At 39.0% G+C, this 55,191-nt stretch carries 51 protein-coding genes; 8 read left to right on the top strand and 43 right to left on the bottom strand.

Going from position 1 to position 55,191, the window contains the following annotated elements; genetic code table 11:
• Positions 1-158: 158 nt before the first annotated feature.
• The 21 genes from paaX to AC1DSK_RS15205 all read right to left on the bottom strand — a co-directional run bounded on the left by paaX (position 159) and on the right by AC1DSK_RS15205 (position 19,714).
• Positions 159-1,019, bottom strand: coding sequence for a phenylacetic acid degradation operon negative regulatory protein PaaX (gene paaX, locus AC1DSK_RS15105; protein WP_477547571.1), 861 nt, complete (start codon positions 1,017-1,019; stop codon positions 159-161).
• Between the two features lie 105 nt (positions 1,020-1,124).
• Positions 1,125-1,901, bottom strand: a complete 777-nt coding sequence (locus AC1DSK_RS15110) for an enoyl-CoA hydratase-related protein (protein WP_477547572.1) — start codon at positions 1,899-1,901, stop codon at positions 1,125-1,127.
• 175 nt (positions 1,902-2,076) lie between these two features.
• The gene (locus AC1DSK_RS15115) at positions 2,077-3,282 is read right to left on the bottom strand and encodes an acetyl-CoA C-acyltransferase (protein WP_477547647.1); all 1,206 of its coding nucleotides are present in this window, start codon (positions 3,280-3,282) and stop codon (positions 2,077-2,079) included.
• The gene (locus AC1DSK_RS15120; protein ID WP_477547573.1) at positions 3,279-4,151 is read right to left on the bottom strand and encodes a 3-hydroxyacyl-CoA dehydrogenase; all 873 of its coding nucleotides are present in this window, start codon (positions 4,149-4,151) and stop codon (positions 3,279-3,281) included. The genes AC1DSK_RS15115 and AC1DSK_RS15120 overlap by 4 nt, the downstream gene beginning before the upstream one ends.
• 75 nt (positions 4,152-4,226) lie before the next feature.
• Entirely contained in the window at positions 4,227-5,744 is a 1,518-nt protein-coding gene (locus AC1DSK_RS15125; protein WP_477547574.1) for an aldehyde dehydrogenase family protein, read from the bottom strand.
• A gap of 13 nt (positions 5,745-5,757) precedes the next feature.
• Entirely contained in the window at positions 5,758-6,531 is a 774-nt protein-coding gene (locus AC1DSK_RS15130; protein WP_477547575.1) for an enoyl-CoA hydratase-related protein, read from the bottom strand.
• 12 nt (positions 6,532-6,543) lie between these two features.
• Positions 6,544-7,320 (bottom strand): enoyl-CoA hydratase/isomerase family protein, encoded by a 777-nt coding sequence (locus AC1DSK_RS15135; protein ID WP_477547576.1) that lies wholly within the window; start codon positions 7,318-7,320, stop codon positions 6,544-6,546.
• Complete coding sequence (locus AC1DSK_RS15140) at positions 7,320-7,622, bottom strand: EthD family reductase (protein WP_477547577.1); 303 nt, start codon at positions 7,620-7,622, stop codon at positions 7,320-7,322. Before AC1DSK_RS15140 ends, AC1DSK_RS15135 begins: the two co-directional genes overlap by 1 nt.
• Positions 7,623-7,637: 15 nt before the next feature.
• Positions 7,638-8,138, bottom strand: a complete 501-nt coding sequence (gene paaD, locus AC1DSK_RS15145; protein ID WP_477547578.1) for a 1,2-phenylacetyl-CoA epoxidase subunit PaaD — start codon at positions 8,136-8,138, stop codon at positions 7,638-7,640.
• Between the two features lie 24 nt (positions 8,139-8,162).
• Positions 8,163-8,975 (bottom strand): 1,2-phenylacetyl-CoA epoxidase subunit PaaC, encoded by an 813-nt coding sequence (paaC, locus tag AC1DSK_RS15150; RefSeq protein WP_477547579.1) that lies wholly within the window; start codon positions 8,973-8,975, stop codon positions 8,163-8,165.
• On the bottom strand, positions 8,972-9,319 hold the full coding sequence (paaB, locus tag AC1DSK_RS15155) for a 1,2-phenylacetyl-CoA epoxidase subunit PaaB (RefSeq protein WP_477547580.1): 348 nt from the start codon (positions 9,317-9,319) through the stop codon (positions 8,972-8,974). Before paaB ends, paaC begins: the two co-directional genes overlap by 4 nt.
• Positions 9,320-9,337: 18 nt before the next feature.
• Complete coding sequence (gene paaA, locus AC1DSK_RS15160; protein ID WP_477598348.1) at positions 9,338-10,291, bottom strand: 1,2-phenylacetyl-CoA epoxidase subunit PaaA; 954 nt, start codon at positions 10,289-10,291, stop codon at positions 9,338-9,340.
• A 111-nt stretch (positions 10,292-10,402) separates the two neighbouring features.
• Positions 10,403-11,428: an NAD(P)/FAD-dependent oxidoreductase gene (locus tag AC1DSK_RS15165; RefSeq protein ID WP_477547582.1), complete on the bottom strand. Its 1,026-nt coding sequence runs from the start codon at positions 11,426-11,428 to the stop codon at positions 10,403-10,405.
• A 133-nt stretch (positions 11,429-11,561) separates the two neighbouring features.
• Positions 11,562-11,762 (bottom strand): hypothetical protein, encoded by a 201-nt coding sequence (locus AC1DSK_RS15170; protein WP_477547583.1) that lies wholly within the window; start codon positions 11,760-11,762, stop codon positions 11,562-11,564.
• Between the two features lie 23 nt (positions 11,763-11,785).
• Positions 11,786-13,486, bottom strand: a complete 1,701-nt coding sequence (locus tag AC1DSK_RS15175; protein ID WP_477547584.1) for a M3 family oligoendopeptidase — start codon at positions 13,484-13,486, stop codon at positions 11,786-11,788.
• 136 nt (positions 13,487-13,622) lie between these two features.
• Positions 13,623-14,183 carry an SLOG family protein gene (locus AC1DSK_RS15180; RefSeq protein WP_477547585.1) on the bottom strand — a complete coding sequence of 187 codons (561 nt, stop codon included), beginning with the start codon at positions 14,181-14,183 and terminating at the stop codon, positions 13,623-13,625.
• A 132-nt stretch (positions 14,184-14,315) separates the two neighbouring features.
• Positions 14,316-15,716, bottom strand: coding sequence for a hypothetical protein (locus AC1DSK_RS15185; RefSeq protein WP_477532094.1), 1,401 nt, complete (start codon positions 15,714-15,716; stop codon positions 14,316-14,318).
• 162 nt (positions 15,717-15,878) lie between these two features.
• Positions 15,879-16,721: an aldo/keto reductase gene (locus tag AC1DSK_RS15190; protein ID WP_477547586.1), complete on the bottom strand. Its 843-nt coding sequence runs from the start codon at positions 16,719-16,721 to the stop codon at positions 15,879-15,881.
• Positions 16,722-17,012: 291 nt separating this feature from the next.
• A complete protein-coding gene (locus tag AC1DSK_RS15195) occupies positions 17,013-17,429 on the bottom strand; it encodes a sporulation protein (RefSeq protein WP_477547587.1) in 417 nt (138 codons plus the stop codon).
• Between the two features lie 69 nt (positions 17,430-17,498).
• Positions 17,499-18,668, bottom strand: a complete 1,170-nt coding sequence (locus AC1DSK_RS15200) for an AI-2E family transporter (protein WP_477547588.1) — start codon at positions 18,666-18,668, stop codon at positions 17,499-17,501.
• 89 nt (positions 18,669-18,757) lie between these two features.
• On the bottom strand, positions 18,758-19,714 hold the full coding sequence (locus AC1DSK_RS15205) for an LCP family protein (RefSeq protein ID WP_477547589.1): 957 nt from the start codon (positions 19,712-19,714) through the stop codon (positions 18,758-18,760).
• A 146-nt stretch (positions 19,715-19,860) separates the two neighbouring features.
• Here AC1DSK_RS15205 and msrA point away from each other — a divergent pair, with 146 nt between their 5' ends.
• Positions 19,861-20,379 (top strand): peptide-methionine (S)-S-oxide reductase MsrA, encoded by a 519-nt coding sequence (msrA, locus tag AC1DSK_RS15210; protein ID WP_477547590.1) that lies wholly within the window; start codon positions 19,861-19,863, stop codon positions 20,377-20,379.
• Between the two features lie 95 nt (positions 20,380-20,474).
• On the opposite strand, the gene AC1DSK_RS15215 is transcribed toward msrA, so the two are convergent.
• Positions 20,475-21,665 carry an MFS transporter gene (locus AC1DSK_RS15215; RefSeq protein WP_477598351.1) on the bottom strand — a complete coding sequence of 397 codons (1,191 nt, stop codon included), beginning with the start codon at positions 21,663-21,665 and terminating at the stop codon, positions 20,475-20,477.
• Positions 21,666-21,802: 137 nt separating this feature from the next.
• Between AC1DSK_RS15215 and AC1DSK_RS15220 the strand changes: the two genes are divergently transcribed.
• Entirely contained in the window at positions 21,803-22,126 is a 324-nt protein-coding gene (locus AC1DSK_RS15220) for a hypothetical protein (RefSeq protein ID WP_477547592.1), read from the top strand.
• Here the strand turns inward: AC1DSK_RS15220 and AC1DSK_RS15225 are convergent.
• Both AC1DSK_RS15225 and AC1DSK_RS15230 read right to left on the bottom strand, forming a co-directional pair.
• Positions 22,092-22,754: a GGDEF domain-containing protein gene (locus tag AC1DSK_RS15225; protein WP_477547593.1), complete on the bottom strand. Its 663-nt coding sequence runs from the start codon at positions 22,752-22,754 to the stop codon at positions 22,092-22,094. The two genes, AC1DSK_RS15220 and AC1DSK_RS15225, sit on opposite strands and share 35 nt — an antisense overlap.
• A gap of 173 nt (positions 22,755-22,927) precedes the next feature.
• Complete coding sequence (locus AC1DSK_RS15230) at positions 22,928-23,533, bottom strand: alpha/beta hydrolase (protein WP_477547594.1); 606 nt, start codon at positions 23,531-23,533, stop codon at positions 22,928-22,930.
• A gap of 124 nt (positions 23,534-23,657) precedes the next feature.
• Between AC1DSK_RS15230 and AC1DSK_RS15235 the strand changes: the two genes are divergently transcribed.
• Entirely contained in the window at positions 23,658-25,265 is a 1,608-nt protein-coding gene (locus AC1DSK_RS15235; protein WP_016427300.1) for an ABC-F family ATP-binding cassette domain-containing protein, read from the top strand.
• Between the two features lie 39 nt (positions 25,266-25,304).
• On the opposite strand, the gene AC1DSK_RS15240 is transcribed toward AC1DSK_RS15235, so the two are convergent.
• Positions 25,305-25,790, bottom strand: a complete 486-nt coding sequence (locus tag AC1DSK_RS15240; protein ID WP_477547595.1) for a YkvA family protein — start codon at positions 25,788-25,790, stop codon at positions 25,305-25,307.
• A gap of 107 nt (positions 25,791-25,897) precedes the next feature.
• On the opposite strand from AC1DSK_RS15240, the gene AC1DSK_RS15245 reads away from it, so the two are divergent.
• On the top strand, positions 25,898-26,563 hold the full coding sequence (locus AC1DSK_RS15245) for a hypothetical protein (RefSeq protein ID WP_477547596.1): 666 nt from the start codon (positions 25,898-25,900) through the stop codon (positions 26,561-26,563).
• A 171-nt stretch (positions 26,564-26,734) separates the two neighbouring features.
• On the opposite strand, the gene AC1DSK_RS15250 is transcribed toward AC1DSK_RS15245, so the two are convergent.
• Complete coding sequence (locus AC1DSK_RS15250) at positions 26,735-26,935, bottom strand: cold-shock protein (RefSeq protein ID WP_016427303.1); 201 nt, start codon at positions 26,933-26,935, stop codon at positions 26,735-26,737.
• Between the two features lie 215 nt (positions 26,936-27,150).
• On the bottom strand, positions 27,151-27,444 hold the full coding sequence (locus AC1DSK_RS15255) for a DUF1033 family protein (RefSeq protein ID WP_477547597.1): 294 nt from the start codon (positions 27,442-27,444) through the stop codon (positions 27,151-27,153).
• A 233-nt stretch (positions 27,445-27,677) separates the two neighbouring features.
• Between AC1DSK_RS15255 and AC1DSK_RS15260 the strand changes: the two genes are divergently transcribed.
• Complete coding sequence (locus AC1DSK_RS15260) at positions 27,678-28,352, top strand: 5-bromo-4-chloroindolyl phosphate hydrolysis family protein (RefSeq protein ID WP_477547598.1); 675 nt, start codon at positions 27,678-27,680, stop codon at positions 28,350-28,352.
• Positions 28,327-29,511, top strand: coding sequence for a toxic anion resistance protein (locus tag AC1DSK_RS15265; RefSeq protein WP_477547599.1), 1,185 nt, complete (start codon positions 28,327-28,329; stop codon positions 29,509-29,511). The genes AC1DSK_RS15260 and AC1DSK_RS15265 overlap by 26 nt, the downstream gene beginning before the upstream one ends.
• A gap of 21 nt (positions 29,512-29,532) precedes the next feature.
• On the opposite strand, the gene AC1DSK_RS15270 is transcribed toward AC1DSK_RS15265, so the two are convergent.
• The 9 genes from AC1DSK_RS15270 to dapF form a co-directional block, all read right to left on the bottom strand.
• Entirely contained in the window at positions 29,533-31,425 is a 1,893-nt protein-coding gene (locus AC1DSK_RS15270; RefSeq protein ID WP_477598353.1) for a vWA domain-containing protein, read from the bottom strand.
• A gap of 10 nt (positions 31,426-31,435) precedes the next feature.
• On the bottom strand, positions 31,436-32,305 hold the full coding sequence (locus AC1DSK_RS15275; protein WP_477547601.1) for an AAA family ATPase: 870 nt from the start codon (positions 32,303-32,305) through the stop codon (positions 31,436-31,438).
• A 459-nt stretch (positions 32,306-32,764) separates the two neighbouring features.
• Positions 32,765-32,962: a DUF6501 family protein gene (locus AC1DSK_RS15280; protein WP_016427309.1), complete on the bottom strand. Its 198-nt coding sequence runs from the start codon at positions 32,960-32,962 to the stop codon at positions 32,765-32,767.
• A gap of 319 nt (positions 32,963-33,281) precedes the next feature.
• A complete protein-coding gene (gene odhB / locus AC1DSK_RS15285) occupies positions 33,282-34,544 on the bottom strand; it encodes a 2-oxoglutarate dehydrogenase complex dihydrolipoyllysine-residue succinyltransferase (RefSeq protein WP_477547602.1) in 1,263 nt (420 codons plus the stop codon).
• Between the two features lie 28 nt (positions 34,545-34,572).
• Positions 34,573-37,368, bottom strand: a complete 2,796-nt coding sequence (locus tag AC1DSK_RS15290) for a 2-oxoglutarate dehydrogenase E1 component (RefSeq protein ID WP_477547603.1) — start codon at positions 37,366-37,368, stop codon at positions 34,573-34,575.
• Between the two features lie 230 nt (positions 37,369-37,598).
• A complete protein-coding gene (locus AC1DSK_RS15295) occupies positions 37,599-39,005 on the bottom strand; it encodes a HAMP domain-containing sensor histidine kinase (protein ID WP_477547604.1) in 1,407 nt (468 codons plus the stop codon).
• Positions 39,002-39,676, bottom strand: a complete 675-nt coding sequence (locus tag AC1DSK_RS15300; protein ID WP_477547605.1) for a response regulator transcription factor — start codon at positions 39,674-39,676, stop codon at positions 39,002-39,004. The genes AC1DSK_RS15295 and AC1DSK_RS15300 overlap by 4 nt, the downstream gene beginning before the upstream one ends.
• A 63-nt stretch (positions 39,677-39,739) precedes the next feature.
• The gene (locus AC1DSK_RS15305) at positions 39,740-41,770 is read right to left on the bottom strand and encodes a PAS domain S-box protein (protein WP_477547606.1); all 2,031 of its coding nucleotides are present in this window, start codon (positions 41,768-41,770) and stop codon (positions 39,740-39,742) included.
• Between the two features lie 13 nt (positions 41,771-41,783).
• Positions 41,784-42,770, bottom strand: coding sequence for a diaminopimelate epimerase (dapF, locus tag AC1DSK_RS15310; RefSeq protein WP_477547607.1), 987 nt, complete (start codon positions 42,768-42,770; stop codon positions 41,784-41,786).
• A gap of 357 nt (positions 42,771-43,127) precedes the next feature.
• Between dapF and AC1DSK_RS15315 the strand changes: the two genes are divergently transcribed.
• Complete coding sequence (locus AC1DSK_RS15315) at positions 43,128-43,682, top strand: GNAT family N-acetyltransferase (RefSeq protein WP_477547608.1); 555 nt, start codon at positions 43,128-43,130, stop codon at positions 43,680-43,682.
• 139 nt (positions 43,683-43,821) lie between these two features.
• Here AC1DSK_RS15315 and AC1DSK_RS15320 read toward each other — a convergent pair whose 3' ends face one another.
• Positions 43,822-44,898, bottom strand: coding sequence for an undecaprenyldiphospho-muramoylpentapeptide beta-N-acetylglucosaminyltransferase (locus AC1DSK_RS15320; RefSeq protein WP_477547609.1), 1,077 nt, complete (start codon positions 44,896-44,898; stop codon positions 43,822-43,824).
• Positions 44,899-45,154: 256 nt separating this feature from the next.
• On the opposite strand from AC1DSK_RS15320, the gene AC1DSK_RS15325 reads away from it, so the two are divergent.
• The gene (locus AC1DSK_RS15325; RefSeq protein WP_477547610.1) at positions 45,155-46,510 is read left to right on the top strand and encodes an MATE family efflux transporter; all 1,356 of its coding nucleotides are present in this window, start codon (positions 45,155-45,157) and stop codon (positions 46,508-46,510) included.
• A gap of 310 nt (positions 46,511-46,820) precedes the next feature.
• Here the strand turns inward: AC1DSK_RS15325 and glgA are convergent, their stop codons facing one another.
• The 6 genes from glgA to AC1DSK_RS15355 all read right to left on the bottom strand — a co-directional run bounded on the left by glgA (position 46,821) and on the right by AC1DSK_RS15355 (position 55,189).
• Positions 46,821-48,251, bottom strand: a complete 1,431-nt coding sequence (gene glgA, locus AC1DSK_RS15330; RefSeq protein WP_477547611.1) for a glycogen synthase GlgA — start codon at positions 48,249-48,251, stop codon at positions 46,821-46,823.
• 16 nt (positions 48,252-48,267) lie between these two features.
• Complete coding sequence (gene glgD, locus AC1DSK_RS15335) at positions 48,268-49,374, bottom strand: glucose-1-phosphate adenylyltransferase subunit GlgD (protein ID WP_477547612.1); 1,107 nt, start codon at positions 49,372-49,374, stop codon at positions 48,268-48,270.
• A gap of 15 nt (positions 49,375-49,389) precedes the next feature.
• On the bottom strand, positions 49,390-50,547 hold the full coding sequence (locus AC1DSK_RS15340) for a glucose-1-phosphate adenylyltransferase (protein ID WP_477547613.1): 1,158 nt from the start codon (positions 50,545-50,547) through the stop codon (positions 49,390-49,392).
• Positions 50,537-52,486 (bottom strand): 1,4-alpha-glucan branching protein GlgB, encoded by a 1,950-nt coding sequence (gene glgB / locus AC1DSK_RS15345; protein ID WP_477547614.1) that lies wholly within the window; start codon positions 52,484-52,486, stop codon positions 50,537-50,539. Before glgB ends, AC1DSK_RS15340 begins: the two co-directional genes overlap by 11 nt.
• A gap of 361 nt (positions 52,487-52,847) precedes the next feature.
• Positions 52,848-53,870 (bottom strand): glycoside hydrolase family 15 protein, encoded by a 1,023-nt coding sequence (locus AC1DSK_RS15350; RefSeq protein ID WP_477547615.1) that lies wholly within the window; start codon positions 53,868-53,870, stop codon positions 52,848-52,850.
• Positions 53,871-54,457: 587 nt separating this feature from the next.
• Positions 54,458-55,189 (bottom strand): CAP domain-containing protein, encoded by a 732-nt coding sequence (locus tag AC1DSK_RS15355; RefSeq protein ID WP_477598355.1) that lies wholly within the window; start codon positions 55,187-55,189, stop codon positions 54,458-54,460.
• Positions 55,190-55,191: the final 2 nt, after the last annotated feature.

Below are 55,191 nucleotides of genomic sequence, written 5' to 3' on the forward strand. Positions count from 1 at the left end.
TTCTTCAACTAATCAAGCTCCACACAATGGCTATTATTTCGATTTCATATAAATAAAAAATGACCAACAAATCAATTTATAATTTGTTGGTAGTCTTTATTACATATTTATTGTTTGAGAGGAATGGTTTCATTTGTTAATTAAAAATCCCTTTTGACTCATTCACTCATTAAAGGATGGTCATCCGCATCATATGATTTGTCTTTCCACCGCATATCATTGTCTTCTTGGAATACCACTTCGAAGAACTGACTTGCTGATTGAGCGAGCAATTTATAGTATTGTTCGAACAACAGAGCCGCATGATGACCATTCCATATTTCTGGAAGCAACTCTTTTGGAAGTCCAGGATCTGCGAAGAGAAATTTTCGGTATTCATGAACAAGCTTCGTGCGTTCCACAAAACATTCGGCATCCGACATCTGGCCTTTGCTCATCATGCTTTGATGTACGATGAACTGTTTGCTGTAAGTCGAAATGAATTCCTGATATTTCATTTCTATCTCTTGAAGGGGCCAGCTTTTTTCGACGAGTGATCGATCTGCTTGCGGTCCTTTATATGAGGACACGAAGAAATCTGCATAATCTTGAATCTCGTACTTTTCAATTAGAAGATTCACTTCTTTTTCAAGATTGTTCGGTGAAATCCAGCAACCGTTTGAAAAACTGCCAAACCCGCTCCATAACAGTTCTTTACGAAGTTCATCGCGAATCTGTCTCTTTTCTTCAGGAATTGTATACATCAGCATACGCCATTTTCCATCCCACTCGTCTGGTGTTAATTTAAATATGCGGACTGCCGCTTCTTCCATACGAGCTTCACCACGTGAGGTCAAGAAATAATAACTCTTATTGCCTTTTTTTTCGGACTCAATCCATCCTTGCTTCATCATTCTGGAAACCGCTACGCGCACGGATTGTTCATTATGTCCAAATTCTTTTAACAGGCGAATTAAACTACCAATCCATATTTTGTTTCCGTAATGCCGGATGTAATCACCATAAATTGTAAAAATCATGGATTGTGTGTTTGCCAATTCAATTCACTCTTTCTTTTTTGCTATTCAACGTATATCAAGATTTATTCCATTTTTCATTATATCGTTATATTACAAAAATGAACATTAATTCCCAGTGAATATTGGATGACGTTTTTCACTAAATGCGTTTAAAGCTTCAATACGATCAGTAGTCGGAATCACCAACTCATAAGCTTTCGACTCAATAGCTAATCCTGTCTGCAAGTCTGTATTCATTCCAGTTGAAATAGCGTACTTTGCCTGTTTAATCGCAACAGGACCATTTTTCATCATATTTAAAGCAAACTGCTCGCAAGTTTCTAGCAACTGTTTTTTCTCTACGACTTTTAATATGATGCCAAGTTCGACACCTTCCTCAGCTGTGAACTTTCTAGCCGTGAAAATCAGTTCTTTTGCTTTCATTTCTCCTACAAGTCTTGGAAGTCGTTGAGTTCCCCCAGCACCTGGGATGATGGCCCAGCTTGTTTCGGTTAATCCCATCTGAACATCTTGTGCTGCAATTGAAAAATCACAGGCAATCATCAATTCAAAACCCCCACCAAAAGCATAGCCATTTACGGCAGCAATCGTGGGCTGAGGAAGATTTGCGATGCTATTAAATACATCTCTAATAGCTCTCACATTTCTTCGAACTTCGGTTTCAGTCAACGTCTTGCGTTCTTTTAAATCGGCTCCGGCACTGAATGCTTTATCCCCAGCTCCAGTGAAAATAACAACACGAACATCTGGATCAAGAGAGATTGAATCTGTCACCGATTGCAGTTCCTGGAGCGTTTCGAAATTAAAGCAGTTCAAAGCTTGTTCTCTATTAATGGTCACATACCCGATATGGTTTTCTTTTCTATACAGAACAGTTGACATACTGCTCCTCCCTCCAAATAATAAGTGCAGCAGTTTAAAATCATTCAAGTCTTGCTTTATTCAATCACGGAAATTAGTTACAGAACTATCAGCATTATAAGTAAATGCTGTTAAATACCCGTTTTCCCTGTGAAATGTTGACATTTTTATATCTAAGCGGCAGCCTTATTTGGACTTATTCCGATACATTCTCGATAATTGCTGCGATTCCCTGACCGACTCCGATACACATCGTAGCTAGGCCATATTGAACGTTCTGTCTCTTCATTTCATATAAAAGTGTGGTCAATATTCTAGCGCCACTGGCACCAAGAGGGTGACCAAAAGCAATCGCACCACCATTAACATTCACTTTTATATCGTCCAGCTCTAATTGCTTTATACACTCAAGCGATTGTGAGGCAAAAGCTTCATTTAATTCAACCAATCCAATATCATTTGCAGTCAGACCGGTTCGTTCCAATACTTTTCTCGTCGCATAAATAGGACCTAGCCCCATCACATTTGGTTCGAGGCCAGCTGTAGCACCGGCCACGTATTTCGCCAGAGGAGTTAAGTTCAATTCTTTCGCTTTTTCTGCACTCATCAGCAACAAAGCAGACGCACCGTCATTGACCCCTGAAGCGTTCCCTGCCGTAACCGTACCATCTTTAAAAATCGGTTTCAGCTGACTGAGTTTCTCAAAAGTAGTATCCGGACGAGGATGCTCATCCTGATTCACCACTACGTTATTTCCTTTTCGGTCCACATAAACAACCGGAACAATTTCATCAGCAAAACGGTTTTCTTCCAATGCTTTTTTAGCTCGTTGCTGGCTTTCAAAAGCAAATTGATCCTGACTCGCTCGTGTAATTTTGAACCGCTGTGCTACATTTTCCGCAGTCTCGGGCATCGAGTCCGTTCCGTACATCTCTTTTAACTTACTATTGGTAAAGCGCCAACCAATTGTTGTATCCTGCAATTCCATATTGCCTCTGGGGAATGCTTGAGTTGGTTTTGCCATGACCAGAGGTGCGCGCGTCATGCTTTCAGTACCACCAGCGATGTAAACATCTCCATCTCCCACTGCAATGGCTCTCGCTGCATACATAACAGCATCAAGACCTGAACCACATAAACGATTTATCGTCGTGCCTGCCACTTCAACCGGAAGCCCAGCTAATAATGCAGACATACGTGCAACATTTCGGTTATCTTCACCTGCCTGATTGGCATTCCCTAAAACAACTTCTTCAATTTGTGAAGTTACCAGACCTGGATTACGCTCAATCAATGCCTTGATCACGACTGCTCCCAAGTCATCAGGTCGCACATCTTTTAATGCACCGTTATATCTTCCAATAGGTGTTCTTACTGCGTCTACGATGACCACTTCTCTCATTTCTTGACCCACTCTTCTTCTATTGTATAGTCGTATACACCCTTGCCGGTTTTTCGTCCGAGACGTCCCGCTTTGACATATTGTTCAAGGAGCGGTGCCGGGCGGTATTTCTCCCCGAGCTTTGCATGTAAATAGTTTAAGTTGTTTAGGCGAGTGTCGAGTCCCACCAAATCTACAAGTTCGAATGGACCCATTGGATAATTTAAGCCGAGCTTAATTGCTTTATCAATCTCTTCAGGTGTGCCAAGTCCTTCCTGAAGCATGTAGAAGGCTTCGTTGCCAACGAGGGCACTGATCCTACTTGTAACAAATCCCGGGAATTCATTGATAACAACCGTTTCCTTGCCCATCTTTTCTGCAACTTCTTTGATTGTTTTGGCAGTTTCATCACTCGTTTCCAAGCCACGGACAATTTCAACAAGCGGCATTTTATGTACAGGATTGAAAAAATGCATCGCTATCGTTTTATTAGGTCGTTTTGCAAATGAAGCGATTTCTGTGGGACTCATCGTTGACGTATTCGTCGCGAAATAACAATGAGCAGGTGCGTGTTCTTCCATTGTTTCAAACACTCGTTTTTTTATAGCAATCTCTTCAGGAACCGCTTCAATAATCAAATCTGCTTCTCGTGCAGCTTCGGATAAGTCAGGTTGAAAACTTAAGTTCCGCAATGCATTTGAAGCATGATCAGAAGTTATTTTCCCAAGTGCTAACCCTTTTTCAAACATCCGTTCAATTTCCTTTTTTGCATTTTCCAATGCATTTTCATGGATGTCGACTACAGTTACGTCATAACCACCAACTGCGCCAACATAGGCAATTCCTCTGCCCATCAAACCTGAACCGACAACAACAATACGGTTAATCACGAGATATTCCTCCTTTTGAGGTGAAAGAATACGGACAGGGGGTTAGATAACTCCCTGTCCGTCATTTAAAAGATTCTATAGACCGAACGGATTTAAAGGACGGCTACCATAGTACGATAAAATACTTTTCGTTTCTGTATAAAGGTCCAATGTTTCTATGCATAGTTCGCGCCCGAATCCGGATTGTTTATAGCCGCCAAAAGGCGTTCCTGGGAAAGCAGAGAACGGACAGTTGACCATAACGATTCCAGCTTGAATCTGATTGGCAACGCGAGTAGCACGTGCTCCATCTTTAGACCAGACAGCTGAACCTAATCCGAACTCAGTATCGTTTGCTAGGCGGATCGCTTCTTTTTCATCTTTGAATTTCATCACAACGACAACCGGTCCGAAGATTTCATCTGTTACAGCCTTCATGTCGTGATTAACGTTTGCGATGATTGTCGGCTCATACCAGAAACCATTTTCATAGCCTTCTGGTTTCGCGATATTTCCTCCGACAAGGATTTCCGCTCCTTCATTTTTAGCGGATTGGACATAGCCAGCAATTGTTTCAAGTTGTGCTTGATCAATAATGGCTCCCACGTGTGTACCTTTATCAAACGGATTGCCCATCTGTAATTTCTTCGCTTTTTCTACAAACTTGTTCATGAATTCATCGTAAATGTCTTCATGGACGTATAAACGAGAACGTGCCTCACATGATTGGCCCGAATTATAGAAAATGCCAAATAATGAACCATCAACCGCAGCATCAATATCTGCATCTTCGAATACTAGACTTGGAGATTTACCGCCAAGCTCCAATGTCACGCGTTTTAATGTTTCAGATGCTTTACCCATAATGTCTTTACCGATTGGTGTAGAACCTGTAAAGGCAACTTTATTTACTCGTGGATGTTCTACTAAGAAATTTCCGACTTCAGATCCTGATCCCGGAATCACGTTAACTACACCAGCAGGAACCCCTGCTTCGAGACAGATTTCTCCAAGGATAATTGCAGTAAGTGGAGTAAGAGATGCCGGTTTGACAATTACTGAACATCCTACAGCTATTGCAGGTGCGATTTTCCATGCTGCCATCATTAACGGATAGTTCCAGGGAATGATTTGAGCGCAAACTCCAACGGGCTCTTTCTCCGTATAGTTGTGGAATTGACCCGGTACGTTATTTACTGTGCCGCGATGCCCAACGATTGCGCCTGCGTAAAACTCAAAATCTTCGATGGCTTGAGACACTTGCCCTTGTGCTGCATGAAGCGATTTACCAGTATCAAGCATTTCCAATTCCACCAGCTCATTGAAACGAGAGCGCATGATTCCTGCAATTTTATTCAATACCTGCGCTCGTCGACCAATCGGATAGAGCTTCCACTTTCCATGGTCAAAAGAATTACGTGCCGCTTCAACTGCTTTTTCAGCATCTTCTTTAGAAGCTTTTGCCACTTCCGCAATCAATTCACCAGTAGCCGGATTGAAAGTTTTAATCGTTTCACCATTGCTACTGTTCACTTTTTCACCATTAATAATTAAATGATAAAAATCACGTTTCATTGATTCTTGCTCAAGTTGATTTTCTTTGATCGTTGCCATGTCATTACTCCCCCTATTGTCCTGAAAAGACAGGTTTTCGTTTTTCCATAAATGCATTGACACCTTCACGGTGATCTTTTGTAAGTCCTGCTATCCGTTGCCCTTGAGCTTCATGTTCAAGGTAATCTTCAAACGAAAGTTCTGGAACCGCTTTCAAATACCGTTTAATCAATCCGACTGCTTTCGTCGGTAAAGAGGCAATACGTTTTGCAAAAGCAGTTACATCTTCTTCCCAGCTTTCCGCTGAGATAAGTTGTGTTGCCAGTCCCATATTAAATGCCTCTTCTGCTTTCACTTTTTCACCCAATATTGAAAGTTCTATAGCCTTCGCTTCACCCACCAGGCGTGTTAAATAATAGAGATTCCCTGAATCGGGAATGAGACCAACATGGATAAACGCATTAATAAAACTTGCTCGCTCTGAGACAAGCCTGAAATCACAAGCAAGTGCTAAACTGAAGCCAGCTCCCGCCGCAACTCCATTTACAGCTGCGATAATTGGTTTTTCACACTGCCTGATTTGCTTCATCATCGGGCCATAATGGTCACGCAAGACTTGACCGTGATCCATTTTTTCATCGACTTCCGATAAATCCTGTCCAGAACAAAATGCCCGTCCTTCGCCTGAAATGACAATGCATCGAACTTGTTCATCGTTAGAGGCAGTTTTGAGTGCGTCTTTTACTTCACGGTTCATTTGAGCGACAAATGCGTTCAAACTGTCCGGTCTATTTAAATAGAGCCATGCAATACCGTCTTTGACGTCATAACGGATCGTCTCAAACATTCAACACACTCCTTACTTCCCTTTGTAATCCGGTTTTCTCTTTTCAACAAACGCATTCATGCCTTCTTTTTGGTCCTGAGTTGAGAACAGCAAATAGAAGTTTTTCCTTTCATACTGCATGCCTTCAAGTAAGGAGGAATCAACTGCCTTGTTTACAGAATCTTTGATAAGACGTAAGGAAAGAGGCGGTTGCTTGACAAGTCTGTTTGCAAACTTCATTACCTCCTCCATCAGTAGTTCTGGTGCCACAATTTTATTGACGACTCCATATTTTAAAGCTTCATTTGCTGAAATACGCTCGCCCGTCCATAGCCACTCCAAAGCTTTTGTACGTCCGGCAAGTTTCGTCAAGCGCTGTGTTCCACCTGCTCCGGGCATGACACCAAGACCTACTTCAGGGAATGAAAACTCTGTCCCACTGGCTGTAATTAGAACGTCACAACATAGAGCAAGCTCGAATCCTCCGCCGAAAACAAATCCTTTTACAGCACCAATAATCGGCTTCTTAATGAGGGCCAACCGATCCCAATCGGCAAATTGATTCAGCAGTTCCAGACTAATTGAATCATCATTCGTCATTTCGTCGATGTCCGCTCCTGCCGAGAAAGTTCGGCCCTTACCAGCCAACACCATCACACGCACCTGGTCATCTCGATCAAAACCTTCCATCGCCTCGACCAGTTCCCTTACCATTTTCCGGTTCAAGGAATTTAACTGACGCGGGCGATTCAGCTCGATTAACGCCACGTTTCCTTCAATGGAAGTTTCAATGAATTCAAACGCGTTCATTACGCCTCTTCACCAATCATCAACGTTACTAGATTCCCAGCAAACCCCATTAGGTCTTTACCGGAAGCTTTACCTTCAGCAGAACGCATACCTTGTTGCATTGATTCCATATCATCGTAAACCATCTCGCACATAAGGTAATATTTGCTTTCTCCTCCCATTGGAGAACCACTGAATTTGGTCACTTTCATTTCGCGCAGACCAGGAATTTTTGCTGTCAGCGGTCCATGGACATTGAAGTAATGATCATCGAAAGCCTCTTTGTTTTCAGGGTGTTTGTATAATGCGATTAATTTAGCCATTATTTTCTCCTCACTTTACATGTTGATAGAGACCGGTTTCATGGCCTCAAATACGTTTTTGCAACTCTTGCAATATAGAATACTTCGACATGCGGTTGGTCCAAAGATATTGTCCATGGTCACGTAGGTGGATCCGCAATAGGCGCAATCAACATGCCAACTTCCATCTTCTTTAAAATGRCGCGGAGGTGGTGCAATTCCAAACGCCCTTAAATTCTTATGCCCTTTTTCTGTGATACGATCTGATGTCCATGGTGGATGTAATGCGAATTCCACTTCAACTTCACCGACATCTAGTAATTCTTTTATAGCACTTATGGTATTTTTCTTGATAATTTCTAGTGCGGGACATCCTAAAAAGGTTGGCAGAAGAACAACTTTCACATGATTTCCATTCGTCGTAACTTCACCGATCATGCCGAGATCAAAGATGCTGACCGTGTCTATTTCTGGATCTTTCACGTTCAGCAGAGCTTCATAAATCCGCTCAACCGACACTTCTGTAAATGCAGTCATGTTGCCTCCTCCTTTCCCGATCTTTTACCAGACGGCGGCTGTATCGAGCTTGTAAACTTCTGAAAGAGTTGTTAGAGCCTCCTCCAGATCTTTTGTGTGTTGTCCATTTCGTCCGTTTTTTACTGGATGATCAGGAATTTTCAACATTTGCATGTGCACCGCTAGCATCATTGGTTCGATGCTTATTTGCCATTTTTGTTTCAATTCTTCCTCACTGCCGATAAGCCCACTAGATTCGATCGCTTGTTTTTGATCGCCGTAAGAGAAAACATCTCCGAAATCATCCATCACTCGGGAGATTGCATCATTCATTTTCTTTTTTGCTACATCTGTAGAATTCATCAATTGCTTGAACCACGTATCCCAGTGCAGGCGGTGATAATAAAGTTCCATTCTCACTTTTACAGCTACTTCCGCAAGAGGTTGGTAGGAGCTTTCGCATAAAGAGTCGATTTTCACTTTTTTCGCTTGTGTATATAAATAACTTCGTGCAACCGCATATGCCCAATCATAATGGGGAGTTTCCAAATAATATCCTTCCCCGTTCACGCGTTCTGTTAAAATACTGTTTTTTCTATCCGCTACCAGGCGAAAATGAGCCAGATCATCAGCTTTTCCTGCACCCAGATTTTCAAGAAGTGAGTAATACATTGCAGCATGCCCCATCGTATCCTGGCTGATTGAAGAATAAGCGATGTCCGCTTCGATATGAGGAGCAAGTCCTAACCATTCCGATCCACGAAACGAGTATAAAAAGTCATCATCAGCCAACTGGAATAACAAATTTTTTACAGCTTCTGTATATTCCGGGCTCATCACTGAGTCAGCATTGTTCATTTTCTATCGCCTCCCCATGACAAGATTTCTTTTTCATCCAGCATTTCCTGTTCATATTGACGCCATTTCTTTTTCAAGTAACCATACCCTTTGGTCGTGCGGTATTCTTTGTTTTCTAGCCGGTTAAGTGTCAATTTTTCTTCAGCATTCATTCGTTTAATGTGCTTACGGTTGACGATCCAAATGTCTGCAACAGGCTCACGTCGCATAAAGTTTTCCTGCGCTAAAATTAGCGCCATATCTTCATTCGGAGCCAGTAAACTGAATTGGTGCTGGAAAGCTGAGCTCGGTGTTCGTTTGCTAAAAATTTCATATTCCTGATAAAATGTTTTCTCTTCTTCCACTTCACCTGACTCCTTTCATTAACTTATATTCGCACTGAGTGCATCCCGTACCCATGAATTATATTCATAAGAATGTCGGCGTAGATTCAGTCGTGCTTCCGAACGTTGCCCCTGATTTTTAATGATTTTCTTAAATTCATTCCAATCCGGCTGCTGATAGGACCATAAATTGCTATCTTTGTTGAAATGGAAGGTCGGATCCGGTATGGTCAATCCCAGTGAAAGTATTCGTGGCATGTATTTATCAAAAAAGATTTGCCTAAATTCTTCATTTGTTTTAGTCCGGATTTTATATTTAATTGTTAAATCTTGTTTGGATGAACCGGTCGTTTCCTTACTAGCTGGCCCGAAGAACATAAGAAGTGGTTCCCACCAACGATTCAGTGCCTCTTGAACCATCGCTTTCTGTTCATCTGTTCCTTCAGCTAACGCTAAGATGATGGATTCACCATGTTGAGCATGGAATACTTCTTCTGCACAGATTCGTTGCAGTGCTCTTGCGTACGGACCATATGAAGCTTTAAGCATATCTGTTTGGGTAATAATCGCGGCACCGTCAACTAGCCATCCAATAATCCCTGCATCCGCCCATGTTTTCGTTTCCATATGAAAAACATTATGAAACTTCAAATCTCCATTAAATAGATCCTGCATTAAGTCTGCACGGGTTTTGTTATATGGTGTCAGTAAGTCCTCCGTTACACGAARCAGAAGCTGCCCATGCCCCATCTCGTCCTGTACCTTTGCCATAATACCGAGTTTCCGGTTCAAAGAAGGAGCTTTAGGTACCCATTCTTTTTCAGGTAAAGCTCCCATAATTTCGCTCATGCCGTGCATCGAAATTAGCTTTATGAGTGTCTGTCTATATTCTTCCGGCATCCAGTCATCCGCTTCAATTTTGTCACCAGCTTCAATGCGTTTCATAAAATGTGTATACTGTTTTTCTTCATTTGGGGTGTTTACATTTGTCATATTGAACCCTCCTTATCTAAAGATATGCGTAGTTGATCTTTCCCATAACGTTATATATACGTTAATTAATTACTTTGTTACATTGAATCGAATGTCTATTTTATATATTTATTATTTCACCAATTCTGCAGTTTCAGAATTCACCTTTTCCATAACTGACGTACTATGAAGTGGCTGAACTTTTGAAGATGGATCAATATAAACTTTTGCATTGCTAATTGCTGTTGGAGCCTCTCCAAAACCTGAAGCAATCAGTTTTACTTTGCCTTCGTATGTGCAAATATCTCCCGCAGCGAAAATGCCAGGAATGCCAGTTTCCATTCTTGAATTTACAACAATGCTGTTTTTCTCAAGAGTCATGCCCCAGTTCTTGATAGGACCAAGTGATGATACAAAACCATAATTGACAAGTACAGCATCTACATCAATGATAGTTGTTTCGTTGCTTTTTACTTCTTTCAATACAACCTGTGTAATACTGTCTTCTCCATTAAACTCTGCAGGAATGAAAGGAGTCAGAACTGTAACAGAGGAGTTTTTCATCTTTTCCACTGTGTTTTCATGTGCGCGAAATTTATCACGACGGTGAGCTATGGATACTTTCTCTGCGATTGGCTCTAACATTAGCGCCCAGTCAACTGCAGAATCCCCGCCACCAAAAACATGCACTTTTTTTCCGGCAAATTGTTGTAAATCATTGATTAAATAATGCAGATTACTTTCTTCGAATTTTAATGTGTTTTCCATATCCAACTTCTTAGGATGGAAAGCTCCATTCCCTGCTGTTATCAATATGGTTTTTGAATAATGTATGCCTTTACTCGTTATAAGCTTAAATGTGCCATCGGCTTGTCTTTCAAGTGCCTCCACCTCTTGATTCAAACAGATTGTTTGTTCAAATTGACCCATTTGTTCTAGTAAGTTATCAATAAGTTTTTGTGCAGATATTTTCGGAAAACCGGCAACATCGTAAATATATTTTTCTGGATACAATGCAGACAATTGCCCTCCAAGTTGCGGGAGGCTTTCAATAATTTTGCAGGACATATTACGGAGCCCAGCATAAAAGGCGGAGAATAAACCGATGGGTCCTCCCCCAATAATCGTTACGTCATACATTTCCCGATCATGAGACATTATCATTTCCCCCCTATATTATCGTTCGTTCTTTAATAGCACAGTAAAAAAACATTTCGTTTTATATATATAACACTTTATATACGTTTTACTACAATTCTGTAATACTTACTTTAGATTAATGGCGGGAGAGTTAGATGTCAATAATAATTTCAGAAAATTCCAAATGAAATACTCCTTCATCTTTCATCGTAATTCCTAACCCCGTTCCAAGAATAGGGTTAATAATAGAAAATATTAAAATGAAGCCAAAATAAAAAGCCTCGCCAAATTTGGCGAGGCCTTGTCTCTTTTCAGCTTTGTTAAACGATGTTGTTGGTTGCTTATCATGCATTTGCGCACATCATTAAACAGCCCTTAAAGTGCTTTATCGTCAATAGAATTTAACCATTGTTCAATTGGTCCGATTACGGATTCAACGCAACCATCTTCGAATGGTGAAATCAAGTTGGCTTCTTTTACAAGTCCTGTAAACGACAGGCTTCCTCCAATTTTACATAAGTGTACATAATCTGCCCAAGCTTGCTCACGGTCTTCTAACGTTCGTTTGAAGAACTGGAATGCACAGATTTGAGCCAATGTATAATCAATGTAATAGAACGGACTTTGATAAATATGGCCTTGTCGTTGCCAGAACCCACCTCTGTTTAAGTAGTCATTACCGTCATAATCACGGTGTGGCAAATATTTTTCCTCAAGCTCACTCCAAGCCTTTTTACGTTCAGCTGGCGATGCCTCCGGATTTTCATAAACAAAGTGTTGGAATTCATCCACAGCTACCCCATATGGCAAGAATTCAAGCGAACCGCTTAAATGGGAGAATTTGTATTTATCCGTATCCTCCTTAAAGAAGTTTTCCATCCAAGGCCACGTAAGAAATTCCATACTCATAGAATGAATTTCACATGCTTCGTATGTTGGCCAATTATATTCAGGGATTTCAAAATGACGACTTGAATACACTTGGAATGCATGTCCCGCTTCATGTGTGAGAACATCTATATCTCCAGATGTACCGTTAAAGTTAGAAAAAATGAAAGGTGCTTTGTAATCTTCGATATACGAACAGTACCCACCGCTTGCTTTCCCTTTTTTCGCGACAAGATCCATCAGATTATTGTCTATCATGAAATCAAAGAATTCACTCGTTTCCTTCGACAATTCATCATACATTTTTTTGCCGCCATCAATGATCCACTCCGGCGAACCTTTAGGTGTGGCATTTCCGGTTTTGTAATTGATTGATTCATCGTAGTATTTGAAATCATCCACCCCGATGCGAGCCTGTTGACGTTCTTTTAACTTGGATGCCAACGGAACAATGAAATCCTTGACCTGATCACGGAAGTTCATGACCATTTTCGCGTCATAATCTGTGCGAATCATACGATAATAGCCCAGTTCCACAAAGTTTTTGTATCCTAATGTACGGGCAATCTCCGTCCGAACTTTTACCAAATCATCATAAATCCGATCGAGTTGCTCTTCGTTTTCTGCGAAAAAGCTGAAGTAAGCGTCTTTTGCCCGCTTCCTCATGTCACGGTCTGTAGATTCAGTGAATGGTTGCATCTGTGCCAAGGTGCGCTCTTCATTTTCAAAATTGATTTTGGCAGACGCAATCAATTGTTGATATTCTGATGATAGTTTATTCTCTTTTTGCATCATTGGAATGACTTCAGAAGAAAAAGATTTAATCTGTGCTTCCGCAATGGCAAATAATTGAGTGCCCCACTTTTCTTCCAACTCGTTACGGAAAGATGAGCTCACCAGTGACTTATAATATTTTGTAATTAAATCATCTACTTTTGGACTTAGTTCATCGAAGTAGTCCCGTTCCGCTTTGTAAAACTCGTCATTTGTGTCAATTGAATTTCTGATGTAGACAATGTTCATCATCGTTCCCACATGGTTTCTGATATCATTGATTTGCTTCATTGCTTCACTTTGTACTTCAACAGTTTCGGCGTCATTAAACTCAGTTAATGCTTCATTAAATTGCGTTTCAATCTGTTCGAATTCAGGTCGTGTATACGCAAATTCTTCAAATTTTGTTACCATCCTAAACATCCCCTATTATTTTCAAATCGCAATCTAAGAATTTTTAATCATTTGATTACGTCTACTCATAAATAGTTTACTATTAATTCATTTATGACAACAAGAAAAATTATTTTATTTAGAATGTTAGGTAAATTTATTCTGACCACTGGTTTTGTTGTTCTTCTGTCGCTACTAACTGTAAGTCGTCAGCTGTTATTGTAATGATTTGATAGTCATGACGTTCTGCATATTTCATGGCCAGTTCTTTCATAAACTTTGGTGAACCTTCATTTTCCTCATCATAAATGATCAGGAGACCGTCAGAATTTCGTATTATGAATTTATTCTTTTCGATAAATTGCCAAGGACCTTCATAAGATTTTTTCGTCACACTTGTTTGAAAATCAGCATTTGCACATATCGTTTGATACATTTCTTTTTTGCTGTCATTCCAGTTCTTTTCTTGCTCAAGAAAAGGCGTAATGACTGCGTATTTTAAATGCGGGAATGATTGCTTCAAATCAATAACCAATTGCGCTGCCCACGTTTCGACCCCTAACTGCCCACTGACAATAACCCATTCCAGTCCATCGTCAATTAGTTCAAGGAGACGATTTTCTAATGCCTTCTTTATAAAACCTACGCCTGGATGTTTATCGTCGAAAACACCAATCTCGTGCTGTTTATAACCCGTAATCACTAATCTTTTAATCATTTGAAAACCTCCGTATCACTAACGTATCTATGTAGTATTTTAGCATTTAATAGAAACAACAGTTTGGTGAACAACTTCCAGATTATCAAAAAATAAAGACCCTCCAATTTCAGAGGGTCCGGATATCATTAATTATATTAAAAACATGGCTACGATTGTTGTAACAACCAACCCGATTGTTACAGGAAGAAGGTTTCTTCTCGCAAGTTCAAATGGATCGACACCACAGATAGCTGCCGCTGGAATTAGAGCCCATGGAACCAACGTCCCTCCGCCAACCCATATGGCTGCAATTTGACCAAGAGCGGTCAAAGTAGCTGCACCGGCACCGATTGCATTAGCAAAGATAGTGGCAACAGAACCTACCAGAGAAATACCCGAGAACCCCGAGCCATCCAAGCCAGTTATGGCGCCAACAATCGTCAAAGTAACTGCACCGACCTCTTTACTTAATGGAACGAGTGATGCAAGAGCTACACCAAGGTCGTTGACGATGCCATGTGAAGTCTTCGGCAATAGTTCACCGATTATTTTATTGAACCCTGCATCACCCAGATAAAAGAATGCAGCAATCGGAATGACTGCACCGAACACTTTAAAACCGAATTGGAAACCTTCGATAAAGTAACTTGTAGCTTTTTCAAGCCCTTTATTTTTATGGCTGACCATTGTAATGAATAAGAGGATGAAAACAGATGTACCGCCTATCAATGCGGTTGCATCGCCACCCTGTAAATCAAGAATGGACATCGCAATCACGTCGAGTGCAAACAGTACAGGGATCAGGAGTGCAAAAAAGCGCTTTTGTCCTGCGGATAGCAACGTTAATTGATGCTCAGTCGGTTCCGTTGTTGGCATGGCTGATATTCCTGTAGTTGCTGTTAACAATCCGGATTTTAAGTCTCGTTTCAAGAAATAAAACGCAGTGATCGTGGTAACAAGACCCATCACAATAACTAGAGGAATACTTGCACTGATGACATCACCAACTGGAAGCCCCGCAGCATCCGCGGTCAGTTTTGGTGCTCCTTGAATAATGAAATCACCTGATAACGCAATTCCGTGCCCGAATAAGTTCATTGCCATGGCAACCCCGAGTGCAGGCAAGCCTACTCGAAGTGCGATTGGAAGTAATACAGCGCCCATCAATGCTACAGCTGGAGACGGCCAGAAAAACCATGAAATGACCATCATTAAGATTCCGATTGTCCAATAAGCCAATGCAGGGGTCTTAATGAGTTTCGAAAACGGTGAAATCATCACATCATTGATTCCGGTCGTTGTCAGAACTTTACTCATCGCGACAATGATTGAGATAACAAGTATCGTTGGCAATAATTCTGTAATCGCGAAAATGAAGCTGTTAAAAATACTACTGATTGAGCCACTCAATGAGCCAGTGGCAGTAATGGCAATTAGAAAAATACCGACGATACTTACTATGGTTGTATCACGTCTCATCACCATAAAGCCGATGATTAAAAAGATAAAAACGACATAAATCCAATGCAACGCTGTTAATTCAACACCCATCAGATTTCTTCTCCTTTCTTGCATCCTTTTGTTTGAAGAGGGTATCCCTACTTCAAGATGTTCTATAGGATATGTGCAGCAAGAAAAGTGGTGTGAGGAATGCCCAAGAATTTGAGAGACAAAAAACACCGCTCAATCATGTGAGCGGCGTGATAATTATTATTAAAAATCAAAGTTATCTGGATCTGGACCTACACGTTTGTTTTCATTGAGTGAAGAAATTTTCTCCATTTCTTCTGCCGAAAGCTCAAAGTCAAAAATAGATGCATTTTCAACAATACGATGTTCATTGATTGATTTTGGAATGGTCACAACATCATTTTGAAGATCCCAACGCAAGATGATTTGTGCCACGGATTTTCCATGTGTCTCAGCAATTTCTTTAAGTTTCACATCATCAAGTAATTGCCCTTGCATAAGGGGTGACCAAGCTTCAAGTTGAATATTGTTTTGTTGGCAAAACGCACGCAGGTCTTCCTGAGTCAATTTAGGATGGTATTCAACTTGATTGACCATCGGAACGATTGTTGCATCTTTCATTACATCTTTTAGGTGATGAATATGGAAATTACTTACTCCAATTGCTTTTACACGGTTTTCAGTATAGATAGTTTCAAGTGCTCGCCAAGTATCTTTATACTTTCCTTCTACTGGCCAGTGAATTAAGTATAGATCTAAGTAATCCAAGCCTAATTTTTTTAGGCTTGTTTCATAAGCGTCCAAAGTAGTTTCGTATCCGAAATCTGCATTCCACACTTTAGAAGTGATGAATAATTCTTCTCGTGAAATACCGGTTTCTATCATTCCCTGACGGATACCTTCACCCACTCCCTCTTCGTTTTGATATACAGCAGCAGTATCAATGCTGCGGTATCCCTTTAAGATAGCAGTCTTCACAGCTTCTATTACCTCAGTTCCTTCTTCAACTTTAAAAACGCCTAATCCGAACCAAGGCATTTTGATTCCATTATGTAAAGTTGTACATGCTTGCAAGTTATTTTTCATTTTTGTTATTCCTCCAGTGTCTACATATTTTACACTTTCCCATTCTCTCTTTTTTCATTTAACACTTCAATTAATTGACCTTACCAATATAATTTTCATGGGTAATAAACGCTCTTTTCCTTGAAAATACTGATTTGTTACACACTTGCATTATGCAAATTAATGCAAAGTGAGATACTTGCATTTTACAACAATAATCAATACCAAGTAACTTACAATGAATGTGTTTGTATTCCACAACTATTACACATAAGAAAAACCATCCCCTGTTTGTTGGGAATGGCTTACTTCTTAACCTAAATCTTTACCGTAAACAATTTCATCTTCATCCTGCACATCCACCGCATTAATGATATGTACTGATGTGCGTAAATACATTTTTGCGGTTTCATCTGTTAGCTCCCAGCGTTCATCTGGCATCAATTCAAAAGGCACCATACGGGTTTCTTTTGATTTTACTGAGCCTACCATTTCAATGGTGTGTTTCGCCACACACTCTTCAGTTACATCAAAATCACTGTCTTCCCGATGTCCTTCTTTTCTCAACAATACTTCTAGTTTAATGAATTCAATAACTTGTTCGCTTTGACCACCATCAATATAAATTTTACCTGATAGTGATTCTCCGTGCGCAATTTCAGGTTTGTCTACAACAGTATCTACTTTCATTGAACCAATACCAATTGTAGACAAAAACTTTTTCAACATCATGTCTTCCTCCCTGTCATAGAAACCATTCCATCCATTCCAACTAATTCACTTATCTTATGTCCATTATCAATAATGATGATCAAGCTCAGTTTCATGTCGATTGTATCTACGCTTAAATAACTTATAAATATGCGTGACCAATACTTTAAGTAAAGCATACCCTGGAATCCCTAAAATTACGCCTGGAACTCCAAACAATGAACCCGCAGTCAATAAAACAAAAATAATGGTAATTGGATGTATATGTAGTGATTTACCCATAATCTGGGGAGAAATAAACTTCCCTTCTACTAATTGTACGACTGTCCACACAATCGCCAATTTAAACAGCATGAATGGGGATGTAACGACAGCAATTACAGCTGCTGGTGCGATTGCAATAATCGGTCCTAAATAGGGCACTACACTAGTAACCATGGCTAAAACCCCTAGAAGCAAAGCATAGTCCATACCAATAATAAGGAAACCGATGAACACCATAGATCCAATGCAGAACGCGATCAAAATTTGTCCTTGAATATAGGCACTGATTTGTTTGTCTGCATCTTTCATTACCTGACGCGTATCTTCTCTCATGCGTGGAGGCAATAAATTCAGAATATATTGCGGTAACTTTTCTCCGTCTTTCAACAAGTAAAACAGAATAAATGGTACGGTTACAATCGCCAATATTAAACCTGTCAAAGTGGAGATTACTTTCCCAATCCCACTAGCAACTCCACCCACAGCATCCTGAAGGGTATTTCCGATATTCTCAGGTAGTTGTTGAAGTATTATATTTACATCAAATTCAAGATTAGCATAGTAACTCGAAAAGATTGATGTTTTAAGAAAGGCATCAACAGATATAACAAGTTCCATGAAATATCCAGGGAAATCTTGAATCAAATTCGTTAACTGCGTTTTTAGGAACGGAAACACAAGTAAGATTAATAAGGTGATGAGGCCGATTAACCCTAAGAAAATAATAAGAATGCCCCAGATTTTCGGTATTTTCAACCGTATCAGAAGCCGAAGTAAAGGACGTAAAAGGTAATACCCAATGGTTGCTAAAATGACAGGCAATACGACATTAGCCAAAAACACTTGCATGGGATAAAAAACAAACGAAACGACATCAAAGATCCATATAATCAAACCCAATAATAAGATCAATAACATTAAATATAGTGTATTCCTCCCACCTAGAAACTGAATGAATCTAGTAGAAAAAAAGGATGTTTTTTCTGGTTGCATATCATGTCCCCACTTTCGAATTCTCATAATCTAAAGAATGATTATGATAAAACTAATTTTACAGGAAAATTGCGCTGATAATCAATTTATCAACGCAATCGCATTCCTAGGAATTCACTTAAAGCCTGCTTATTTTCATCTAGATTTATTTCAATGACAGATCCTACACCTGGATATGACCCAAAATCATAACTATGTTCCACAGGGATGGTCATTTTATTAATGTCTACTCCCCCGCTGAACGCCAGGCTTAGTACTCGTTTGACTTCATCTGTAGATGAGTAATCAGACTGAACATAACCATGGATGGCTCCTGCAAATTTCGGGTAATGAGCTACATTGGAAGGACTCATGATTTCATCTTTTAATGCTTCCATAACTTTTTGCTGTCTCGCAACTCGTCCGAAATCCCCTTCAGCATCTGCACGGAACCGTGCATATCCTAAAAGTTCCTTCCCATTCAACTGTTGAACTCCAGGTTCAAGAGAAACCCCAATTTTCTCGGACATCGCTTTTTCGACATCTATTTCGACACCGTCTGGTGCAACAATATCAACCAACGATTCAAAGCTTTTAAAATCTATCAGCGCATAATGGTGGATTGGCACGCCGAACATACTTGAAATCGTATCCTTGACAAGTTGTACGTCACCTAAGTAGTATGCAGTATTCAGCTTATAGGATTTGTATCCTGGAATTTGAGCGTAAATATCTCGCATGAACGACACAACATTCACTTCGTCGGTTTCTTTATTCCACGAAACCAGCATCATGGTATCAGAACGGGATTGTTCTTCTCCCCGAGTATCTACACCAAGAACCAAAACATTCTCAATGGATGGGTTTTTTACATCCATCGGATCACCTGTGAACTCAATATCATTTTTTCCTGTATTGGAAGCCAGCTCTTGACCAGCTTTAAACTGAACGAATGAATATATAGCTACTCCTATTGCAGCCAAAAATAGAAGAGTCATAAAAAATCTACCGAAACGAAACTTTCTTTTCCTTCTCATGGAACGACGATTTGGAACTTGTTCTTCCAAAACGCTCCCCCCTTTCATACTTTTCATATAATAGAACGAAATAAGTCCAAAAAAGTTGCTTTTTTTCCTCTTCAATCATAGTTGTTGAGCACAGAGGATGCAAGTGCTACAATACGGTCTATGCAGGTTTGAGAGGAGTTTTATAAATGGAAATAGCTACATTTGCAGGCGGTTGTTTTTGGTGTATGGTCAAGCCCTTTGATCAATGGGATGGAATAGAGTCCGTCATTTCAGGTTATATGGGTGGACATGTTGAGAATCCTACATATGAAGACGTGAAAAAGGGAGATTCAGGGCATCTTGAGGTCGTACAAATTCAGTTTGACCCATCTGTTTTTACATATAAACAATTACTTGAAATTTTTTGGCAGCAAATTGATCCAACGGATGACGGAGGTCAATTCCAGGACCGCGGAGAATCTTATAAAACAGCGATTTTCACACATTCCGATGAACAAGTGGAAATCGCGAATGAATCAAAACAAGCACTCGCAGAGAGCGGACGTTTCTCCAAACCAATCGTCACACCAATCCGTCCAGCGGAAACGTTTTATTTCGCAGAAGACTATCATCAAGATTACTATAAAAAAGAACCGGATCATTACGCAGAAGATCGCGCTACGTCCGGCCGTGATAAATTCATCCAAGAGAATTGGAAGAAGTAATTCAATTTCTAGCCTTGCGATTGCAAGGCTTTTTTATTTAGGCACGCTTATCGCACATTTGCGCTAGTCGCATGTTTCGGGTGAACTCACAAATATCAAATGCTTTCTTTAACATGACCTTTATTTAAAAGGACCGTGACTATAAACATTCCTATAATTAAAGCGAGCAAGACAAAGAACGTCATTTGATGTGTTCCGCTCCAATCGTATAAAATACCGATTGCCAAAGGAACAAGCCCTCCCATGATAAAACCGCCTGTCTGAACCATTGCCGTCCATGCGTTCGCTTCTATTGCATCTGTCGTTTCATCGAGTGGTAGCAGTAATGCAAGCGGGAACAATACACCAAGTGTAAATCCAAGGAGAATCGCTGCCGGCCAAATCAGTGTCATATTCCCTGTCAATAACAAAACAATTCCAATGGTCCCGATAATGAGCGCGGAATAAATCCAAAATGATCGGATCGGAAATTTCTCAAGTAGTAAAGGGATGAAAATGTTTGTTACTATTTGTGCGACTGTCAAAACACTGATAACTGAACCTGCTTCAACCACATTAAATCCTAGTTCACTCGCTGCAGATGCAAGCCATGTCGTCAATGAGAAAAACAATGAAGCTTGAAAACCAAAAAACAATAAAATAAGCCATGCTCTCGTATTTGTCCACGGCGAACGGAATGATGCTGTCACATTTTCTCGTTCAATCGGAACAGAGTTATCTTTTTCTGGCTTCATGGCAACGACCCAAACCAAGAATGCCAACAATGCTAACGAAGACCAGAAAGCTAGGGCATACTCCCATTCTTCACCGATCTTGACATATAATATACCGGTTAAACCAGCACTCAATGTTGCACCAGCACCCATACCTAGTGAATAGATTCCTATAGCTGAAGCAGTACGAGTAGGGAATTTTTCTTTAATTAATGATGATAAAATAGGTCCGATAATTGCTATGGCAACACCTATTACAAAAGCAGTCACCAATAGTGATACATAGGCATTTAACCATGCACGCAATAAAGTAAGCACACCTATTAAGACGATTAATAAAGAAATGCCTCTTCTTTGTCCGAATTTATTCAGCCAGTGAACTGCCAATGGTGCGAATAATCCCATACAGATTACGGGAACCGCCGTTAACAAACTTACTTCGCTGTTCGTCAAATTTAAATCATTACGGATTGTGTCCAGTAATGGCCCGATTGATGTAATAGCAGGTCGTAAATTTAAGGCAATCAAAAAGATGGCAATTAATAATGATGTCATTGATTTTTGGGAATTCATAGTCTCCGCCCTCTATAAATAAAATAGTTCTCCACCAAGTAAATCATATCAGACGTCCTACCACAACTATGAATCTTTGTATCTAGAATGCAAACTTGTGTTCCCTTTTGATAATTTGTACAATAAATGGTGAAAGGGTGAATAAATTGAAACTCATTCAATGGAGCTACACGAAAAGATACCAAGTGAAAGCTATTTTTGATGAATTTCCAAATATGATTCTCGTATTCAGGACGATAGGGTCCTATTATTTTATATTTACTACAAAAGGATCGATAGAAAATCGATATCCAACCAGAAAAGATTATGTTGAAATGGAACTGTTGGTAAATGAGCAGCTGCAAACGTTGCAATCCTACATAAATCGCAAGTCACCACTCGAAATGAAGTGGGTTGACGAATGGTTGCAAAAAAAAGAACTTCCACTTACACAATTGGAAGTCCTTTCTCATAAAGAATAATTTGCTTGCGACCAAGCGATTTTGCGTTGTAAAGTGCTTGGTCTGCACGTTTCAATAAATCTTCCATTGATTGTTGGATATCATATTTATGCACACCAGCCGAAAATGATAACGGTACTGGATCCATTCGGTATTTTAACAATTCTTCATTGCAGCAATCTTGTAGAGAAAGTAATTGACGGTGAATTTCCTGCGTGTTGCTGTTTTGAAAAAGAATAATAAATTCTTCTCCACCCCACCTCGCAACGACATTCGGATCAATAATTTTCCGTCTTAATAGGTTAGCAAAAGTTTGGAGGGCAATATCCCCAAATGTATGCCCGTATTGATCGTTGATGTTCTTGAAATGATCCAGATCCAATATCGCCAAAGTAAAAGACTGTCCGCTCACTTCAAAACGATTTTGAGCCTTACGGATTTCCTCCACCATTTTCCGTCGATTTAATAGTGAGGTTAAGTGATCGGTAATGGAAAGCCCCTTTACTTGTTCGACCAAACGTTCCAACTCCTCATTGCTCCTATGTAGCAAAATCTCAATTTCTTTTCGCTCGGTAATATCGATATGTGTTCCAATCATGCGATTGGCGAATCCTCGACTGTCACGCTCCACCGCTTTTCCACGACCCAAAACCCACCCGAAAATCCTTTTTACATTTGGAAATATATGTTCATAATAATTATAGGTCCATTCCAAGTCATTTCGTGAAATGTTGTTTCAAATACCCTTTCCACATTACCCATAATATACCAACTTTTTTATTCACTTATTATAACTGAAAGCAAAAATTAAGGCTACCTAATTCAGATATACCAATCACGAGCATCCTGTATTTCCTTCATTGTCAATTGGTGTCCGTTGTTATACCATTTTTCCTGAACTGTAGCGCCTTGAACACGTAATACATCAATTAACTCCTGCGTTTCTTTTCGAGGAATAATGGGATCATTTGTTCCTGCCCCAATAAAAATATGTGCATTCTGTATTTCTTTAACTGTGTTGTTTCGATATGGCACCATTGCATGGAATAAAATCGCTCGATCGACAATTCTCTCATATTTCATCAGCAATGTTGCTGCAATATTTGCTCCATTGGAATAGCCAATAACTGTGACAAGGTCAGTGTTCGGTGCATAATGCGATAAAGCTTCCTTTAGGAACGTATGGAGTTCTTCTGCGCGGTAAAACAAATCTTTCTCGTCAAAAATACCTTCTGCTAGACGTCGGAAGTATCGTGGCATGCCCCCCTCCAAAACATTTCCACGAACTCCAAGTAAGGATGCTGTCGGATCGATATGTTTTCCCACATTAATCAAATCATGTTCATTTCCACCTGTACCGTGTAGCAATATCAAGACGTTTTTTTTATTTGTTCCTTCAATAAATACATGTTGATGTGTTTCATTCATCGTTATCCCCTCCTTCTTTTCATTTTATCTTGAATTAAAGATATATTCCACTCTTAAAGTTTGAGCATTCTTATACCCTTTCATGATATAATAGAAGCATTGTGAAAAATAAGGAGGTTCAAACATGATTGCTGTAAGTAATGTAAGTTTACGCTTCGGAGATCGTAAGCTTTTCGAAGACGTCAATATAAAATTCAACCCAGGTAACTGTTACGGATTAATCGGTGCTAACGGTGCAGGAAAATCAACTTTTATTAAAATCTTATCAGGTGACATTGATACACAAGAAGGTAATGTCATCATGAACCCGAACGAACGTATGGCTGTCCTAAAACAAAATCACTTTGAATATGAAGAGTATCCTGTTTTGGAAACAGTTATGATGGGTCATAAACGTTTGTATGAAGTCATGAATGAAAAGAATGCCATCTATATGAAAGAAGATTTCTCTGATGAAGATGGCATGCGTGCTGCTGAACTTGAAGGTGAGTTTGCTGACATGAACGGATGGGAAGCAGAATCTGAAGCGGCTATCCTTCTTCAAGGTTTGGGAATTGGTGAAGAATTCCACACGAAAAAAATGGCAGATTTAACTGGTTCTGAAAAAGTGAAAGTTCTACTGGCACAAGCTCTATTCGGCAAACCAGATGTACTTTTACTCGATGAGCCTACTAACCATCTGGACTTAAAAGCGATTCAATGGTTGGAAGAATTCCTAATCAACTTTGAAAATACTGTTATCGTCGTTTCCCATGACCGTCACTTCCTTAATAAAGTTTGTACACATATTGCCGATCTTGATTTCGGTAAAATTCAAGTGTATGTAGGAAACTATGATTTCTGGTATGAGTCAAGCCAATTGGCACTTAAAATGTCTCAAGATCAGAACAGTAAAAAAGAAGAGAAAATCAAAGAACTTCAAGCGTTCATTGCACGATTTAGTGCCAATGCCTCGAAGTCTAAGCAAGCTACTTCTCGTAAAAAAATGTTGGATAAAATCGAATTGGACGATATCCGACCTTCATCACGTAAGTATCCATATGTAAACTTCCAAATGGGCCGTGACATCGGAAATGATGTATTGTCCGTTCAAGATATTACAATGGAACATGAAGGCCAAACATTATTTAAAAACATTCATTTCTCTGTAAATAAAGATGACAAAATCATCTTGATTGGTGATCCAATTGCAAAATCTTCTTTACTACGTGTATTGGCTGAAGAAGTGCAACCTGTTGAAGGTTCAATTCGTTGGGGTGTCACAACTACTCGTTCATACTTCCCTATCGACTACAGTGAATACTTCACTGGAAAAGAAAATTCTTTAGTTGATTGGTTACGCCAATATTCTCCAGATGACGAAAGCGAAACTTTCTTACGAGGGTTCCTTGGACGTATGTTGTTCTCTGGCGAAGAAGTAAAGAAAAAACCTGCTGTACTATCAGGTGGAGAAAAAGTTCGTTGTATGCTTTCTAAAATGATGTTAGCTAACGCTAACGTTTTGCTGTTGGATGAACCGACTAACCACTTAGACTTGGAATCAATTCAAGCACTGAACAATGGATTAATTGCTTTCAAAGGCGCAATGATTTTCACTTCTCATGATCATCAGTTCATTCAAACAATTGCTAATCGTGTAATTGAAATCATGCCTGATGGATCAATTTTGGATAAACAATTATCATTTGATGAATTTTTAGAGTGGAAAGAAGCACAAGGAATTAAATCATAATACAGAAAAAAGTGCGAAGGATTTTCTCCTTCGCACTTTTTAATTTGATTTTTTTATAAATCGACCAAGTAATGATCGTGCAGGTAATTTACCGAGCAGTCCATCGCTGGTTTCGGAAATTTTTTTCAAGGCATCCAGTAACTTTTGATCACCAACCCAGTGCTCTTCCAGTATTTCAGGAGAAAATTTATTCAATAGTAAATTTACAACGAACGTGGCCACTATGATGTCATCAATAAATCCACCTGGCCCAATCAAACCTTCAGGTATTACATCAATTGGTGCAATAAAATACAAAATACCACTTCCGATTAAAGCTTTGCTTTTCCCATCAATGCGTTGATCCAGCATGGATTTTGTGAGCAAATGAAACAAATCAGGTGCAAATAATAAATACGGTGCAAATTTACTCGCACTACCTGCGCGTGTTGCTAAAAATGTGGTAATTTTTTCGCGTAATTTTTCATAAAAGTCCTGTTGTTTTCTTGGTGTCGGCAGTTCATGTTTCAGTTCATATTGTGTCATGATCATTCTCCTTCCATACAAGTTACTATACCAAAAAAACAGAAGGATGAAACGTTTCGACCCTTTCAAACGTCTACTGTATAAATTACTTAGAGGAGGTCCATGATATGTCAGCAATCAAATATTCCATAGTTTTGCTGTTAATGCTCCTATTAAGTGCTTGTAGTGAAAAATCTACAGATGACTCCCCTATTGACACCGGTACTCCATCAGAAGAAATTCGAGAAGAAGTTCCTCAGACCGAAGATTCTGCTGAAGAAAAAATCGATCTAAAACGATATTTTATGAAGGATGGAACTGTTGCAAAATATTTAGGTGACGGCAACGAATATGCCAGTTATCAGGCACGCACTCAATGGCACAATGATGATACAGTATCAATTTATGAGGATAACGGTGGCACAGTCGTAATCCGCACTTATCGAATTACAGAGGATTCGATTCATTTAATTAAAGAGCAGGGTGAGTATTATGAAACATACTCTCCTACCGATGAAGAACTGCAGTCGCTGCCTATCATTTCCACAATTCTTCAAACACCTATTGAAACAGGAATAACGTTTGATGAATGGACAATCGTAAGTATTGACCAAACACTTGAAACTCCATATAAAACGTTTGATGAAGTCATTGTGTTAGAGAAAACGGACGAAAGTGGTGCGGTCCAACGTAAATATTTTGTGCAAGATTTCGGTGAAATCAAACGGGAATTTATCATGCAGGAAAACGATGCAGAATTCAGCGTGACTTCTACGCTTGAGTCTGTAGACTGATTCATGCTGGATTTTATATAAGACTTTGTTAAATGGTATGGTTGTTTATCGTACATTTGTCCGCGGAAAGGGCACAGATTCCATTTTTAGACATCACTGTGAAAGTTAACAAAGCCATATAAAAAAAAGAAGAGGCAATCCGATTTCGGAAGCCTCTTTTACATTGTTAAATTAAACTTTAGTTACATTAGCAGCTTGTGGTCCGCGGTTGCCATCGACAACTTCGAACTCAACTTTTTGGCCTTCATCAAGTGTCTTGAAGCCATCTCCTTGGATTGCTGAGAAATGAACGAACACATCGTTTTCTCCCTCAATTTCAATGAAACCGAAACCTTTTTCTGAATTGAACCATTTTACTGTACCTTGTTTCATGAACAAAACCTCCAAAAAAATAAAGTTAACAATCGTGATTATTTGTTGTAAACCTAAAAAACCACACATTCAACAGTACCAGCAAACGCCAATCACTACTGAAAATATGTGAGTTCAGGTCTCCGGTAAAACAATTTCAATTGTTAAGAATATTATATCATTTGCCCAACATCTGTCAATTTTATTCTTTGTATTTTCATAGCTTTTTATGTCATTTACATTTGTTTAGGAATCCCATTAATGAGCCACAAAACGCCATGATACACTTGTAAATCATCATCACACGCTTCGCAAAATTCCTGTTCGTCTTCTGTCCAGAAAGCCCAACAAGCTCCTTTTTCACTCGCTTCATTTGGATAAGATTTCCTGAGTTTTTCAAGCAGTGAATTCAAATAAATACTCGCTTCTGCTTCATTCACAAACACCTTTTTTTCAATGATGGTTGCTTCCCAACCTGAGAACATCCACCATGGTTCGTAACCAGCTTTCATATAAATGATTTCATTCATGATTAATCCATCCTTTTCTTTCAATCCTTAATCCCATTTTAGCAAACGATTTTCTAACGTCTAGTCATTCGCTCGTTTCTCTTTTCACCCTTTCATTCTTCTATAAACCTTATAACAATTCGAAATGATTGATAACTGGATAAAATTAATATAAGTTTAGTCATAACAAGGATGAAACCTTTTGTCGCGCCAACCGTATGTAATAGATAAGAACTCTTAAGGAGGGTTTCAACATGATCGATATAAAATATTTTATAACTCGACAATTTCTCGGTTTCCCTATATTTATAGGTAGCTGGATCGCATTTCAGTCAGGATTAAATTTAAACTTCATGCTTTCTGGCTTATTGGCGATTGGAACATATGCTGTCTCCAATCAAGTAATCAAAGTCGTTCAATCAAGGTTGATTGTATCCAAATATGGTTTAACCTTTGCTGAATATCGACATATCAGAATGCAATTAAAAGAAGCGAAAACTAAACTTAATCAATTAAATGGATACTTCCTGAAAGTTCGCTCCATAAGAGCATTTAAACAACTTTTTGAAATGAATCGTTTGGCGAAGCGTATTTTTCAAATTGTCAAAACCAATCCAAAAAAGTTTTATCAAGTAGAGCCATTTTTCTATGCACATCTGGACACTGCAGTGGAACTCACTTCTAAATATACTTTACTCGTTTCACAACCAGTTAAGGCAGCAGATGTTCAAATAGCCCTTCAGGACACACGGGAAACTTTGCTGGAACTTAATCAGGTAATGGAACAAGACCTCCGACAAGTGTTATCTTCCGATATTGAACATTTAAAAATGGAACTAGATTTCGCCAAAATCTCACTGAAGAATCATGCATCACCTTTACTATTGAAAGGAGAAACACCAGATGACCCAAAATCCATCGACTTCTAACCAAACGAAAACTATAGATGATTTACTTCATTCACCTTTTGATATGCAACCTCAAAAGATGGCACAAGATCCTATCAACGAGAAGCTTCCAGTAAAGATTTTGGATCGATTGTCCGAAGAAGAAAAGCAAAAAGCATTGGCTCTTGCTACTCAAATACCTGCTGGAAATTATGAAGCCATTCTCACCTATGGAGCCAATGCACAAACGGAATTGTCTTCGTTTTCTCACCAGATGTTGGATCATGTGCAAAAGAAAGATATCGGTCCTGTAGGCGATATTTTGAAAGACCTGATGGACAAGCTCGGGCAATTAAACCCTGAAGAACTATCTAACCAAAAAAAGTCTGGAATTAAACGGTTATTCGGCAAAGTCTCCCGTTCTGTTCAGGAATTAATGACAAAATATCAAAAACTGAGCACTCAAATCGATCGAATCGGCATCCAACTCGAACACTCCAAACGTGGCCTGATTGAAGATGTTCAAATGCTTGATAAATTGTACGACCAAAATAAAGCGTATTTTCAAGCATTGAATATTTATATTGCAGCGGCTGAAATCAAACGGGATGAAATTCTAAATGAAACCATCCCTGCCCTGCGTCAAAAAGCGGAAGCTTCTTCTGACCAAATGGCTTATCAGGAAGTCAATGATATGGCTCAATTTTTAGATCGTCTAGAAAAGCGTCTATATGATTTACAACTTTCTCGTCAAATCACGATTCAAAGCGCTCCGCAGATCCGAATGATCCAACAAACAAATCAGACGTTAGCCGAGAAAATTCAATCATCTGTTATGACGTCCATTCCATTATGGAAAAATCAGATTGCCATTGCTTTGACACTTAACCGTCAAATGAAAGCTGTAGAAGCTCAAAAACAAGTAACCAAAACAACAAATGATTTATTACTGAAAAACTCAGAAATGTTGAAAATCAACAGTCTTGAAACCGCTAAAGAAAACGAACGCGGCATCGTAGAAATTGAGACGTTGAAACAAACGCAGGAAAACTTGCTGCAAACGATTGAAGAAACACTGCGTATTCAGGCTGATGGTCGCGTGAAGCGTAAAGCGGCTGAAGTAGAAATTGCACGTATGGAAGAACAATTGAAACAGAGATTGTTAATCGTACATCAAGAACAAGAAAACCGTCCTCGCTAATGAGGACGGTTTTTTATTGTGTCACTTTACTACGAGATATAACATTCGTCGCAACAGTCTTAATGTCTGTGTTGTGAACTCATCGACATTTCTGGCAGTTGCGGTTCTTGGCCCGAACATCATTTGAAATAATTGCATTTGTTCTTCCACAGGTTGCTCTGCACTTAAATACAAATGAAGCATATGAATCCCTTTTTTCTCGATTTCAATGACTGCTTCTGCTGTATCGACTATACCATTTGCGGCGTATCCATAAGCCGAAGGTTCTCCATCGGAAAAAAGCAAAAGAAATTTATGCTTCTCAGAGCGTTTCTGAAGTCTTTCCGCCATCCAGCGAATAGCCAAGCCATCCCGATTATCTTCGTGCGCTTCAAGCGATAGAATTTCAGCTGCATGATCCTTCAAACCATCCTCGACTTGATGACAAAACAAAAATGAATTAGGTTGATTTRGTTCTGAGGCTTCATAAGCATCTTCATAATAGGAAACTATATCATGCCGAATGCCTAAATCCCGCAACACATCATGAAATAAAAGTACGGCTTTTTTCGTATCTTCCATTTTATCAATCATTGAAGCTGAGCTATCTACCAATAGGCCAAAAACCGCATCCAAAGGTAACGATGGATTATTTTTTTTATAGAATGGTTTTGGACGCTGTTCAGTTAACAATGAGGTTAAGTTCGGCATTAACCTACCTTTTGATAAATTTGTCCGTTTACTCTCAAGCTTTTGATCAATCCGTTTTCGCATTTCTTTTGTAAAAGCTTTCACAAACGGCTTTTGTTCTGCACGAATGGTTAAAATTTTGCCTTTCATCGAAGAAACTTCTTGAAGATCTATTCTTTTTTCCTCAATTGTCACGAATTGATGCTCATCACCGAATCGCTTGCCTGATTGTTTCGAGTATTTCTTTTCAGCACTACCATCTATTGTGGCATCTTGTTTCGATTTTTTATTGGTATTTGAAAAACCGACTCCTTCGCTTTGAATTTCATTGGAATCTTCCCCTTCTTCAAATCGACCATTGTCTGTCTTCCCTTTATTTCCTTTTGATAAATCAAATTCTAAATGCGGCCCAGCCTGTTTCTCACTTTCACGATGCCACGACCTGAACATTTCTTCAATGGATTCCTTTGCAGTTTGATCGTTCGAATTTTGCTGATCGATTTCACGCTGACCCTTAGTTTCAAAAGCAGGTTCCATTAAGTTTTCATGTAGTGTCATGAACGTATGAGTCAAGTCCTTAGTCGACTCTTCTTCCAAGACATAGAGAATCTCCAGACAGATTTTGCAACAGTCAGCTGTTGATTTTGCATCGTAAATAAATTGCCATTTTGCAAGAACTCGTTGGTAGTAGTCAGGATAATCTCCTGTTAACGCTGTGGCTTGCGAACCTTTACGAAGTGCTATATACAAATAATTAAACAGACTATCACTGATAAACCCTTTGTTGAAATTGACACTCATTTGCTGTTCATGGTAGGTCGTATAGACATCTTCCCTTACAGTAAATGCCTTGTCGGTACCGGGACGTTCTTGTCGGATCAAGTTGGAAAGTCTGAATTCTTCAGCACTCAAAGCGAGCTGCAAAGCAAATTCTTTTAGTGGAAAGTGCTCGACTTCTTTCTTGTATCGATCCCATGAAGGAAGATCGAAATGACTCCAAAAACCAGCTGTCAGTAAATACAAATCGGACAGTTGTCCATTCTGCACAATATCAGGTTCCCGATGTTGCCAAAAATGGCTCATTGAAATGGCGCCTTCTTTCGGACGGAATTCCATTAATTTACGAACGGTCAATGTTAAATATGGTGCACGGCTTAATGCTCTCGCTAAATGTTCCAATTGAATCATTCGTCTTGCATTTACCGTTTCATTGTTAAATTGAATAAATCGATTTACTGATGACAATTAACATCCCTCATTTCACCCAAGTATTCGCGAGTTCCATGACTAATTCTTTTTCACTATCATCATCTAACTTCTCCGCAATGGCATAACGGATTGCACGAAGTGGATCGATGTGTTGAGCAAGCTCCGTCGCATCAAGTAAACTGCGAATGGAAGCAGCTTCTTCACTTAATAAACCATTTTGAACTTGAATGAACATATCTTCAGAGAGATGAAGCATAGTTTTTATCAGGTTATGTGATGCTTGAGGATATTCACGAACGAATAATTCACGAAGGGGTTCACCGGTTAAATACGGGATGGCAAAAGAAATAAAACGATTTTTCAACGCTTCATTTAAAGGTGAAGTTCCGATGTATCCCTCATTTATTGCGGCTATTACGGTAAAGTCTTTGTGTGCTTTCAATACTTCACCAGTATAAGGATTTGTCAGCATACGTCGGTGATCCAGGACACTATGCAGAATTGGCAAAGTTTCAGGTTTCGCCATATTAATTTCATCTATATATAAAATATGTCCGTATCTCATCGCCTGAATTACGGGACCTTCTACAAAATCAATATTAGTTTGTCCATTAGCCTGCACCAACGTTTTAAAGCCAAGAAGTGCTTCTGCATCCAAGTCAACAGAACAGTTGATACTGTGCATCGGTTGAGCGAAATACGATGAAATTGACTCAGCTAATTTCGTTTTCCCAGATCCTGAAGGTCCTTTCAGTAAAACGTTTTTTTGTAGTACAACACTCAGTAAAAGATCCTCCCATAAATGCGGTAAAGGTGACATATACCCACCTTGTCCGATCAATGTTGAATGATCTTCTGAATGTGTTCTCTGTTTCCGAGAAGTTTGTGATTGTAAAACCAGTGATTGTGCATCCAATTATTATTCCTCCTAAAGAAAAGCGTACGGCTCACCTCTTTATAAACTAAGCTCTGTCCTACTTTTTCTATTGGTTATCGTACATTTGCGGTAGCCACATGTTCCTCTTGAGCCAAAAATGAATCCACAAAGTTTCTCGCATTGCACTTTGCGACGAGTAACCGCAGGAGCACGACGTGGCGTTTTTAACCTTCATTCCTTTGCATGCTAGCCGCAAATACACTCATACGATTGTTATTTATTATTAACATTGTTTTACAGATATTTAATGTCATTAACCTAATGGGAATAAGCGCAACTCCTACGGAAAAACGGGCTGGCGAGACCGCACAGTGAGGCACGAGCGAGGAGGCTCGTCTGTTCTTCCCCGAAAAGGACGTAGATTCCCAATTTTTTATATAAATCAATTGCAAAAGTTAGCATAGCTAAAAACAAAAAAACCGATGAAAGATTCATCGGTTATTCAAAATATTCTTTATAAAAGCCACCGATGTGACCACTATTATCTACAACGAAAATGAACTCTTCTGTTTCATTTTTCACTTCATATGATTTTCCGACAGTCAGTACATTCGATACAGAGAATTTTGCTGCGTTTGTATGAACGCAAGTGACTGTTTTAAGTGTAGGTGTCTCTTTCCAAACATTATGTAACATAATTCATCTCCTCAATTCTTACTCTCTCTAGTATAAGCAAGCATTTAAAGATTATCAACAATCCATCTATCATAAATCTTTTCGACCTTGCTCTAAAAAGAATGTTATGGCTATGTAGACAGTTTTGTGTTCCAGGTAGACAGAATGGCTATCCAGGTTGACAGTTTTTCATTCCAGGTAGACAGAATCGCACTCCCGGTTGCACAAAATCAGTTTTCCTGTTGTAAATTGATTGAAACTACCTGTTTCTTCCTCCCAATTGCACAAATCGAAACAAAAAAGCAGCTTCGCATAAGTGTGCGAAGCTGCTTCCTATTTCTTAAGACTCCAACAACAAGTCTTCTGGGTTTTCGATTAATTCTTTAACAGTTTTAAGGAATCCAACTGAGTCTTTTCCATCGATTACGCGGTGATCATAAGATAGCGCAACGTACATCATCGGACGGATTTGAACTTCGTCACCGATAGCTACTGGGCGTTTTTGGATTGTATGCATTCCAAGAATACCTACTTGAGTACCGTTCAAAATTGGCGTAGACATTAGAGAACCGAATACTCCACCATTTGTGATAGTGAATGATCCACCTGTCATATCAGAAATTTGAAGCTTCTTGTCACGAGCTTTTTTAGCTAACTCGCCGATTGTCGCTTCGATTTCTGCGAAGTTTTTACGGTCTGTATCGCGAACGATTGGTACAACTAATCCTTCTTCAGTTGATACCGCAATACCTACATCATAGAACTGTTTCAATAGGATTTCGTCCCCATCAAGCTCTGCGTTAACATAAGGATACTTCTTAAGCGCAGAAGTAACGGCTTTTGTGAAGAATGACATGAATCCTAAACGGACATCATGATCTTCAAAGAATTTATCTTTCTTGCGAGAACGTAAAGCCATAACATTTGTCATGTCGATTTCGTTGAAAGTAGTCAACATAGCAGTTGATTGCTTAACTTCCAACAAGCGGTTAGCGATTGTTTGACGGCGACGAGACATTTTCTCGCGTTTCACACGGCTATCGTCTGCTTTTGGTGCAGCAGCTGCTTTTGGAGCCGTTGGTGCTGGTGCAGCTGGTGCTTGTTTAGGAGCATTTGAGTGTGCTTCCACGTCTTGTACGCGAACGCGACCCATTGGATCTACAGTTGAAACTGCTTGTAAATCAATTCCTTTTTCACGAGCAAGTTTACGTGCAGCTGGACTTGCAATTGTGCGGTCTGTTGAAGAAGATTCTTCTTTAGCAACTGGTGCCGCTTGTTGTTTAGGAGCTGCTTCAACATCTTTTACTGGTGCGTCAGCTTCTGCAGGATCAGCTTCAACCGGGCTCTTAGTCGTGCTACCAGAACCTGAACCTTCACCAACAACAGCAATCACTTGGCCAACTTCGACTGTATCGCCTTCAGCAAAAAGTAGTTCCTGGACTACTCCTGCTTCTTCTGAAATGACTTCAACGTTTACTTTATCTGTTTCAAGCTCAACGATGAATTCACCTTTTTCAACTGTATCGCCTGGTTGTTTCAACCATTGTGCGATTGTTCCTTCTGTAATTGACTCTGCTAATTCGGGTACTTTAATTTCTGCCACTATATTTTCCTCCTCTAATCAATACGTTCTAAAGTGAAACCGCTTCTTCAATAATGCGGGATTGTTCTGTTTTATGTGTTTCACCATCGCCCTCAGCTGGACTTGAACGTTTAACACGTCCAATATATCTAACACTCTTCGTTCCAGCTAAATCACGTAAGTATGGATCTGCAAATGTCCAAGAGCCCATGTTTTGTGGTTCTTCTTGTACCCAAGCGATTTCTTTCGCATTTGGATAACGTTCAACAATTGCTTGAATTTTTTCAGAAGGGAATGGATATAATTGTTCAACTTTAATCAAGTGAAGATGGTCGAAATCTTTGCCATCTTTTACTTTATCAGCTAAATCAATCGCCATTTTCCCACTTGCCAATAAAATTCTTTCCACTTTATCTGTTTGCTCACCAAGACCTCGTTGTTCCAGCACAGTGTCAAACTGGCCAGTTGTAAGATCTGCTACTTCAGCACCCACAAGTGGATGACGAAGCAATGATTTAGGCGAAACAATAATTAAAGGTCTCATCGTTTCTTCTCCAAGCATTTTCGCTTGTCGACGTAAAATATGGAAATAGTTCGCAGCACTTGATAGATTTGCAACTGTCCAGTTATTTTCTCCTGCCATTTGTAAATAACGCTCTAATCGAGCACTTGAATGCTCTGGGCCTTGACCTTCATACGCATGTGGAAGTAACATGACCAATCCGGATTTTTGACCCCATTTTGAACGGCTAGCAGAGATAAATTGATCAAACATAACTTGCGCCATGTTTGCGAAATCCCCGTATTGTGCTTCCCAAATGACTAATGCTTTTTCGTTTTCTAAGTTATATCCAAATTCATAACCGACAACCGCTGCTTCAGTCAATGGACTGTTGTATACCACAAATGATGCTTTTGCATCCGAAATATGGTGTAAAGGAACAAGTTCTGCTCCAGTTTTTTCATCGTGTAAAACAAGATGTCTGTGTGCAAAAGTTCCACGCTGAGCATCTTGACCAGTCAATCGAATCGGATTACCTTCTTGGATAATCGAACCAAATGCTAATGTTTCTGCATGCGCCCAATCGATTTTCCCTTTTCCTTTAAAAGGTTCTTCACGACGTTTAAGAATTTTTTCAAGTTTCTTAAATGCCGAGAATTCTGAAGGCCATGATAATAATTCAGCATTCATTTTTACAAGTGTTTCTTCTTTCACACCTGTAGGAACTTCCGGATATCCATTCAATACAACTTCAGGGATGACAATATCCTGATGTACCGCTTCAGGCACTTCTCTTACACGATCATAAGCAGCTTGCATTGTTTTTTGAACGTCAGTAGCAAGTTTTTTTACATCTGTATCTGCCACAACTTTATCAGCAACCAATTGCTTGCCGTATAGTTCACGTACAGTTGGATGTTTGTGAATAGCATGATACATTGTTGGGTTTGTTACCAACGGCTCATCCATTTCATTGTGACCGAAACGACGGTAACCGATTAAATCGATTAGGATGTCTTTACCGAACTGTTCACGATATTCAAATGCCAGACGTGCGACTGCAATTACTGCTTCAACATCGTCAGCATTAACATGGACAACCGGTACTTCGTATCCCTTGGCAGGGTCAGAAGAATAATGAGTTGAACGTGAATCGTAATATTCTGTTGTGAAACCAATCATGTTGTTGGCAATGATATGAATTGATCCACCAGTTTGGAATCCACGAATGCGGCTATAGTTTAACGTTTCCGTTACGATACCTTGACCTGGGAATGCTGCATCTCCATGAATCAACACGGAATAAGCTGCTTTTGGATTTTGTACAGGTACACCTGTTTTAGTCGTTGATTCTTGCGCTGCGCGAGTTTGTCCAGTAACGATTGGACTAACTACTTCCAAGTGAGAAGGATTATAAGCAAGTTTTACTTTTAGACCAGATTTAGCAGTATGCGTTGCACCCATGTGGTATTTCACATCGCCAAACCAGCCAGTCGTAATTTTCAATGAATCATCTTTTGGCAAGAAAGATTCATTTGGAACGTGTGCAAAATCTGCAAACATCATGTCGTATGGCTTATTAATAATGTGTGTTAAGACATTTAAGCGTCCACGATGAGCCATACCGATTAGAATTTGTTCCGTTTGATGTTTTTCGGATTGTCGAACTAATTCATCAAGCAAGACGACTAAGGTATCCAAGCCTTCAATCGAAAATCGTTTAGCACCGACAAAAGTACGATGTATGAATTTTTCAAATCCTTCTATTTCCGAAAGACGTTTAAGCAACGCTTGACGTTCTTCAGTCGATAAAGTTAATTTCAAAGAAGAAGATTCGATTTTTGATTGAATCCACTGACGTTCTTGTGGATTGATAATATGAGCGAACTCAAATGCAATCTTATCCGTATAGAAAGATTTCAAATGCTCAATTGCTTGCAAGCCATTTTGAATATCTTTTGGAGCATTTTTCATTAATAAAGAAGCTGGGATTTCGATAAGATCAGCATCTGTCAATCCATATGAAGAAGGATCCAATCTTGTTGAATCTTTTGGTCGATCATTTAACGGATAAATATCCGCAGCTAAATGACCATGTGCGCGAATAGCGTCAGCTAATTGTACAGCTGCCAATACTTTGCCTACATGGTTCGGATCAACTTGCCCAGCTGCAGAAAAATCGACAAGATTTTCATCTGTAGATGGAGCCCCATACTGTTTAAAAAGTTCACCTAGTTCTGCGTCAACAGATTCTGGTGATTGCATGAACGTATCGTACATTTCCAATACATAACCTAAATTCGGACCAGAAAGTTTAGTCCATGGTGACCCGTTTTTTGACATTTAGAAAACCCTCCAACTTTTGCCAAGCGGCATTTCCTATTTCTATTTAATAATCTACATTATTTTATCACGTTAGTTCTTGATATCAAAGGAATCGAACGCAATGCAAACGGCAGAACATTTTTTCCATTTCAATCTTACTACTCTCATAGGAAAATACAATGCTTTTTAGTAAATTAAGCAAACTTTTTCGTTAAGTCGAAATAACCCGTCATTTAGACAAGGATTCATCATTCTATTAGAGGAAGAACGAGTGAAAAAGTTGAGCCTTTTCCTAGTTCGCTTTTTACGGTTATAGATCCTCTCGCATTTTCCACAAGCATCTTTACAATACTTAATCCTAAACCGCTCCCTCCTAAATCACGGGAACGGGCCGTATCGACCCGATAAAATCGGTCGAATATTTTTGTCCCATGCTGTGGGTCTATACCAATCCCCTGATCTTGTACATGAACTATAATGTATTTTGTCTTGCGTTCATATGAGATATGAACTTGAGCAGGCTCTGTACTATACCGGATTGCATTGATTAACAAATTTCGCATAATTTGTTGGTAAGCATTTGAGGAAATGAGTACATGCAATGACCGATCAATGGGGATTTCATGTTCAATGTATGCCGTTGGATAAACTTGATTTAGTTCTTCTATCACTTCTTCGGTATGCTCGAGAATATTTGTTGGTGGTTGATCTTTCATTTGTTCCCCACGCGCAAGTTCCAACATTTCATCAATCAACGTTTTCATTTGATGTACTTCTCGTAATGATATGCCCAGTGACTCTTCCAGAATTTCCGGGTCTTCTTTTCCCCACCGGTTCAATAAGGATAAATGCCCTTCCACTACTTGGATGGGAGTGCGTAATTCATGAGAAGCATCTGCCATGAACTGCTGCTGCTGTTCAAAAGAATACTTCAATTTGGCCATCATGCTTTCATAGACAATGATTAACTCGCCAATTTCATCTTTTGCGTCGTAGGAAATCGTTAATTCTTTTTCAAAACCATGAGCAACTACGTCATCCATGGTCATTTTCAAATCCTTGAGTGGCTTTAATAAGTAAGAAGCAAGAAGGTACCCGATCCACCCAGACAACAGCAAAGCGCATACACTGAATAACAGCATCGCAGTCAAAATGTACGTCTTAGTGGATTGAAATGACTTTAACGGATGCTCAAGTTGTATATACCCTTTAAATCGGCCGAGTCTAACGTTCCCGATTGCAGAAATAGATGAATTATCATATTTATTGAGCGCATAACCTTCTACAGGAACATCGATATCTTTAAATGCTTTGAAAGTAGATGTGTTATTGATTTGAAGCAATTCAATTCCATCAGCATTCAACAATCTCACGGTCTGATCTTTATCGACAATTGATGTCATTAACCCTGTATTGGACTGAATGTCCTGAACGGTCAAAAAAGGACCTTGAGATTCAAAAAATGCCGTTAAATCCTGCATCGTTCGATTCACTTCTTGTTCTTCCTGTTGATACAACCAACCTTTTAATGCCACATATAAGATAATGCTCATAGTAGCAAAACTTAAAAAGATTACTGTTGCAGAACTGATTGCCCATTTTTTCTTCAACGATTGAGAAGCGATTGTCTGATTCAACTTTTTCCACACATTCATTCACGCATCACATACCCGACTCCTCTGACCGTTTCGATATAGCTGGTTACCTGCTGTGGTAACTTGGAGCGTAAATGACGAATATAAACATCCACAACATTCGTTTCGATATCGGCTAAATATCCCCATACATTTTCTAGAATCAAATCTCTTGTTACCACACGATTTTTTTGTTGCATCAAATAAACCAATAAATCATATTCAGTTTTGGTCAGTTCAATATTTTGTTCGGCGACTTCTACGGTATGGGCATCCGTGTCGACAATAATGTCTTTGAATTGCAGGAGCGCGGTCTCATGATTTAACTTGCTGGCTCTTCTTAAAACCGAGCGTATACGAGCTAGTAATTCTTCAATCGCAAACGGTTTAACAATATAATCATCCGCACCCGCATCTAGCCCAGCTACACGGTCAATTACAGCATCCCGAGCTGTAATTAACAATATAGGTATTTGAGAAAATGAACGGATGCGCCGGCATACTTCAATTCCGTTCAGTTCCGGTAGCATTACATCCAGCAGGACAACGTCAAAATCATGCGTTTTGGCTGCCTCCAAACCTTCTCTTCCAGATATAACATGGACAACATCAAAATTCTCATGTCGCAACTCGAGCTCGATAAAACGAGCAATGTTTTTTTCATCTTCAACTAGTAGGACGCGGCTGTTCATCATCTTACCCTCTTCCATATTTTCAAAAGAACCGCTCCAATTATCGGACCGGTTCCCTAAGATTTATTCTGAAAAATAAAGGAATTGATTTTTCCCCATACCTTTCACCTCGTATAAAGCTTTATCCGCTTTTTTCAACAATTCATCAATAGTGTTTCCACTTTCAGGGTAGTAGACAATACCGATTGAAGTTGTAGGATGAAATGCCTGTTGTTTTATAAACCATCCTTTTTTCAAGGACGACTTGATGTTATGTATGATCTGATTGGTTAGTTCTATACGTTTATCCATTTCCATACACACATCTGTTAATACAATAATGAACTCATCTCCACCAATTCGTGCAACCAAGTCCTGTTGACGTACATTCTTTAATAAAGCTTCTCCAAACTTCCGAATGAATTCATCACCAACATCATGCCCGTAAGAGTCATTGATCGATTTGAAATCATCTCCATCCAAATAAAGGACGGCAATCGAAGTTTTATTACATTCAGCACTATGGACTAATTTAGGAAATGCTTTCATTAAAAAACTACGATTGGGTAATTGCGTAAGGCTATCATGATAGGCCATAAACGTAAGATGTTCCTCAAGATTTTTACGTTCCGTAATATCTCTGGATACTATGACGTGTTGTAGTTTATCTTGATGTTCACGATTTTTCACCGCAACTATCGAGGTTTCAGTCCAAAGTTTAGATTTGTCTTTTCGGACGAACTGCAATTCCAGACGAATTTCATCATCCTCATTTACTCGTTTTGTAATGTCATCGTCCCAAGTATCCTGAAATGGGTTCGGCAACATATCACTAAACTTCTTGTTTGCCATATCTTCTTTGGAATAACCCAAAATACGACAGTGAGAAGGAGAAGTATATAAAATGTAGCCATTTTCATCCGTAATCGCGATTAAGTCGTTTGTATTTTCAGTAATCAGATTAAACGTTTTTTCAATTGATTGAAGTTCAATCATCACATTCTTTTTTTCAGTAATATCAAATTGAATGATTAATACATTTTCAATGTTTTGCTGTTTATTATATAGCGGAATAACCGTTGTATCTCCCCAGTAAAACGTACCATCTACTGCTCGGTACCGAAGTTCGCCGCGCCAAATTTTATCTTTAAAAACATCTCGCCACATGCGTTTCAATTGGAAGTCATTGTACTGATCTACCTGTAAAACCGTGATATGTTTATCTTTGATGTCTTTTCTCGCATAACCTGAAATATCTTCGAACAATTCATTAACATATTCAATGTAACCCTTTCGATTGGTCATTAAGACCATGGCTGCCTTACTGATGGCACGTTTATAGCTCTCCAAAACATGTCTAGTATTACGCAGGCTTTCTTTTAAGACCACTTCGTCTGTAACTTCCTGAAGCAAAATATACATCGCTACATTTTCTCCGTTTTTCATAATCGGAGAGTAACTGACTAAGAATGTCCCTTTGTCTCCTGTCGATTTCATTCGTTTTACAAGTACTGAAGATTTTCCTTCGCCACGTAAATTGGAATAAAAGTGATGTTCCACTGAACTGCGTTCTTTGATAGGAACGAAAGGCAAGTTAAGGAAATGTTTACCTCGCCATTCCTTGAGTCGATAGCCAAACACTTCTTCGAATTTAGGGTTCATATCGAAAATCTTGCCTTCATTTGTTACAACAATGGTCGGATCTACATTCATATTCAGGAGTGATTGCATAAATAAATATTTTTCTTCAATTTCTTTCTGAATCGATACTTCCTTTGTAATCGCCAGTATATATGTACCTGAATCCGTGATTATTGGCTTTACAATTGTCTCATTAACCAACTCTAAATCTGAAAACAAAAAGAAATCTTGATAAGTTATGACTTTAATTTCATTAATGGCTTGCATGTAGTGCGTCTGAATTGATTCACAATGGGAAGCGGATACCATTTCTTGCAATTTTGATTGAATTGGGTTTTCTTTGAAAATGAGTCTAGCACTATGATTGACAAATAAGTATTCAAACGAGTCTTCCTTTTGAATTAAAAAGAACACTAAATCTGTAGAATCGCCATATAATAAATCAAACTGTGCTTGAGTGAAAAAATATTCCATTACATTTCATCTCCTACATGTCCGATTCGCTAGACCATCCATCTTTTACTTTTTGTTTTGCCAGTTGTTCTAATTCTTTATATTCCTCTATTTCATCATCATGAAGGCTCTTGGAGTTCCAATTGAACTCCCCATCGTCAGATAGTATTCCGGTATAGGTAGCAAAAAACGTTGCATTTCCTATCAGTGAAAGCTGCGAAGAAGTATCGCTTTGTTCAATCGCACACTTAACAAATCCTCCTGGATTATAGACCGTTGTTTCCCCATAAGGAACGAGTTTAATTGTGGCAGCTACTAAAGCAGAAGCTGTCATGGCTGTTCCACATGCATTTGTAAATCCTACACCACGTTCATAAGTCCGCACAAAAATACTAGTATCATCTACTGGGTGAACAAAGCTTACATTTACACCATCAGGGAAAAAGATATTTTCTCTATTAAATGATGCAGCAAGTTGTTCTTGAAAACGGGTATCTTCAATATACTGAATAGGAACTATACCTATTAAATGAGGATTCGGAACCGACACTGCAGTAAAGTGAATATCGGAAGAAAACTCGGGTACTATCTCATTGATGATTTGATGGCTATTTTTATAGATCATTGGTAGTGAAGACAGCTCAAATGATACCGGCGAAATTTCTACTGAATATGTATCTATACTGTTGAAAATAGAATCTACTTTTCGTACAGTCAAGTCTGCTTTCATTGTTTCTATTGTTGCAGTCTGTTTACCAGTCTTGTTTAATACAAATCTCGCCACACATCTTAATCCATTGCCACACATGGATGCTTCTGAACCATCCGCATTATAGACGCGCATTCTCGCATCCACACGGGTCGATGGCGAAATAATCAATAAACCGTCCGCTCCATTTTCTTTTGTAGAATCGCACATCTTCTGTGCAGTTAAGGGCCAATTGTATGTCGTGTTTTCTACTTCTTCATGTAAATAGAACGTATTGCCTGAACCGTGGACTTTATGAAATATTAAGGTCATGATAATCCCTCCAGAGACTCTATCTTTTCATCATAAATCTAAACGAAAACGGTTACAACTATTCGTTCAAATTAAAGGCATAATCTTGTAACAAAACTTACACATTTTTAACGTATTTTTTTCTTTGCATTTCGAAAAAAAATTAGTATAGTAAGAATGCAAACAAACAATTTCATAAAGCGATTTTATTCACCATAAATCGTGAGGGAAGGCAAATGGTGCGCCACCAGCAAATATGACTGGTTCTAGTGGGTTCGATTCCCACCCCGAAATTTTTTATGCAACACAAAATGAAAAATTTCGAGGGGTTAGAACCAGACTACTGTCTTGATCTACCCTGGTACGGAGGCGTTAATTATGATTAAACGACGAGAATTACACGAATGCGCTACTTTATTCGAGTATTTATCACACCCATCTGTCTTCCCTTTTGTTCGTCACAAAGCGACTTCTGCTGATGAATTTATGTTCATGACGAAACAGATAATGGAAGAAGAAGAGCGTGGAGAAGTAATTTCACGCACAATTACTGACGATTACGGAATGCCGATTGGGACCATTAATTTATATGATATTCAAGATCATGCAGGTTTTCTTGGGACTTGGATTGGTCACCCTTTCCAAGGAAAAGGTTTTAATCAAAAAGCAAAAAACTTATTTTTGGAAGAGCTGTTTTATCAGCACAATATCAATACCGTATTCCTACGGATTAAAAAGCATAACGAAAAATCCATTCGTGCTGCTGAAAAATTGCCTTACACGATGAATGCAAAAGAAAGTCACCCTGCTTTATTAGAAGAAATCAATGCAGGTGCACATCAATATGAGTTATACCAAATCCCTAAAGATTTATTCTACTTGGCAACTGCTGCTTCCAGGTTTACTGGAGAAGAAGAAGAACAAGCGATGTAAGAAGAAAAGCGGCAGCTCCTCTCTAGCCTGACGCTGGAAGCTAGATATAGAATTCCTCTAAAAAATGAATATATCTGTTAAAGCCTTTTCTTGATAAAAAAATACCGTCCACACACGTTTATGGTGTATGGACGGTATTTTATTTTGCGTATGAAGTAATAAGACTGACCATTTCATTCGGCGTTTTTGGAAATTCTGAACTTTCCATTACTTGTTGGATATGTTCTGTGCGTTCTTTAACATCTTCCAACGCAGCCATAAATGATGCTGGGGTTACTTCTTCTTCTTCAATTACAGATGCCCACCCCTGTTTCTTAAATATCTGGGCATTTAAAAGTTGATCTCCACGACTTTGTAGTTTTGTTAATGGGATTAACAACATCGGTTTGCGCAAGGCTAAAAATTCAAAAATGGAATTTGACCCTGCTCGGGAGATAATAATATTAGCGGCATGCAACAAATCAGGCAATTCGTGTGTCACATATTCAAATTGTTTATACCCTCTTATGTTGTTTAATGATTCATCCAATTTGCCTTTTCCACACAAGTGAATGACATCATATTTTTCAAGCAACCTAGGAAGATTACTTCGAATGGCGTCATTCACTACTGCTGAGCCTTGACTGCCACCCATAATGAGTAGAACGGGTTTAAAACCTTCAAAACCACACAGACGCATTCCCGTTTCTTTTCTCCCTTCAAACAATTCCGAGCGAATAATGGAGCCAGAACAACTGGATTTTTCTGATGGTAAGTGCTTTAACGTTTCCTGGAAGACTGTAAAAATATGATGGGCAAATGGCATCGCGATTTTATTTGCCAGTCCTGGAGTTACGTCAGATTCGTGAATTACAACTGGAATGTTAGCTATTTTACCTGCCATTACGACAGGAACGGATACAAATCCACCTTTTGAGAAAATTACGGAAGGTTTTACTTTTTTTAATATGAATAAAGCTTCCAGTAATCCTTTCATGACTCTTAGTGGATCCGTGAAGTTTTTGACGGAGGCATAACGTCTTAATTTGCCACTTGAAATGGCATGGTACGTAATATGAGGAAAAGCATCGCGAATCAATTCCAATTCAATGCCATCTTTGGAACCGATGTAATGTATTTCAAATGATTGCTCTTCTAATGTCGGGATAATTGCCTGGTTCAATGAAACATGACCAGCAGTTCCCCCTCCTGTTAATACAATGGTTTTTTTCTTCATGTGTAAAGCTCCTATCTAATAAGCCACTCAATCGTTTTAAAAATGATGAGGCATATTGGCAAATTTAAGCTGCTCTTATAATCTACCCTTTACATAATATACACCATTTAAAGCTTTAACATGAACGTTATCTTCAAAACGATGGAATCCATTCACATATTGTAAAAGTGAATAATACGACTATTTCCATATCCACGAACCCTTAGAAAAATATGATATACTGGGGAAAATTTGTAGAAATTCAAGGTGATCACATATGTATGAAACTTCAAATCTAAAAGAAAAATGGTCACGGATGCTTAAAATTATTTTTCCGATTTTAGTGACACAAGTGGCATTATACTTAATTACTTTTTTTGATATTTTAATGTCAAGCAGGTATGGGAGTGAGGACTTGGCTGGAGTAGCGGTAGGCTCCTCATTATGGCTACCTGTTTATACCGGTCTGGCAGGTATATTATTGGCAATTACCCCTATTGTCGCTCAACTAGTTGGAGCGAAAAAAAAGGAAGAAGTCCGACTGGTTGTCCAACAAGGTTTATTTCTGTCTCTTGGGTTGTCCCTCCTTACATTAATTGTCATATTTCTTGGTTTAGCACCGATCTTGCAATCTATGACATTGGAGAACCGTGTAGAGGAAGTTGCCAGTTCGTTTATAAAAGCGATTAGCCTCGGCATTATCCCATTATTTGCTTACAATGTTTTGCGTTCATACATGGACGCGCTTGGGAAAACAAGAGTTTCCATGATTATCACCTTATTATCTGCACCTATAAACGTGTTTTTTAATTATTTATTGATTTTCGGAAATTTTGGCTTTCCGGAACTTGGAGGGGTCGGAGCTGGTTATGCTTCTGCCATTACCTACTGGCTCATTTTTCTTATAGCGGTTGGGGTGGTACATAAACAAAAACCTTTTCAGCAATATGAGCTTTTCAGAAATTGGCAACGTGTACAGTATTCAAAATGGCGCGATATCAGTAAAATTGGTGTTCCTATTGGTTTGTCAATCTTTGCTGAAACAAGTATCTTTTCTGCTGTAACGCTGATGATGAGTACGTATAGTACGGCAGTTATATCCGCCCATCAGATTGCTTTGAACTTTACCTCATTAATGTATATGGTTCCATTAAGCATTTCTATTGGTACTACCGTCCTGGTTGGATATGAAGTTGGAGCGAAGCGCTTTAAAGATGCAAAAATTTATAGCTGGTTAAGTGTTAGTACTGCAGTAATATTCAGTTTCCTCTCAGCATGTATTTTGTTCTTTTTCAGGGAACAAATTGCCGAATTGTATACTACAGACGAAAAGGTCATCCAATTAACCATACAATTCTTTATTTTTGCAGCACTATTTCAATTATCCGATGCGATACAAGCACCAGTGCAAGGAGCTTTGCGAGGTTATAAGGATGTAAATGTTACATTCATCATGGCCATTATTTCCTATTGGATCATTGGTTTGCCAGTAGGCTATCTCCTATCGAAGTTCACTGAATTCGGACCGTTTGGATATTGGATTGGTTTAATTGTTGGTTTATCTGCCGGTGCCATCACTTTATCCTTCAGACTCATCCGTATTCAGCGCAAAAAAGATGTCGCGTCCCTTTAGGACTGCGTCATCTTTTTTGCGTATGAATATCCTTAATTATGGGATGCACAAAAAGAACGGTTTTCAGTAATTCGAAAACGGTTCTTTTTTTGGTTCTGTTAAGTTTTATGGTTGATTTTTTATAAGGGAATCTGCTCCCTTTCCGCGGCCGAACATGCAAGCCTCCTCGGGTCAACAGGATGTTGATCACGAAGGCGTTGCCACAAAATTGCATTTTGCGACGAGTAACCGCACTTGTTGACTCATGCGAAACGTACGGCAAGCGCAAATGTACAATAAACCACCATATCGTATAACAGGGCCTTTATTTTTAAGATTTCAGGAGTTCCCGATAGATTTTGAGATATTGCTTCGAAGATGATGACCAGCTAAAATCAAGATCCATTGCGTGCCCTACTAAATTTCTCCATTTGTTAGGCTGGAAGCGAAAAAGTGCAACCGCTCGCTCAATCGTATATAGCAATTCGTGGGCATTATAATTAGCAAAGCTGAATCCATTTCCTTCTTCGGTTAATTCATTATAAGGAATAACGGTATCCTTCAGCCCACCTGTTTCTCGGACGAGTGGCAAGGATCCATAGCGAAGTGCGAGCAACTGTCCTATGCCGCACGGCTCAAATTGGGATGGCATCAGAAAAAGATCGGAACCAGCATAAATTTTTCGTGCCAAAGCTTCATCAAAATAAAGGTTTGCTGAAACTTTATCGGGATAAACTTCTTCAAAATACCTGAACGTCTCTTCATACTGCTGATCGCCAGTACCTAATAACACAAACTGGACATTCAAACCGATGATTTCACGGAAGACATGTAGAATCAAATCTATGCCTTTTTGATCAACTAGTCTGGTAACCATAGAAATTACTGGTATATCAGCGTTTATAGGAAGCCCGAGTGTTTCCTGAAGTTTCTTTTTATTTACAGACTTCCCCTTATAATCTTCGAATGGAAGGAATAAATTTTCATCACGTTTAGGATCATAGGAGACATTGTCAATTCCGTTCACGATTCCATGAATATCGGCGCCTCTTTTTCGTAAAAACCCATCAAGTCTTTCTCCATAAAAGGGAGACTGTATTTCGTATGCATAGGTTGAACTTACAGTTGTCAAGCAATCAGCAAAGGCCAGTCCTCCTTTAAGGTAACTGACATCCCCATAAAACTCTAAGCCATCCATGTGAAAATAAAGTTCGCTTAAATCCAGTAAATCGGAAAGCACTGATTTAGGATATACACCTTGGTAACGTAAATTATGAATGGTAAACACGGTTTTGATTCCCTGATAATATGGATTATTTTCATAATGCGCCTTTAAAAGAACAGGAATCAAGCCTGTTTGCCAATCATGGCAATGGATGATATCAGGTCGTTCCTCTAAGAATGGCAAAGCCTCCAGCACGGCTCGAGAAAAGAAGGCGAAACGCTCACCATCATCACCAAAGCCATAACTGCCATGCCTTTTAAAATAATATTCGTTATCGAGAAAGTATACTGTTATCCCCTGATAATGCAGTTTTTCAATACCGCAAAATTGACGTCTCCACCCTAAAGGCACTTCAATGCTTCTGATCCATTGCATTTGTTCTTGAAAATGTAACGGAAGATCGCCATACTTCGGTAATATAACACTGACGTTGGTTCCCTTTTCATGTAAAGATTGAGGTAAGGCGCCAATAACATCACCAAGTCCCCCGGTCTTAATAAATGGGACGCACTCTGAGGCTGCAAATAAAACATTCATGCTGGGTCCCTCCAGTTTAAACTACTTCTTCTTTTTTGATTACCGTCGGCTTATTTCTCGCTGTAATGATTTGATCCCTTGTTATGATTACTTGTTTATCAGTAATAACATTTTCGATATGGGCTCCGTCTTCAATCTCACCCCTTTGCATAATGATACTGTTTTTAACGACAGCACCTTTCCTTACTTTTACGCCACGGAAAATAATACTATTTTCGACGGTTCCTTCAATAATACATCCATTGGCAATCAAGGAATTAGACACCTTTGAGGAATTTGCATATTCGGCAGGTGCTTCATGTTTAATTTTAGTGAAAACTTCCCATGAATCATAAAAATAGTTACGAAGAATTTCTGGGTTAAGAAATTCCATACTACTAGCATGGTATGTTTCTAGTGAGTGAATAAACGGCATATTACCAGTGAATTCATATCCTTGCACTTTAAGATTTATCAAATTTGCTTTTACAATATCTTTCAAAAAATCATATTCATCATACTCTATACAATTCTTAATTAAATCTATTAATAATTGCTTTTTAATTACATATGTTTCCAAACATATATGGTCACCTTTCTTAGGTGACGTATAAAGGTTTATATCACGGACTTCGCCGTTTGAATCTAGTGAACATTGATGATAAAGAGGTCTTTTCACTGACTCCCCATCATAATCCTTATACAGAACAGTAATATCAGCTTCATTTCTATCATGTTCTTTAATCACTTCGTTAAAGTCTATTTTACAAATATGATGACCAGGAGCAATTATTACTGTATCTGCGGTTGCCCGTTGGAAAAATTCTAAATGATCGTAGAACTGTTGTAAATCTCCTTTAATTTTTTCATCTGGATGAATTGAAGGAAGAATGAATAAACCTTGTGATCGGTGATCGAGATCCCATTCCTTTCCAGAACCCAGATGATCCATCAACGATCGATATTTATCTTTTGTGAATATCGCAACCTTGCTGACACTAGCATTCATAAAGTTAGACATTGTGAAATCTATCATACGATAGCGTCCTCCAAATGGTACGGAAGCCAGACAACGATGATGGGTCAGTTCTTTTAAAATAGGTCTTTCATTTACGAGATTAATTACACCTAATACATTCCTCATTTAAGCTACCTCCTATTATAAAGATTGCAGCAAAGCACTTTCCGAAGAAATCCGCTGATTTTCACCAATTAAGGTAAGCCCTTGTTTAGAGTCAAAGATTATTGCGCCATCTTCGATAATTGTACCGCTACCGATTATAGCCTTTTCGATTATTACATTTTTCCCTATTTTCACATTTGGCATTATTACGGAATCCTTTACGATAGAGCCGCTTCCAACTTGGACATTATAGGAAAGAACAGAATGGTCGACCTTCCCAAATACCAAACAACCTTCATTGACTAATGATTGTGTCACATCAGCATCTTCAGATATATATTGTGGGGGGTGGTTGGCATTCCCTGCATATATTTGCCAGTTTGGGTCTCCTAGCTTGAAAACAGATGGCTCTTCCAATAAATCCATATGCGCTTCCCACAGGCTTTCAATCGTACCGACATCTTTCCAATAGCCTTCAAATCTATACGCTTGTAAATTTGCTTCATCATTCAGCATCTTTGGAATAATGTCTTTTCCAAAGTCATTAGTCGAACTGCTATCCTGTTCGTCTTCAGTTAAATACTTTTTGAGATGATTCCAGTTAAAGAGATACACCCCCATCGAAGCCAAATTACTTTTTGGATGTTTAGGTTTTTCATCAAATTCAATAATTTTATCAGTTTCGTTTGTATTCATTATGCCAAAGCGATTTGCTTCTTCCCAAGGTACCTCTATGACAGCAATGGTCGCATGTGCACCCTTATTAATATGATCTTCAAGCATTTTATTATAATCCATCTTGTAAATATGATCTCCTGAAATAACAAGTACATATTCCGGGTCATTATGATCAATAAAATGGAAATTTTGATATACAGCATTTGCAGTTCCTTTGTACCATACACCACCGTCTTTCCCCTGATAAGGTGGAAGTATAGAAACCCCGCCGTTATTGCGGTCAAGATCCCACGGGCGGCCGTTACCAATATATGAATTCAAAATATGCGGACGATATTGAGTAAGTATGCCGACTGTATTAATACCTGAATGCGTACAGTTGCTTAAGGTAAAATCGATAATCCGGTATTTGCCTCCAAAGGGTACTGCGGGTTTAGCTAAGTCACTCGTCAATTCCCCGAGTCTTGAACCCTGACCACCTGCTAAAAGCATTGCAACCCATTTTTTAGATGCCATTTGTATTGAATCCCCTTTGCCTTGTTTTTGTTTCTTTCATGAATATAGCAATCCCTAGCGGCGGTACGGTTATTTCCAGACTGCAAGGCTGATTATGATGCGGGATCTTACTGGCATGCATCGGGGTGGAGTTCAGCTGTCCCGATCCGCCAAATGATGCGGCATCACTATTAAATGCTTCAAAATATTTCCCATTGGACGGAACCCCAATTTGATAGTTATGGTAAACATCGGCTGAAAAATTACAAACAACAATGCAATAATCCCCCTTCCGTTTTCCTTTTCTCATAAAAGTAATCACGCTTTGTTCCGCATTGTCTGCATCAATCCATTGAAAGCCAGCTTGCTCATGATCCAGACGCCATAGGGAATTGGTTTCCTGATAAAATTTATTTAATTCTTTATAGTATCGAAAAAAAGTGGAGTGAGCGTCAAAATCTAAAAGCATCCAATCCATTTCTTGTCGGTATTTCCATTCGTCAAACTGCCCAAATTCACTTCCCATAAATAAAAGTTTTTTTCCTGGATGCACGAATAAATAGCCAAATAAGAGGCGTAAATTTGCAAATTTTTGCCAATAGTCGCCTGGCATTTTATTTACTAATGACCTTTTTCCATGGACCATTTCATCATGTGAAAATGGAAGGACAAAATTTTCCGAAAATGCATAGAAAAATGAAAACGTTAAAAGGTGATGATGCTTTGGTCGTTCGTTTATATCGAGCTTCATATATTTAAGTACGTCATTTGACCAGCCCATATTCCATTTATAATTAAATCCAAGACCGCCTGTACTAGTAGGACTCGTAACCAGCGGCCATTCGGTAGCTTCCTCTGCCATCATAAGGGCACCAGGATACTTCTGGAAAATAGTTTCATTTAACTTTTTCAAGAATTCGATTGCTTCAAGATTTTCTCCGCCACCATACTGATTCTTCAATTTAACTGGAAGTGGATTATCATGATTTAGATAAATCATTGACGAAACGGCATCAATCCGAAATCCATCAACATGATAGATATCCATCCAAAACATTGCGTTTGAGATAAGGAAGCTGATGACTTCTGGCTTACTATAGTCAAAGCTATACGTTCCCCAGATTGGCCTCTCTGCGCGCATGGGATCTGCTGACTCGAAGAGAGGCGTTCCATCGAACTTTCCAAGACCATGGTCATCCTTGCAAAAATGGGCAGGCACCCAATCAAGAATTACACCAAGGCCCTTTTGATGGCATTTGTCTATAAAATACATTAATTGCTCAGGTGTACCGTATCTGCTAGTTACTGAATAATATCCAGTTATCTGGTAACCCCATGAACCATCGTACGGATGCTCCATGACAGGCATCAACTCAATATGTGTAAAGCCATTATCAATTGCATAATCGACTAATTCGTCCGCAAGTTCTTGATAACTATAAAACTCACCCTTTTCCTTTTGTTTCCATGAAGCCAAGTGAACTTCGTAAATCATCATCGGTTTGTGGTAAATATCTTTCTTTATTCGCTGTGTCATCCATTTTTGATCTTGCCATTCAAATGTAGTTAAATTGTAGATGATAGATGCTGTAGCAGGTCGCTGCTCCGAATAAAAGGCATACGGGTCTGCTTTTAATTCCTTCCGTCCATCCGGTCCTGTAACCTCATATTTATAGATGTCTCCATGTGCAAGCTCGGGAATACATAGTACCCATATTCCAGAATTAGATAAACGGTCCATTTGGTTCTGGCTACCATTCCAATTATTAAAATTACCCACGACGGATACCTGCTTTGCATGAGGAGCCCAAACCGCAAAACGCACACCTTGGAAATCGTTCTCATGAATGATATGAGCGCCGAGCATTTTATAGCTTTCAAACAGTGTTCCTTCATGGAAAAGATATACATCAAAATCACTTGGGTATGGCCGGTTATTCAACTCTATAATTCCTTCCATTTCAACACCTCTTTCATCCTATGATTATTTCTATTTATTTACCATTTCGTATCCCCTTAATTATTCGCCATCTATCAAAAAACACCTTTAAATTGTTTAAATTTTTATAATAATTAAGAATTTTAGACAAAATAAAAAATCCTTCATGGAATGGAGGATTTTTTATAACATTCTATTTTCGTGAATTCTTCAAAACAATAATATTCTTATGTTCGGTAGCTGTACATTAGTTATTAGCTGAGTTCCCACACACCATACTTTTTCAAATTTTGAGAATGACTGACTGTATTGTCAAAAGTGGATTATAAATATATTATTTCTGTTCCAAAAGAAACTTTAAGTATAAACCTGTATGTTAATCTCAATCATTTCCTGTCAATTGTGAAGTAGGCATACTTATCATACGGTTTAAAAATAGATAGGAAAGGGAGACGGACCAAGCTAGTGGAGTGTTGCCATTTGGCACATTTTTACCTCCAATATATAATTCAGGGACTTCCCAATTATTTGGTACGATTCGTTCCGTTTTATTTACATATTCATAAGCCTTATCATACATGCCCAGTTCAAAATAGCACAATCCTAGCCAAGGTAGTCCGAAGCACCATTCAGCTTCGCTTCCTTCGTTGTAATATTGATCATTCTGATATCGAATACAGCCATATGTCCGCTCAAGACGTTCGGAGACCATCTCGACTATCTTAAGCGCCGTTTTCCTTTCAACTATCCGATACGGATAGATAAGTGAAAGCAGCGATAAGTCTGTTTCTTTCGTTTCACTTTCCCGTGGTAAAAGAAACCGCAGCGTCTCTTCACCTTTTTGAATCAGTTCATCCTTAACATTAACGAGCATTTTCACCGCACGCAAGCCTGCCACACATGCACCTACGCTTGAAGCATGCAGTTCCATATTCTCTTCCCACATTCCATTATCCTTTGCCTGCCAGTATTGAAGACACTCTAGATAGTCAACAAGCTTCTGGACAATAGCGAGATCTTTGTCATCACGGATAACCTTTTGTCCGTGGCTCACACCCACCCCTACTCCCCATAAGAACGCTCCAATTGCATCATTCTGAGCATGCCCCCATTCTTGGCCCATTTCCTTTAATTCTGTGGAATACCGTGAGTGAATATATTCAAAAAGATAAACCGGTTTTTGTTCACGGTGAATGTCGATTTTCCATTCATAGGTTTTAAATAGATCGAATAATGCATAATATGCTTTTTCATACCGCTCAGATTGGCTTTGCAAAAAAGGCAACACCGTATATACGACATCACGTATCCAAACAAAATTGTAGTCCTTTGAAATACTGGCAGTGTATGCACCGTTCGGTAAGCGCATCCGATCTAAAACCTCAATTGCATTGTTGATTTTCATATATTAGAACCTCCTATTAAATTCTACCTTTATGGTAATTGTTCACCATTTGAGTTTATTCTAGACAAACTTTTCCACCCAATATATAAAAGCGTTTCCATTATGCATTTAATAAGTCCACAAAAGAAGTTTAAATATTTATATTTTATGTAGTAGAATGTTAATTGGATAAGCAAGCAGACCAAATTCTCAAAAATACTCATTGGCCTACACTTAATATTCAGTAATGGAATTAACACAACTCAAAATTAGCGTGCTCCTACGGAATTTGGGACATACGCAAATGTATGATAAACATCTAGAACGTTAAAGAAGACAAATTCAAAAAAGAGCGGAATTTGCTCCCTTTCCGTGGACGAACTGGCAATCCTTCTCGCTCGTCCCTCACTGTAGGGTCTTGCCTGCCCGTGATACCGCCGGAGTGTCGCAGATTCCCTTTCAAGTTCCAAGTTAAAGATTGCTTCTATTGATTAACGAGAGAGTGCATTTGCGCCTAGCGTAAATGTACGATAATCGGAAAGTAAGATTAGAGCCTAAAAAATTAGAACAAAAAAAGCCATCTCAACGAATTGAGATGGCTTTGTGTATTATTTTTGAATGAATTGTTGTGTCCAGTAATTACCGTTTGCATCGTATCCAATACCAATATGAGTATAAGAACCATTCATGATATTTGCGCGATGTCCTGGTGATTCCATCCAACCTTTAACGACTTCAGCAGCAGTTTTTTGACCCATTGCGATATTTTCAGCAGCGGCCTTGTATTGAATGCCTTTAGCTTTCATTTGATCGAATGGTGATCCCATTGTTGGACTTGTATGAGAGAAATAGTTATTCTTGCTCATATCTGCTGATTTTGCACGAGCAGTGTCCATCAAAGCCGCATCAGTTGCTAGTGGTTTCAATCCTTCTTTTGTACGTTCTTGATTCGTCAATGTAAGAACTTGTTGTTCAATTGAAGTAACATTACCTGATGCTTGTGCTGCAGGAGCTGCCGGTTTTTCAGCAGTTTGTGTATTTGTTGCTGGCTTTTGATCCACCGGTTTTGCAACAGGTGCTGCAGATGTTGCTTTTTGTACAGCAGGCTTAGGTGTTTCAGCTGGTTTCTGTGCAACTGCTTTTTCTTGAGTAGTTTTAAACCCTGCAGCAGATAGCTGCGTATAAAGTTGATCTAACAACTGTTTTTCTATATTTGAAGACTCCACCGGTTTTGCTTGAGTACGTGCTGACCAGTTATTAGTATTCTGAGTCTGACACGTGGGATTATTTGATGAAAATGAAGCTTCTGCGGTCGTACCTTGACTGAATGAGAACACCATAG

The organism is Paenisporosarcina sp. P4_B8 (genome assembly GCF_056402175.1).

Bases quoted from the DNA above. Each gene is read 5' to 3' on its own strand.
- glgD (WP_477547612.1), bottom strand. From the start codon at position 49,374: ATGAGGAATGTATTAGGTGTAATTAATCTCGTAAATGAAAGACCTATT.
- AC1DSK_RS15260 (WP_477547598.1), top strand. From the start codon at position 27,678: ATGATCGATATAAAATATTTTATAACTCGACAATTTCTCGGTTTCCCT.
- AC1DSK_RS15215 (WP_477598351.1), bottom strand. From the start codon at position 21,665: ATGAATTCCCAAAAATCAATGACATCATTATTAATTGCCATCTTTTTG.
- AC1DSK_RS15355 (WP_477598355.1), bottom strand. From the start codon at position 55,189: ATGGTGTTCTCATTCAGTCAAGGTACGACCGCAGAAGCTTCATTTTCA.
- AC1DSK_RS15170 (WP_477547583.1), bottom strand. From the start codon at position 11,762: ATGCATGATAAGCAACCAACAACATCGTTTAACAAAGCTGAAAAGAGA.
- AC1DSK_RS15320 (WP_477547609.1), bottom strand. From the start codon at position 44,898: ATGAAGAAAAAAACCATTGTATTAACAGGAGGGGGAACTGCTGGTCAT.
- glgA (WP_477547611.1), bottom strand. From the start codon at position 48,251: ATGAATGTTTTATTTGCAGCCTCAGAGTGCGTCCCATTTATTAAGACC.
- paaC (WP_477547579.1), bottom strand. From the start codon at position 8,975: ATGAACAATGCTGACTCAGTGATGAGCCCGGAATATACAGAAGCTGTA.
- AC1DSK_RS15290 (WP_477547603.1), bottom strand. From the start codon at position 37,368: ATGTCAAAAAACGGGTCACCATGGACTAAACTTTCTGGTCCGAATTTA.
- AC1DSK_RS15315 (WP_477547608.1), top strand. From the start codon at position 43,128: ATGATTAAACGACGAGAATTACACGAATGCGCTACTTTATTCGAGTAT.
- AC1DSK_RS15340 (WP_477547613.1), bottom strand. From the start codon at position 50,547: ATGGCATCTAAAAAATGGGTTGCAATGCTTTTAGCAGGTGGTCAGGGT.
- AC1DSK_RS15130 (WP_477547575.1), bottom strand. From the start codon at position 6,531: ATGTTTGAGACGATCCGTTATGACGTCAAAGACGGTATTGCATGGCTC.
- AC1DSK_RS15200 (WP_477547588.1), bottom strand. From the start codon at position 18,668: ATGCAACCAGAAAAAACATCCTTTTTTTCTACTAGATTCATTCAGTTT.
- AC1DSK_RS15300 (WP_477547605.1), bottom strand. From the start codon at position 39,676: ATGAACAGCCGCGTCCTACTAGTTGAAGATGAAAAAAACATTGCTCGT.
- AC1DSK_RS15280 (WP_016427309.1), bottom strand. From the start codon at position 32,962: ATGTTACATAATGTTTGGAAAGAGACACCTACACTTAAAACAGTCACT.
- AC1DSK_RS15265 (WP_477547599.1), top strand. From the start codon at position 28,327: ATGACCCAAAATCCATCGACTTCTAACCAAACGAAAACTATAGATGAT.
- AC1DSK_RS15115 (WP_477547647.1), bottom strand. From the start codon at position 3,282: ATGAGAGAAGTGGTCATCGTAGACGCAGTAAGAACACCTATTGGAAGA.
- AC1DSK_RS15180 (WP_477547585.1), bottom strand. From the start codon at position 14,183: ATGATTAAAAGATTAGTGATTACGGGTTATAAACAGCACGAGATTGGT.
- AC1DSK_RS15235 (WP_016427300.1), top strand. From the start codon at position 23,658: ATGATTGCTGTAAGTAATGTAAGTTTACGCTTCGGAGATCGTAAGCTT.
- AC1DSK_RS15305 (WP_477547606.1), bottom strand. From the start codon at position 41,770: ATGGAATATTTTTTCACTCAAGCACAGTTTGATTTATTATATGGCGAT.
- AC1DSK_RS15185 (WP_477532094.1), bottom strand. From the start codon at position 15,716: ATGGGTGTTGAATTAACAGCGTTGCATTGGATTTATGTCGTTTTTATC.
- AC1DSK_RS15190 (WP_477547586.1), bottom strand. From the start codon at position 16,721: ATGAAAAATAACTTGCAAGCATGTACAACTTTACATAATGGAATCAAA.
- AC1DSK_RS15350 (WP_477547615.1), bottom strand. From the start codon at position 53,870: ATGAAAATCAACAATGCAATTGAGGTTTTAGATCGGATGCGCTTACCG.
- AC1DSK_RS15325 (WP_477547610.1), top strand. From the start codon at position 45,155: ATGTATGAAACTTCAAATCTAAAAGAAAAATGGTCACGGATGCTTAAA.
- AC1DSK_RS15245 (WP_477547596.1), top strand. From the start codon at position 25,898: ATGTCAGCAATCAAATATTCCATAGTTTTGCTGTTAATGCTCCTATTA.
- AC1DSK_RS15135 (WP_477547576.1), bottom strand. From the start codon at position 7,320: ATGAACGCGTTTGAATTCATTGAAACTTCCATTGAAGGAAACGTGGCG.
- AC1DSK_RS15175 (WP_477547584.1), bottom strand. From the start codon at position 13,486: ATGGTAACAAAATTTGAAGAATTTGCGTATACACGACCTGAATTCGAA.
- AC1DSK_RS15230 (WP_477547594.1), bottom strand. From the start codon at position 23,533: ATGAATGAAACACATCAACATGTATTTATTGAAGGAACAAATAAAAAA.
- AC1DSK_RS15240 (WP_477547595.1), bottom strand. From the start codon at position 25,790: ATGACACAATATGAACTGAAACATGAACTGCCGACACCAAGAAAACAA.
- glgB (WP_477547614.1), bottom strand. From the start codon at position 52,486: ATGGAAGGAATTATAGAGTTGAATAACCGGCCATACCCAAGTGATTTT.
- AC1DSK_RS15195 (WP_477547587.1), bottom strand. From the start codon at position 17,429: ATGTTGAAAAAGTTTTTGTCTACAATTGGTATTGGTTCAATGAAAGTA.
- AC1DSK_RS15140 (WP_477547577.1), bottom strand. From the start codon at position 7,622: ATGGCTAAATTAATCGCATTATACAAACACCCTGAAAACAAAGAGGCT.
- AC1DSK_RS15250 (WP_016427303.1), bottom strand. From the start codon at position 26,935: ATGAAACAAGGTACAGTAAAATGGTTCAATTCAGAAAAAGGTTTCGGT.
- AC1DSK_RS15110 (WP_477547572.1), bottom strand. From the start codon at position 1,901: ATGTCAACTGTTCTGTATAGAAAAGAAAACCATATCGGGTATGTGACC.
- AC1DSK_RS15295 (WP_477547604.1), bottom strand. From the start codon at position 39,005: ATGAATGTGTGGAAAAAGTTGAATCAGACAATCGCTTCTCAATCGTTG.
- AC1DSK_RS15125 (WP_477547574.1), bottom strand. From the start codon at position 5,744: ATGGCAACGATCAAAGAAAATCAACTTGAGCAAGAATCAATGAAACGT.
- AC1DSK_RS15165 (WP_477547582.1), bottom strand. From the start codon at position 11,428: ATGTCTCATGATCGGGAAATGTATGACGTAACGATTATTGGGGGAGGA.
- dapF (WP_477547607.1), bottom strand. From the start codon at position 42,770: ATGACCTTAATATTTCATAAAGTCCACGGTTCAGGCAATACGTTCTAT.
- msrA (WP_477547590.1), top strand. From the start codon at position 19,861: ATGGAAATAGCTACATTTGCAGGCGGTTGTTTTTGGTGTATGGTCAAG.
- paaX (WP_477547571.1), bottom strand. From the start codon at position 1,019: ATGATTTTTACAATTTATGGTGATTACATCCGGCATTACGGAAACAAA.
- AC1DSK_RS15255 (WP_477547597.1), bottom strand. From the start codon at position 27,444: ATGAATGAAATCATTTATATGAAAGCTGGTTACGAACCATGGTGGATG.